The following is a 46,130-nucleotide window of genomic DNA, read 5'->3' on the forward strand; positions in this document are numbered from 1 at the left end:
CAAGCTCGTGATCGCGGCGGGGATGCCGGTGGAGGATATCGGGAAGACGCCGAGCAACAAGCTGGCGGATTATTACGGCGTCGAGCACCCTCCCCTGCAGGGCCACGACGCCCTCGACGATGCCCTCTCCGTGGCATATGCGCTGCAGCATCTGCTGAAGACGGGCAAGCTGCAGCCGGAGGTGTTCGACCGCATCTAGCCCAAACCCGGCCTGGTGTGGGAAAGATAAGGCGCCTCCTTCTTCGGATGATTCATGTCCCACACCGTCACCACCCTCGCCGATCTCGAAGCCCTTTACGGCGAGCCGCCGGAGGCGTCCCTCGTCAAGGAGGCCGACCGGGTGGTTCCGGTCTACCGGGCCCTGATCGAGGCCGCGCCCTTCGCGGCGCTGGCGACCCGGGGTCCGGAAGGGCTCGACTGCTCGCCCCGCGGCGACGGGCCGGGCTTCGTGCGGGTGCAGGACGAGAAGACGCTTCTCCTGCCCGACCGGCGCGGCAACAACCGGCTCGATTCCCTGCGCAACATCGTGCGCGACCCGCAGGTGGCCCTGCTCTTCCTCATCCCGGGCATCGGCGAGACCCTTCGCGTCAACGGCCGCGCCGTGGTCTCCACCGACCCTGCCCTGCTGGAGAGCTTCGCCGTCGACGGCAAGGCGCCGCGCACGGTGCTGATGATCACCGTCGAGGCGGTCTACTTCCAGTGCTCCCGGGCGGTCGTGCGCTCGGATTTGTGGAACCCCGACAAGCACGTGGCGCGCAATTCACTCCCGAGCGCCGGCCAGATCCTGGCCGCCATGAGCGAGAACCGGGTCGGCGGCGAGACCTACGACAAGGGCTTGGCCGAGCGGGTGCGCGAGACGCTTTACTGACGGGGCCGGGACCCGCCCCTCACCCGAGCCGCGCCCCGAAGGTTCTCAGGTATTTCATCCCCGTGTCGCACATGATCGTGACGACCGTGGCATCCGGCCCCAGCGTCTCGGCGAGCCGCAGGGCCGCGATGACGTTGGCGCCCGTGGAGGTGCCGGCGAAGAGGCCCTCCTCCCGGGCGAGCCGGAAGGCCATGGCCATGGCCTCCTCCGTCGAGATCCGCTCGATCCCGTCGGCGATGCCGTCCTCCCAGAGCGGGACCACGTAGCCCGCGCCGATTCCGTCGATCCTGTGGGCGCCCGAGGCGCCGCCCGACAGGACCGGGGATTCGGCGGGCTCCACGGCGACGATCCTGATCCTGCCGTGGCGGCGGCGCAGGCCCTCGGCATTGCCCCGCAGCGACGCCGCCGTGCCGACGCTCTGCACGAAGCCGTCGATGCGCCCGCCGGTCTGAACCCAGATCTCCTCGGCCATGGCGTGGTAGGCGGCAAGCTGGTCCCGGTTCTTCATCTGGTCGGTCCAGAAGGCCCCGGTCTCCCTCGCGATCACGCCCGCGGCCGCGATCATGTCCTTGGTGAGCTTCTCGGTCATGCGCCCGCCGTCGCTCTCCAGGACCTGGAGCCTGGCCCCCAGGATCGCCATGTGGTCGAGCTTCTCCCGGGCGAAGGCGTCCGAGGTCACGACGTGCAGGGGATAGCCCTTCACGGCGCAGACCAGGGACAGGGAGACGCCGGTGCTGCCGCCGGTATGTTCGACCACCGATCCGCCCGGCGCGAGACGGCCGTCCGCCTCGGCGGCCTCGACCATGGCGAGCGCCATCCGGTCCTTCATGCTGCCGGTCGGATTCTGGTTCTCCAGCTTCAGCAGGACCCGCGCGCCGTTGCCGGGCACGATCCTGCGCAGGGCCAGAAGAGGCGTGTTGCCGATGGATTGCAGAATGTTGCCCGCCATGTCGTTCATGATGCCCGTCCTCTTTCCGGCAAGACCGATGTCGGGGATCTATGGTGCCGGGAGACGGGCCTGTCAGGTCCGGAATCCGGACTTCCCCGCCGGACGGGGTCGTGTTAGCCCTCGGCCATGGCGGGTTACGGTCAGTTCTGTTCGGTGGCGCGCGCCCACGAGGTCCTGGGCGGCCGCTGGACCCTTCTCGTCGTGCGGGAGCTCCTGTGCGGGAGCCGGCGCTTCAACGACATCCGGCGGGGCATTCCGCGCATTTCGCGCACCATGCTGTCCGAGCGGCTGCAGGCGCTGGTGTCCATCGGGGCCGTAACGCGCCGCGACGGCAGGACCGGCCCCGAATACGACCTCACCGAATCCGGCCGGGAGCTGGCGTCCCTGGTGGGCGCCATGGGCGCCTGGGGCCAGAGATGGCTGCCGCGGCGCCCGGCGGAGGAGGATCTCGATGCCGAGCCCCTGCTCGTCGACATGCACAGGCGGGTCCGCGCCGAGGCGATCCCGAAGGATCCCATCGTCATCCGCTTCGAGATCGACGGGCAGCGGCAGCCGCGCTTCCTGCTGCTGAAGGTGTCGGAGATCTCGCTGTGCACGCAGAATCCGGGCTTTCCCGAGCCGGTCCGCGTCCGCTCCCCCCTCCCCGCCCTAGTGGCCTGGTGGCGGGGCGACACGGATTTCAGGGAAGCGCAGCGGATGGGCCTGGCGGTCGAAGGGCCGAAGGCGCTCGTGCGCGATTTCCCGAACTGGTTCGAGCGCTACCTGTTCGCCCCCATAGGCCCTGCCGCCGGAGAAGGCGGGGCCGTCCCGCCCCCTTGACCGCGGGGGCTCCCGCATCCCAAAAGCGGGGGTGCACTTTCTTTCTCTCACAAAGGCAGATCATGACGATTCAACGCATCAAGCCCGGTCCCCGCATGAGCGGCGCCGTCGTTCACGGCAACACGGTCTATCTGGCGGGTCAGGTCGCGAATCAGTCGGCGGGGCAGAGCGTCACCGAGCAGACGAAGGAAATCCTCTCCATCATCGACGGGCTGCTGGCCGAGGCCGGCACGGACAAGTCGAAGGTCCTGATGGCGAATATCTGGCTCACCGACATGGGCACGTTCCAGGAGATGAACGCCGTGTGGGACGCGTGGGTGTCGCCGGGCAACACCCCGGCCCGCGCCACGGTCGAGGCCAAGCTCGCGGCGCCGGCCTTCAAGGTCGAGATCGCCGTCATCGCGGCGAAGTAAGCGCCACCAAAAGCAAACGGGCCCCGAAGGGCCCGTTTTTCTTTCGCGTACCGCTTTGCTTACGGGCAGGCGTGACGGCGGCCGTCATAGCCGAGATAGGTGCCCGAGGCCGGATCGTAGGATTTGAAGCGCTGCGAGCAATAGGCGACCGCGCTCCGGTTCGGAGCGGCATAGACCGGAGCCTGCTGCTGCTGCTGGGCCAGCGCGCCGCCGATGATCGCGCCGGTGGCGAGACCGATGGCACCCGCCGCAGCGGCGGAACCGCGGTCGCGGCGATAGTAGCGGCGGTCATTGGCGTAGGGGCGGCCGTAATAGCGCGGGCCCGGACGATAGTAGCGGCGCTCCACGACGCGGGGGCCCGAACGGTAGTAGCGAGTGCCAGGGCGGTAGTAGCGGCGCTCAACGTACTGGGAATAATCCGTCTGCAATTCGCCCTTCTTGAGGGCGGCGACCAGCTCGCTCACCGGGGCGGTCTGCGTCTGGGCGGAAGCGGGGGCGGCCATCAGGCCGGCCGTGCCGAAAGCGGCGGAGGCAATGACTGCCATCAACATTTTACGCATGGAAAGCTCCTTTGACGTTGCCTAGCGAACGCATCTCATCCGAGGTCGTTCCCACGGGCGGATTATTCGCCGCGCCGCACTCACGGAAACGTGAGCCGGCTCACCGGGAGGTTCCGGCGCCCTCCCGCCCCTGCGGCCGGACATCGTTCGGGAGCCTTTCGACAAGGCCCTGGCCTGTCGGGCAGAGGTCGAGAACGGCGCAGCGCCGGCAGGCCGGATTTCTGAAGAAGCAGCACCGCTGCCCGTGCAGCATCATGACTTCGTGGTTGTCGTAGACCTGCTGCGCGCTCCAATCCGGCGGCAGCAGGGCGGCCAGCGCCGCATGGGACGGACCGACGCTCAAGGAGCGCGGAATGAGGCCGGTGCGCTGCGCCACCCGGTGATGGTGGCTGTCCACGGGCAGGGCGGGCTTGCGCAGGTTCGAGAAGGCCAGCACCGCCGCGCTCGTCTTCGGCCCGATGCCGGGGATGCTCTCCAGCCAGGCCCGCGCCTCCACGGCCGGCATGTCGGCGAGGAAATCGAGGGAGAGGCGGCCGTGGCGCTCCGTCACCGCGCGCAGCACCGCCTGGAGGCGCGGCGCCTTCTGCTCCGGCCATGTGACCCCCTGAATCGTCTCCTCCACCTCGGAGACCGGCGCATCCCTCAGGCAAGCCCAGTCGGCGTAGCGTGCCCGCAGGGCCTTGAAGGCGCGGCCCGAATCCGCGTTGCGGGTGCGGTGGGACAGGAGCGAGGAGATCAGCTCGCTCAAGGGGTCGAAATCGTGGAAATAGGGGATGGGGCAGCCGTAGACGGCGCAGAGCCGCTCGTGGATCGCGAGGGCCTTCCGGCTGAGTTCGTCATGGGCCGTGGTCATGAGCCGGGAATCCCCAGAGCGTGCTGGAGGTTCCCGGCCTCGGGCGTCCTACAGGATGAACCGGCTGAGATCCGTGTTCTTGGCGAGCGATTCCACCTCGCCGCGCACATAGGACGCGTCGATGGTCACCGCCTCGCCGGAACGGTCGGGAGCCGTGAAGGAGATGTCGTCGAGCACCCGCTCCAGCACGGTCTGCAGGCGGCGCGCGCCGATGTTCTCGACCGAGTTGTTCACGTCGACCGCCACCTGCGCCAGGGCGTCGATGGCGTCGTCCGTGAAGACGAGCTCCACGCCCTCGGTCCGCATCAGGGCCACGGATTGCTTGATCAGGCTCGCTTCCGTCTCGGTGAGGATGCGCTTGAAATCCTCCACCGTCAGCGGCGAAAGCTCGACGCGGATCGGCAGGCGGCCCTGCAGCTCCGGCAGCAGGTCTGACGGCTTCGACACGTGGAAGGCGCCCGACGCGATGAAGAGGATGTGGTCGGTCTTCACCGCGCCGTGCTTGGTGGCGACGGTGGTGCCCTCGATCAGCGGCAGCAGGTCGCGCTGCACGCCCTCGCGGGAGACGTCGCCGCCGCCGGTGCGGCCCTCGCGGACGCAGATCTTGTCGATCTCGTCGAGGAACACGATGCCGTTGTTCTCCACCTGCTGGATCGCCTCCTGCACGATGGCGTCCTGGTCGATGAGCTTGTCGGCCTCCTCGGCGACGAGGGGCTCGTAGGCCTCGCGCACGGTGGTGCGCCGGGCCTTGGGCCGTCCGCCGAAGGCCTTGCCGAACATGTCGGAGAGGTTGATCGCCCCCACGGAGGCGCCCGGCATGCCGGGGATCTCGAACATGGGCATCCCGGACGAGCCGGAGGATTGCAGCTCGATCTCGATTTCCTTGTCATCGAGTTCGTTGGCGCGCAGCTTGCGACGGAAGGAATCGCGGGTGGCGGCGCTGGAGGTCGCGCCCACGAGGGCGTCGAGCACGCGCTCCTCGGCGGCCACATGGGCCTTGGCCTGGACCTGCTTGCGCCGCTCCTCCTTCACGAGGCCGATGCCGACCTCGACGAGGTCGCGCACGATCTGCTCCACGTCGCGGCCCACATAGCCCACCTCCGTGAACTTGGTGGCCTCGACCTTCAGGAAGGGCGCATTGGCGAGCCGCGCCAGGCGGCGGGAGATCTCGGTCTTGCCGCAGCCGGTGGGACCGATCATCAGGATGTTCTTGGGCGCGACCTCCTCACGGAGATGCCCTTCGAGCTGCTGACGGCGCCAGCGGTTGCGCAAGGCGATGGCCACGGCGCGCTTCGCGTCGTTCTGGCCAACGATGTAACGATCGAGTTCGGAAACGATTTCACGGGGGGAGAACGTGGTCATGATGATGAAAGAATGGGGTGTGGCAGCCTGTGCGCAAGGTGGGTGGGAAGAAGTCGCAGCAGCGCCGCGCGCACCGGCCCCCAGCCTGCGCTGAGCAGGAGAACGAAGGCGCCGAGCACGAGCAGGGTTGCGGGGGCGGTCTGGTCGTCGAGGCCGATCTCCCGGATGAGAGACGCGAAGGCGTATCCCGCATAGACGAGACCGGAGACGAGCATGGCGCGCCGGTCGATCACCACCGCGATGGCGCCGAGCAGCACGAAGATGGCGAGCACCGCGACGGCGGTCCCGATCCCGGGCATCAGGCCATTGCCCGCGAATTGCGAGATCACCGGATGGACGATCAGGGGCGCCGCGAGCAGGTGCAGCCAGAAGGCGATGTCGTTGCGGCGCGTCACGCGCTCCGGATCGGAGAGATCGAAGCGCATCGCCAGGGCGAAGACGGCGCAGCCACAGAGGAACAGGGCGCCGATAACCATGTCTTGGGGAGGCTCGGGGACCAGGGCGGAGATCAGGCCGAGAAGCGCCAGGACCAGAGCGGTGGCACCGGCCGCGACCGTGATCGGCACCCGGAAGCGGAGATAGTGCAGGCCGGTCATGACCACGGTCACGAGGGCGCTGAACACGACGAGCCATGGACGCTCCTGGTCGTAGCCCCAGGCGCCGAACGCTCCGGTCTGCTCCGGCGCTCCCGAGAGGAGCCACTTGAGGAAGAAGCCCGTCGCGCCGAACACCGAAACCGCGAAGAGGGCGAGCAGGGCGATGCTCGGAAGCGCCATCCGCCTGCGGCGCGTGAAGAACTCGGCCAGCAGCCACGCGGAGACGGCCAGCACGGACCACCTGGCGAGATCGCCCGAGAGGGACGCGAAATAGCCGAGCGCGCCGGTAAAGAGCCCGATCCCCAAAGTGACGAAAATATCGCTGAAGCCGGTGACGGAGCGCAGCTTCTCCTCGTCCTCCGGCTCAGGCGCGGCGGCAGCCGCCATGTCGCGGGCAAGGGTCCGCAGGCCGATCGCCTGCTCGTTCGTCACAATGCCCCGAACAACTCCCTGTTCGAGGACGGCATCGGTGATCATAGGTCGAGGCTTTCTATAACAATATTGCTATTGGTATAGACGCATATCTCGGCCGCGATGGAAAGCGAGCGGCGCACGATGGTCTCGGCGTCGGTCTCGTACTCCGCCAGGGCCCGCGCGGCGGCGAGCGCGAAGTTTCCGCCCGAGCCGATGGCCATGATGCCGCCTTCCGGCTCCAGCACGTCGCCGCTGCCGGAGAGGAGCAGGCCCACCTCCTTGTCGGCCACGAGCATCATCGCCTCCAGGCGGCGGAGATACCGGTCGGTGCGCCAGTCCTTGGTCAGCTCCACGCAGGCGCGGGTGAGCTGGCCCGGATACTGCTCCAGCTTGGCCTCGAGCCGCTCGAACAGGGTGAAGGCGTCGGCCGTCGATCCGGCGAAGCCGCCGATCACGCCTCCCTTGGAGAGGCGGCGGACCTTCTTGGCATTGCCCTTGACGACGGTCTGTCCGAGGCTGACCTGACCGTCGCCGCCGATGACCACCCGGCCGCCCTTGCGGACCATGAGGATCGTCGTGGCATGCATGCGGGGGGAGGCGTCTTCTGACACGGGGAGCAATCTCCGGCGGGTGGGGTGATGTCACGCAGATGCAGGCGCCGGCCGCCCGTGGAAGGGCAGGGCGGGCCGGTTCTGCCCTGACTTAAGCATTGATCGGGCAAAAGCAACGCGGGTGGCGTTTCTTGCCGCGTCTTGATAGAAGGCGCGGTCTCTCATTCCTCAAAGGATCCTTGATGATGCGCTCCGCGAGCGTCAGCCGTCGCACCGCCGAGACCGATATCGTCCTGTCGATCGCCCTCGACGGCACCGGCAAGGCCGAGATCTCCACCGGAGTCGGCTTCCTCGACCACATGCTCGAACTGTTCGCCCGCCACGGTCTCTTCGACCTGACCGTGACGGTGAAGGGCGACCTGCATGTGGACCAGCATCATACGACCGAGGATACGGGCATCGCTCTCGGGCAGGCGCTTCTGCAGGCACTTGGCGACAAGAAGGGCATCACCCGCTATGCGGATATCCATCTGCCGATGGACGAGACCTTGACCCGCATCGCCGTGGACATTTCCGGCCGCCCGTTCCTGGTCTTCCGCACCGCCTTCCCGACCGAGAAGATCGGCGCCTTCGACACCGAGCTGGTGCGCGAGTTCTTCCAGGCGTTTGCCGTCAATGCGGGCCTGACGCTGCACGTGGAGACGCTCTACGGGGCCAACAGCCACCACATCGCCGAGAGCTGCTTCAAGGGTTTGGCACGGGCCTTGCGTCAGGCGGTTGCTGTGGACCTAAGGGAGGAGGGGCGCGTTCCCTCCACCAAGGGCACTTTATAAGAACGGAAACGCCATGACGACCTTTACCCTGCACCTCCCGCGCGATGCGCGGCCGGGTGATCCGGCGGCATTGGAGAAGGCCGACCTCGTGAAGGACGCCTTTTCCTGGGGCGCCTTCTTCTTCACCTTCCTGTGGTTCTTCGTGCACCGCCTCTGGCTCGCCGGGCTCTGCGTCCTGTTCGCGCTCGTCGCCTTCAACATGATGCTGAACCTGCTGAACGTGCATCCGACCGCGAGTCTCGTGGCACATGTGCTGTTCTCGGCGCTGATCGGCCTCGAGGCGAACAGCCTCAGGCGCTGGACGCTCGCGCGCCACGGCCGCCCCACCGCCGACGTGGTGTCGGCGGCCGACCGGGACGAGGCGGAAACCAAGATCGCCGCCCGCTGGCTCGAACGGAGCGCCGCCCCGGCCCCGGCTCCCGCCCGCGACGCCGCTCCCTCGCCGGCGCCCCGCGTCTATCCCTCTCCCAGGACGGAGCCGGTCATCGGCCTCTTTCCCGATGCGGAGCGTCCCCGGTGAGCGTCGCCATCATCGATTACGGTTCGGGCAACCTGCACTCCGCCGCCAAGTCCTTCGAGCGGGCCGCGCGGGAGGCGGGGCTCGACGATGTCGTCACGGTCACGTCCGATCCGGACGCGGTCCGCGCCGCCGACCGCATCGTGCTGCCGGGCGTCGGCGCCTTCGCCGATTGCCGGCGCGGCCTCGATTCCGTGCCCGGCATGGTCGAGGCCCTGGAGGAGAGCGTGCACCGGCACGGCAAGCCCTTCTTCGGCATCTGCGTCGGTATGCAGCTCATGGCGACCCGCGGCCTGGAGCACACCACGAGCCCCGGCCTCGACTGGATCCACGGCGACGTGAAGGCCATCGCGCCGCAGGACCCGGCCCTGAAGATCCCCCATATGGGCTGGAACACCCTGGACAAGCGCAGGGACCATCCCCTGCTCGACGGAATTCCGACCGGACCGGACGGCCTGCACGCCTATTTCGTGCATTCCTATGCGCTGCAGCCGCAGGACCCGGACGACCTGGTGGCCGTCTCCGATTACGGCGGGCCCGTCACCGCCATCGTCGGGCGCGACAATATCGTCGGCACCCAGTTTCACCCCGAGAAAAGCCAGACTCTCGGCCTCAAGCTCATCGCCAACTTCCTGAGGTGGCGCCCGTGATCCTTTTTCCCGCCATCGATCTCAAAGAAGGCCGCTGCGTCCGCCTCGTCCAGGGCGACATGGACCAGGCGACCGTGTTCAACGACGACCCGGCCGCGCAAGGCGCCGCCTTCGAGGCCCAGGGCTTCGAATGGCTGCACGTGGTCGATCTCGACGGAGCCTTCGCCGGCAAGCCCATGAACGCCGCCGCCGTCGAGAGCATCCTCGGGCGCGTCGCGATTCCGGTGCAGCTCGGCGGCGGCATCCGCGACATGAAGACCGTGGAGGGCTGGCTCGCCAAGGGCGTCGCCCGGGTCATCATCGGCACCGCCGCCGTGCGCGATCCCGAATTCGTGCGCGAGGCGGCCCGCCTCCATCCGGGCAGGATCGCCGTCGGCATCGACGCCAAGGACGGGCTCGTGGCCGTGGAGGGCTGGGCCCAGACCTCGACCCTCACGGCCGAGGAGCTCGGACGCCGCTTCGAGGATGCGGGCGTCGCCGCCATCATCTACACGGACATCGCCCGCGACGGCATCCTCAAGGGTCTCAACATCCCCATGACCCTGGCCCTGGCGCGGGCCGTGTCGATCCCGGTCATCGCCTCGGGCGGACTCGCCTCCATGGCCGATATCGAGCGCCTGACCCATCCCGACTGCGCCGTCCTCGGCGGCGCGATTTCGGGCCGCGCACTCTATGACGGGCGCATCGACCCGGACCAGGCGCTGGCGCTGCTCCGCTCCGTGCGCAAGGAGCCCGTCTGATGCTGAAAGTGCGTCTCATTCCCTGCCTCGACGTGAAGGACGGCCGCGTCGTCAAAGGCGTGCAGTTCGTCGACCTCGTCGATGCGGGCGATCCGGTGGAGGCCGCCAAGGCCTATGACGCCGCCGGCGCCGACGAGTTGTGCTTCCTCGACATCACCGCGAGCCATGAGGCGAGAGGCATCCTCCTCGACGTGGTGAGCCGCACGGCGGAGGCTTGCTTCATGCCGCTCACCGTCGGCGGCGGCGTGCGCACCGTGGAGGACATCCGCAAGCTGCTGCTCGCGGGGGCCGACAAGGTCTCGATCAACACCGCCGCCGTGAAGAACCCGGACTTCGTGCGCGAGGCGGCGGAGAAGTTCGGCGCGCAATGCATCGTAGTCGCCATCGACGCCAAGAAGGTGTCGGGAACAAGCGAGGCACCGCGCTGGGAGATTTTTACTCACGGCGGCCGTAACCCGACCGGTATCGATGCCATCGCCTTCGCCCGCCAGGTCGCGGAGCTCGGGGCAGGGGAGCTCCTCGTCACCTCCATGGACCGGGACGGCACCAAGGGCGGCTACGACCTCGCGCTCGTGCGGGCGATTTCGGATGCGGTCTCCGTGCCGGTGATCGCGTCGGGCGGCGTCGGCAATCTCGACCACCTGGTCGACGGCGTTCGCGAAGGCCATGCCAGCGCCGTGCTCGCCGCCTCGATCTTCCATTTCGGCACGCACAGCATCGGCGAGGCCAAGGAATACATGGCGGGAGCCGGGCTCAAGATGCGCCTCGACAAGCCGGCCCTGGACAAGGCGGCCTGAGGCGGGAGAATCTCTCCTGTCATCCCCGGTGGCTCGAAGAGCCGGGAAGGGGATCCACTCCACCGTTCGGGGATCCATGGATCCCCTTCCCCTCCGCTTCGCTCCGGTCGGGGACGACATCGGGATAGACCATGACCACCTTCACCCTCGACGACCTCGCCCGCATCGTGGCGGAGCGCGCCACAGCGCCCGCAACCGAGTCCTATACGGCGAAGCTCCTCGCCGACGGACCCGCCAAGGCTGCCAAGAAGCTCGGCGAGGAGGCGGTGGAGGCGGCCATCGCGGCCGTGCAGGGCGACCGGAAGAACCTGACGGCGGAAGCCGCCGACGTGCTCTATCATCTTTTGGTCGTGTTGCAGGGCGCCGACATTTCCTTAAATGAGGTAATGGCCGAATTGGAGCGCCGCACCGCGCAATCGGGGCTCGCCGAGAAGGCCGCGCGCAAGCCATAAAGGATGGTCTCATGGACCAACGCAACGCGGTGCCGCCTCTCGAAGCCGATGACGGTCTCTCGCCCTACCGGATCTTTCCGCGGGACGAGTGGGCGAGGCTGCGCGCCGATGCGCCGATGACGCTCACCGCCGAGGAGGTGGTGCAGTTGCAATCCCTCAACGATCCGATCTCCCTCGACGAGGTGGCGGCGATCTACCTGCCGCTGTCGCGCCTGCTCTCCCTCTACGTCGCGGCGACCCAGGGGCTGTTCAAGGCAACGCAGCGCTTCCTCCTGGCCGAGAAGGAGGAAAAGGTCCCCTACATCATCGGGGTCGCGGGCTCCGTGGCGGTCGGCAAATCCACCACCGCCCGCGTCCTGAAGGCGCTGCTCGCCCGCTGGCCCAACACGCCCAAGGTCGATCTCGTGACCACGGACGGATTCCTCCTGCCCAACGCGGAGCTGACGCGGCTGGGCCTGATGGAGCGCAAGGGCTTTCCCGAGAGCTACGACACCGGAGCGCTCCTGCACTTCCTCGCCGACATCAAGGCCGGAAAGCGCAACGTGCACGCCCCGCTCTATTCGCACCTGGTCTACGACGTGGTGCCCGGCGAGGAGACGGTGATCGACCGGCCGGACATCCTCATCGTCGAGGGCCTCAACGTGCTCCAGCCGGCGCGGATGCCCAAGGACGGCACGGCGATCCCCTTCGTGTCCGACTTCTTCGATTTCTCGGTCTATATCGATGCCGACGAGGCGGACCTGCACCGCTGGTACGTGAACCGGTTCCTCCGCCTGCGCCACACGGCCTTCCGCGATCCGCTCTCCTATTTCCGCCGCTATGCGGAACTGCCCGAGGACGAGGCCATGACCATCGCCGACGGCCTGTGGAACCGGATCAACCTGCTGAACCTGCGCGAAAACATCGTGCCGACCCGGCAGCGGGCGAGCCTGATCCTGAAGAAAGGCGCCAGCCACCGGATCGAGACGGTGGCGCTGAGAAGGCTCTGACGCCGCCGCTTCCTCGAACTCAACCTTCGCCGGTCTGGTGCGTTGTTCCCATCGGGACGGAGCACGCATGACCACGCAACCGATCGAGAAAGAGATCCGGCGCAGCGCCGACCAGGCGCAGGAGGCGGCCGAGAACACGCAGGTCGCAGCCCAGCACACCGCCGTCGCGGCCAAGGTCACCAAGGACAGCGCCGACCGGCGCACGGAGCTTGCGGCGGACCGCACGGTCTTCGCCGCCGAGCGGACCTATGCCGCCTGGGTCCGCACCGGCCTAGCGGCGCTTGCCTCCGGCATCGGAGCCAAGAAGCTGCTCGCGGGCGTGGTGCCCGAATGGATGATCATCGGCACCGGATCGGTCCTGGTGCTGTTCAGCGCGTTCTGCTTCGCGGCCGCGGTCTGGCGCCAGGTCTTCGTCGGCACGCCGCCGCCCAACCCGGACGTGCAGCGCCTGCCGCCCTATCTGCTGGTCGCCATGAACGGCTTTCTGGTGCTGGTGGCCCTCAGCGCCCTCGCCAGCATCTGGTTCGGGCCGACCGGCGGCGAGCCATGATCGCTCATGCCCCGCCGCTCGGGCCGAAGATCCTGTTTCAGGCCAGCAGCCCCTGCTGACGGGCGAGGTCGCGCAGGTCGGATTGCGGACGGGCGCCGAGGTGGCTGATGATCTCGGCCGCCGCGAGGCCGCCGAGGCGGGCGCAGTCGACGAGGTCGAGGTCCTGGGTCAGGCCGGCCATGAAGCCCGCCGCGAACAGATCGCCCGCGCCGGTGGTGTCCACCACGCGCTCCACCGGGAAGGCGGGGACCGCCTTGGTCTCGCCGCGGCTGACCACGAGCGCGCCGTCCGCCGAGCGGGTGATGGCGCCGAGCACGTTCTCCTCCCGCAGGGCCGCGAGCGCCGTATCGGCGTCCGACGTGCCGTAGAGGCTCTGCAGCTCGTGGATGTTGGCGAAGAGGATGTCGAGGCTGCCGTCGCGCATGAGGCCGAGGAACTCGTCGCGGTAGCGGTCGACGCAGAAGGCGTCTGAGAGGGTGAGCGCCACCTTGTTGCCGGCCTCGTGGGCGATCTTCACGGCCTTGCGGAAGGCCTCCTTGGCGGCCGGCGGATCCCAGAGATAGCCTTCGAGATAGACGATGCCCGAAGCGCGCACCGTCTCCGGGTTCACGTCGTCGGGGGTAAGGTTCTGGCAGGCGCCGAGATAGGTGTTCATGGTGCGCTCGCCGTCGGGCGTCACCAGGATGAAGCTGCGGGCCGTGGCCGGGCCGTCCTGGGCCGGGATCACGTCGTAATGGACGTCGATGGCGTTCAGGTCGTGGGCGAAGAGGCGGCCGGTCTCGTCGTCCTTGACCTTGCCGATGAAGCCGGCCTTGACGCCGAACGAGGCGACGCCCGCCGCCGTGTTGGCGGCCGACCCGCCCGACACGATGATGGCCGGCCCCATGTCCCCGTAGAGCTCCTCGGCCCGCGCCTCGTCGATGAGCTGCATGGCGCCCTTGTGGACGTTCTTCTTGAGGAGGAAGGCCTCGTCCGTATGGGCGAGCACGTCAACGATGGCGTTGCCGAGCGTGAGCACGTCGATGCGATTCTGGGACATGAGCAACCGAAAGTTTCAGGGAAAGGGGCGCTTTCGCATCCAAAGCCGCGGCGGTCAAGGTCGGGCGCCGCGTCCCCGGCGGTCCGCAGGGCCGGGTCGGGATCCTAGCCGGGGGAGGAGGACGACTGGATCGAATCCTGCGCCTTGTCGAGGAGGGACGCCACCCGCCGGCTCCGTTCCTGCGCCTTGTCGAGGATCGTCAGGATGGCTTCGAGCTCGCTTTCGGACAGGCCGCGGATCTCGCGGGCGAGGCGGTTGGCCAGAAGGGTGGCGCGCGGGTCGCAGCTCGCGGTGTCGATCTTCACCCGCGGATCCGAGACGTCGGCCAGCCGGGCCAGCTCGTCGGCCTCGTCCCAGATGATGTTGAAATATTGCAGGACCCCCTGGATCAGGGTCCAGGTCGGCTTGCCGCGTTCGCCCCGCTCCAGGGCCGACAGATAGGCGCTCGACACGCCCAGATGCGCGGCCATGTCCTTCAGGAGGAGCCCGCGTTCGCGGCGCAGCTGCCGCACCCGTTCGCCGAAAGGAGTCATCCGTTCATCCCGCGCCCCGCCTGCGGCGAAGCCTGACATAGAGTGCACCGGATCCGCCATGCTGGGGAGAGGCTTCTTCGAAGCCAACCACAAGAGATCTGAGATCGGGCAGGCGCAGCCAGTGCGGCACCATGCGGCGCAGGACCCCGCGCTCCTCGAAAAGGCCCGGCCCCGCCGCGCCGCCCTTGCCGGTGATGACGAGGACGATGCCGTAGCCCGAGCCCTGCGCCCGATGAAGGAAGTTGATCAGCGCGTAATGGGCCTCTTCCTGGCGCATCCCGTGCAGGTCGATGACGCTGTCCACCTGCCGGGTTCCGCGCCGAAGGGCCTTCACGGTCTTGCGCTCGAGGGGTGCGAGCGGCGTCACGGGCGGCTTCCGGGGCAGGGACGGCGAGGGGGAAGGCGCGAGCACCACCTCCCGCACCGGCGCGGTGGCGGTCGCCGGCTGTTCCTCCGGCTCCGGCTCGGGCGGCGGCAGCTTGCCCTTGAGGGGTTTGACGCTCCGGACCACCTGGCCCCAGAGCCGTCGCTCCTCGGGGCTGAGCGGACGGGACCGGCGCTTGGTCATGGATCGAGGCGAGGCTTGAGGACGACGAAGCGCGTCCGGTGGCGCAGGAGCCCGGCCCGGGTCCCGGCGTCGGGGCCGCTGCCGAAGAAGAAATCGCCCCGGGCCGGCCCGACGATGGCGGAGCCCGTATCCTGCGCGATCATGAGCCGCCGCAGGGGCTCGGCCCGGTCCAGGGTCACGGGCAGTTCGCCCTCCAGCCAGAAGGGCAGGCCGTAGGGCCACAGGGAGCGGTCGACCGCGAGGCTGCGGCCGGGAACGAGCGGAATGCCGGCGCCGCCGATGGGCCCGTCCTCGGGGGCGAGCTCGGCCGCTTCGCGGAAGAAGATGTAGGACCGGTTCTGCCGCATGAGATCGCGGGCGGGACCCGGATGATCCTTGAGCCAGCCCATGAGCTTTTCCAGGGTCATGGTCTCCAGGTCCATCTCACCCCGCTGCACCAGCAGGCGGCCGATGGAAGTGTAGGGACGGCCGTTGCGGCCCGCATAGGCCACACGCATGACCGAGCCGTCGTCGAGACGAATCCGGGCCGAGCCCTGCACGTGGATGATGAAGGCCTCGCCGGGCTCGCGCAGGTAGACCACCGGCTTGGCCTTGTCGCCGAGGGCGCCGTCCTCGATGGCGGCCCGGTCGGGATAGGGCTCATGGCCGTCGGAGGTGCGCCGGGCGGCCTGGAGAGCCGGGTCGATTCCCGGCAGGGTTTCGCCCTGGGGGATGGTGACGAGATCGTCGGGCCGGTCGAGCAGGGGCACCTTGTAGGTGGAATCCGGCCGGCGGCTGCCCCGGAACTCGGGTTCGTAGTAGCCGGTCAGGAAGCCGTCGCCCGATTCGGGGCGGATCAGGAAGGGCTGGAAATGCCGCTCGAAGAAGGCGCGGGCCTCGGCGCCGTCGAGGGCAGGGGTCTCGAGGGCCTCGCGGCACACGGCGAGCACGCCCGCATCCGGCTTCTGCGCCGGCCGCAATTCGGCCGCCTGAGCGTCGAGGGCCCGGCACGACCGGAGAAAGGCCCGGAAGGCTTCGCCGTGGTCGTCCCCGTCCCATCCGGACAGATCGGAAAAGGACAGGGCTTCGAGCTGCGCCTTGCCCTCGAGCGGCGATACGGCATCTGCGGGCATGGTCACGATCCAGGCGAGAAGACAGGCGAGCCCCCCGAGAGCGGCCCGGGCCCCATGCCTCATTGTCCCGCTTCGGTGGCGACGAGCAACCAGTTGGGGTCGCGGTTCCCGAGGGTGCGGGCGAAGGTCCATACGTCGGTGACGTCGACGACCGCGTCCGGGCTGCCGTCCACCACGGCGCCGGAGGCGTCCCGGGTCGCGGTGATGAGCTTGGACAGGAAGCGGACCACGATCTGGGCCTGCTTGCCCTGGACCTCAGCCCCGACCATCTCGGCCCTGTCGATGGACACGAAGGTGGTTTCCACCTTCTCGCCCCGCTGCTCGCGCTCGGTGATCGCGCGCTCGAAGCCTTCATAGACCTCCTTCGACAGGAGATCCTTGAGGGTGCGGCGGTCTCCCTGCGCGAAAGCCGTGACGATCATTTCGTAGGCCGACTTGGCGCCCTCCAGGAAGCCTGCCGGCTCGAAGGCGGGTTCCGCCCGGGTGATCTCGGTCAGGGCCTGGGCCATCGGGGTGCCGGGCTCGGCGATGCCCTTCCAGCGTTCGGCCAGGTTCTCGGGAGCGGGGCGGGACCCGTTGGCGCCGGGGAGACGGACCACGTTGTCCTGCTCGGCGGCCGGATTGCCGGGCCTGAGGCCGGCATCGCGGCGCGAGAGCGGATCCATCGGCGGCTGCTCGTTCCCGGTCTTCTGCCCCAGCACGGAGCGAAGACGCCAGATCACGAAGACGGCGAGTACGATAAAGATAAGGGTCGTGATGTCGAAGGAATCCTGCATCGTCGATCCGTTGTCGGCTTGCCCGATCCTGACGCGTGATGCGCCAAGGTTGCCCCGGCCAAAGCGAAGGGTGATCTTTCGCATATGGGGTCCATGGGTCGTAACATCCACCTCTCCCTTGGACAAGCGAGGGAGAAAGCTGAATCTTGTTCATGGGATGGAAGCATGGTAGCGCGGGAGCGATAGCCCGTTACCTCGCCGGCGCTTTCCCGAAGCGCTCCGTCCGGGCCCCCACCACCGATCCATCTGGGAGCAAGAATCATGGCCGACAACCCGGCAAACAACGGAGCGCAGGAAGGCGGCATGCCCTCGCTCAACGCCCTCGCCCAGTACTGCAAGGATTTCTCGTTCGAGAACCCCAACGCGCCCCGTTCGCTGCAGCAGCAGTCGGAAGGCCCGCAGATCAGCCTGCAGGTGAACGTGAACGCCAAGCAGCTCGACGCGGCCGATTTCGAGGTCGACCTGACCCTCGAAGGCAATGCCAAGATCGGCGACAAGGACGTGCTGTTCGCGTTCGAGCTGACCTATTCGGGCGTGTTCCGGGTCCAGAACATCCCGCAGGACCAGCTGCACCCGGTCATCATGATCGAGTGCCCGCGCCTGCTCTTCCCCTTCGCCCGCCAGATGGTGGCCGACGCGGTCCGCAACGGCGGCTTTCCGCCCCTCTACATCGACCCGATCGATTTCGTGGCCCTCTACCGCCAGCGCGCCGCCGAAATGCAGGGGCAGCAGGGCAACCAGACGGCCCTGTCGTAAGCGCGACGCCCGGCCCGGCCGGGACAACACGTTTTCGTGACGACATCCCGGCGCGGCAGCCAGCTTCGCCGGGATTTGTTTTTTCCGGCCCTCCTCACCGCCTCGCAAGAAGCGCTGCCGGGCTCTCCTTCCCCACGGACCTCGGGCCTGCCGGAGTTCGCCGGAAACTCAGTCCTGCTCTCCTCCCCCTTGTGGGGAGGAGGTGGAGGTGGGGGTGTGGGCGATAGCCTATGAAGGTGTGGCGCCGGCACCCCCACCCTGGCCCTCCCCACAAGGGGGAGGGAAGGAGGTCGCGCCAGACAGCGCCAGATCCACGAAGGCCGCAACCGCTCCCACCCTCATCCTGAGGAGCCGCGCAGCGGCGTCCCGAAGGAGGGTCCAGGGCACTCCGGAGACGCCCTCTCCCTCGAGGCGGTTCTGGATGACGGCTGCGGGTGGGGCCGATGAACAGCGACGACCGGAGCGCAAGCGAATCCCTCATTCGAACCTGACGGCCCGATCTCTCGCAGGAAGAGGCGACGGGGCATCACAGCCCTCGCTCCCGAGGCGGATGCCTCAGGCCTGGCCTTCGGCCGGAGGCTCGCCGAGATAATCGCGCCAGAGGGCGCTGGAGCCGAGGGACTGGATGAAGGCCTCGTGGGCCTGCCGCTCGGCATCGGTCAGCCGCGAGATGACCTGACGCGGGCGGGTTTCCCGCGAGGAGGCCGCCCCCATTCGGGCAAGGCCGGCCTTCGCGGACGGCTGCAGGGTCAGGTCGAAGCCCACCTGCTTGCCGCCGATGAGCTCGATATAGACCTCGGCCAGGATTTCGGCGTCGAGGAGCGCGCCGTGCTTGGTGCGCTTGGAATTGTCGATGCCGTAGCGGGAGCAGAGGGCGTCGAGGTTGTTGGCCGCGCCCGGATGCTTGCGCCGGGCCATGGACAGGGTGTCGACCACGTCGGAAAGGGCGATCTGCGGGTGCCCGGTGCGGGCGAATTCCGCGTTGAGGAAGCCCACGTCGAAGGCCGCGTTGTGGATGACGAGCCGGGCATCGCCGACGAATTCCACGAACTCGTCGACGACGTCCTTGAACACCGGCTTGTCGGCCAGGAACGCGTCCGAGAGCCCGTGGACCGCGAGCGCCCCGGCGGAGACCGGGCGCTGCGGATTGATGTAGACGTGGTAGCTCCGCCCGGTCGGGATGTGGTTCAGGAGTTCGACGCAGCCGATTTCGATCACCCGGTCGCCGTTGGCGTGATCGGTGCCGGTGGTTTCCGTATCCAGAACGATTTCGCGCATCATCACCCGTGTCCCTGTCGCCCGACGCGGCCCGGCCGGCCGGCCAGGCAGGCGAGAATGGACCGGGCCTGGGCTTCCGCCGAGGCGAAGCCGCGGCTCGTGTCCAGAACGAAATGGGCCCGCGCCCGCTTGTCCGCGTCCGGCATCTGTTTGAGCAGAATCGCCTTAAATTTCTCCTCCGTCATCCCCGGACGAGCCATCACCCGCTCCCTTTGCACAGAAGCCGGGGCCGTGACCACGAGAACGGCGTCGCACCGGACCTCGCCGCCGGTCTCCAGCAGGAGGGGAATGTCGAGCACCGCCACCGAGGCCAGCGCCGACACCCGGCGCAGAAAGGCCTCCTCCTCCTCCCGCACCAGCGGATGGACGATGGCCTCCAGCGCCTTCATGCGCTGCGGATCGCCCAGAACCGCCGCGCCGAGCTTCGGCCGGTCGACGATGCCGTCCGCGACCGTGCCCGGGAAGGCCTTTTCGATCAGCGGCGCGGCCCGGCCCCGGTAGAGATCGTGGACCGCCGCATCCGCATCGTGGACGGGAACGCCGAGCCGCCGGAAGATGGCGGCCGTGGCCGACTTGCCCATGCCGATGGAGCCCGTCAGTCCCAGCACGAAGGTCATGAGCGCCCCTCGAGATCGGCCACGATCAGCGCCCGCAGTTCCGGCGTCACCTCCGGCGTCACGCCGAACCAGCGGGCGAAGCCCGGCACCGCCTGGTGCAGCAGCATCCCGAGCCCGTCGACGGTCCGCAGGCCACGCGCCTCGGCCGCGGCGAGCAGCGGGGTCCTGAGCGGCACATAGACGATGTCGGCCACCACGGCTCCATCGGGACTTATCCCCAGATCGAGGTCGAGCGGCGGCTGTCCGGCCATGCCCAGGGAGGTGGTGTTGACGACGAGCCCCGCCGTGGCCAGCGCCGCGTCGATGTCGCCCCAGGGGAGAGCCTGGAGGGAGGACGGCCCGTCATCCCTCAGGTCTCGGACCAGTTCCTCGGCCTTCGGCAGGGTCCGGTTGATCACGAGAAGGCGCGGGATGCCCCGGTCCTGCAGCCCGGCCACGATGGCCCGCGCCGCCCCGCCGGCCCCGACGATCAACGCCGTGTCCACAGCTTCTTCCCAGCCTTGTCCCAGGCTCCGGTCGAGATGGGCCGTGAAGCCCAGCACATCCGTGTTGTCGCCCCAGATCAGGCCGTCTTCGCGCCAGAGGGTGTTGACCGCCCCGAGCCTCTCGGCCCGCTTCGTCCGCCGATCCACCCCCAGGCAGGCGGCTTCCTTATGGGGAATGGTGACATTGCCGCCGACGAAGCCCCGCTCCGGAAAAGTCTTCAGGAATTCGCCGAAATCGGCCGGCGCCACGTCGATGCGCTCGTAGGAGCCCTCGATTCCGTACTGCTTCAGCCAATGGCCATGGATCAGCGGCGACCGGGAATGCTTGATCGGGTGCCCGACGACGAAAGCCTTCTTCATGAACGACGATCCCTAGAAAGCCAGATGGCCGAGCCGACGCAGGGCGGCGAGGAGCGGGAGGAGGGGAAGCCCGAGAATGGTCGAGTGGTCCCCCTCGATCCGGTCGAAGAGGTGAATGCCGACGCCCTCGACCTGATAGACGCCCGCGCTCTTCAGGACCTCCGGCCCGGCCGCATCGAGATAGGCCTCGATCGCCGCGTCGCTCAGGGGACGCATGGAGAGAAGGGCCGTCTCCACGAAGCTGTCGACGAGTTCCCCGTTCCTGGCGAGCGCCACGGCGGAATGCAGGGCATGGCTGCGGCCGGACAGGCTTTGCAGCTGCGCCCGCGCCGTCTCCCGGCCGTCGGGCTTGTGCAGGGCGATGCCGTCGCGGTCGAGAACCTGATCGGCCCCCAGGACGATCCGCTCCGGCGCCGCGCGGCTGACCGCCAGGGCTTTCTCGGCGGCGAGGTGAAGGGCGAGGTTCTGCGGACCGAGAGCCCTTTCCTCCACGGCCGCCTCGACGGCGCGCTCATCGACGCCCGAGGCCCTGGTCTCGACGGGAAGGCCCGCGCTTTCGAGCAGGGTGCGGCGGGTCGCGCTGGTGGAGGCCAGGAGAAGCGGGGCGGATCCGGTCCAGAGGGCGGTCATGGTCACTCCGCGATGAAGCGCAGGCGGTGGTCGCGGTAGAAATCGAGGATCGCGGCCGCGGTCTCCTCGATGGACCGGCGCGTCACGTCGATCACCGGCCAGTTGTGGCGCGCGAACAGCCGGCGCGAGGCCGCGATCTCCTCCGCCACCGCGTCCCGGTCCACATAGGAGGTGTCGTCGTCGGCCTTCAGGCTCAGGAGCCGGTTCTGGCGGATCTGCACGATGCGCTCCGGGGTGGCGACGAGGCCGACGATCAGCGCCTTCCTGGCCGTCTCCAGGATGCTCGGCGGCGGCACCCCCGGCACCAGGGGAATATTGGCGGTCTTCATGCCGCGATTGGCGAGGTAGATCGCCGTCGGAGTCTTCGAGGTCCGGCTGACGCCCACGAGAATCACGTCCGCATCGTCCAGGTCCTGGGGCAGGTGCCCGTCGTCGTGGAGGAGGGTGAAGTTCATGGCGTCGATGCGCTTGAAATATTCCGCGTTCAGCATGTGCTGGGCGCCGGGCCGCGCCGTCGAATGCGCCCCGAGATAGGACGAGAGCAGCGAGTGCACCGGCGCGAGCACGGAGAGATGCGGCGAGCCGGTGGCGCGGCAGACCTCCTCCAGGCGGGAGGCCAGGTCCTGCTCGACCAGGGTGTAGAGCACGATGCCGGGCGCGGTCTCGATCTCGGACAGCACCCGCTGGAGCTGGGTCTGCGACCGGACCAGGGGATAGACGTGCTCGATCGCCGCGATTCCCTCGTATTGCGCCACTGCGGCGCGGGCCACGGTGATCAGGGTCTCGCCCGTGGAATCGGACACGAGATGGAGATGGAAGTAGCTGCGCCCCACGAAAGTCCTCCCGGACAAGGAGTCGATGAGTGTGGATAGTTCGCTTGTCGAGCCAGGTCCAGGGCAGGGGCCTGTGGGAAGTCCCCTTCCGTCATCAACAATGGTTTCTCATGTGTGAACGCGGAATCGGGACCTTGGGAGAATCCGGCACGAATCGGTCGCGGAATGTCGACTCGGATCTCGCCGGCCGCCGTTAGGGATCTGTTAAGGTTTAAGAATTCGGTAATGATTGTGGCGGCCCGGCCCCATCCGTAAACGAAGCGTTAACGGAACGGGCCGTGTGGACCGGCTGTGGACGGACTTGCGGCTTTACGATTCACGGCCCAAGAGAAAAAACAGAGTCTAAGATTCAAGAATTATTCTTTTAAGAGAGGGCCTGTGAGCGAGCGTCCCACCAAAGCGATCCTGCGTGTCCTGAACGGCGAACCGGTCTGGCCCTTGCCGATCTGGATCATGCGCCAGGCAGGCCGTTATCTGCCGGAATACCGGGAGACCCGGAAACAGGCCGGATCCTTCCTGGATCTGTGCTACAACCCGAGACTGGCCGAGGAAGTAACGCTACAGCCTATCAGAAGGTTCCAGTTCGACGCGTCGATCCTGTTCTCGGACATCCTGGTCATTCCCCATGCCCTCGGCCAGGACGTGCGCTTCGCGGAAGGCGAGGGTCCGAAGCTCGACCCGGTCACCTCTCAGGCCGATTTCAGCCGCCTCAAGGACGAGCTGCCGCTGGAGCGCCTCGACCCCGTCTTCGAAACCCTCGACCGCCTGAGCAAGTCGCTGCCGAAGGAAACCACCCTTCTGGGCTTCTGCGGCGCGCCCTGGACGGTGGCGAGCTACATGATCGCCGGCAAGGGCACGCCCGACCAGGCGCCGGCCCGCCTCACCGCCTACCGCGACCCGGCCTTCATGGCCGCCCTGATCGACCGGCTGGTGCGCGCCTCCACCGCCTATCTCATCCGCCAGATCGATGCGGGCGCCGAGGCCGTGCAGATCTTCGAGAGCTTCGGCTCGGCCCTGCCGCCGGCGCTCTTCGACGATCTGTCCCTCAACCCGATCCGCCGCATCGTGGAGGGCCTGAAGAGCGCCCGGCCGCAGGCCAAGGCGATCGTGTTCGTGCGCGGCGGCGGCGCCCATCTTCTCCGCTTCGCCGAAGCCGGGATCGGCGATGCGCTCGCCCTCGACTGGACCCTCGACCCGGCGAAGGTTCTGCCGACCTTGCCGGGGCACGTGGCCACGCAGGGCAATCTCGACCCGCTGGCCCTCATCGCCGGCGGACCGGCCCTGGAGAAGGGGGTCGACCACATCCTCTCCACGGCGAAGGGCCGTCCGCACATCTTCAACCTGGGGCACGGCATCCTGCCGGAGACGCCGGTCGAGCACGTGGCGCAGATGATCGCGCGCGTCCGGGGGGCCTGACATGCTGTATCTCTGGATCAAGGCGTTCCACGTCATCGCTGTGATCGCCTGGATGGCCGGGATGCTCTACCTGCCCCGGCTCTTCGTCTATCACTGCGACGCGCCGAAGGGCTCGATCCAGTCCGAGACCTTCAAGATCATGGAACGGCGCCTGCTCAAGGCGATCATCAACCCGGCCATGATCGTCACCTGGGTGCTCGGGCTAATCCTGGTCTGGCAGGGCGGCTGGTATCTTTCCGGCTGGCTGCACGCGAAGGTGCTCCTCGTGCTGATCCTTTCCGGCGTGCACGGATCGCTCTCGCGCATGGTCAAGGATTTCGCCGCCGACCGGAACAAGCGGCCGCAGAAATTCTACCGCATGATCAACGAGGTCCCGACGGTGCTGATGATCGGCATCGTCATTCTCGTGATCGTGAAGCCGTTCTGACGACGCAGGGCGGCCGCACCCGCTTCTCCCCAGGGGAGGGGCGGCAGGCCGTTCATGGTGCGGTTGCGAACCGTTTTTGCTCCTCGATGAGCGGAGTTTCGCTCAAGGGGCTTGAGGCCAAGCCCGAAAAAGGGTAAAGAAGAATTCTCTTCCCTAAAGACAGGTTGCGCTGCGCGGGGCCGTTGAGGCCCTTCACGTCATGTTTCGTGAACTGGGTGGCCCTGTCGACGTTCCCCTTAATCTCCCCACGCGTTCAGTCTTTTCGTTTCTGCCCGCGAACCCTACCCGAGAGTGTTCCCCGATGAGGGAAATCAAGCTTCAAGACCTGAAATCAAAGTCGCCGACCGAACTCATCGCCTTCGCCGAAGAGCTCGAGGTCGAGAATGCGAGCACGATGCGCAAGCAGGAGCTCATGTTCGCGATCCTCAAGCAGCTTGCGGCGCGCGAGGTGGAGATCATCGGCGCGGGCGTCGTGGAGGTCCTGCAGGACGGCTTCGGCTTCCTGCGCTCCGCCGATTCCAACTACCTGCCCGGCCCGGACGACATCTATGTCAGCCCGAGCCAGATCCGCCGCTTCGGCCTGCGCACCGGCGACACGGTGGACGGCCCGATCCGCGGTCCCAAGGAGGGCGAGCGCTACTTCGCCCTGCTGAAAGTCAACACCATCAATTTCGAGGATCCGGAGAAGATCCGGCACAAGGTTCACTTCGACAACCTGACGCCGCTCTTCCCGCACGAGCGCTTCAAGCTCGAGATCGACGACCCGACCCGCAAGGACTTCTCACCGCGCATCATCGACATCGTGTCGCCCATCGGCAAGGGCCAGCGCGCCCTGATCGTGGCGCCGCCGCGCACGGGTAAGACCGTGCTGATGCAGAACGTGGCGCAGTCGATCACCACCAACCATCCGGAATGCTACCTCATCGTGCTGCTCATCGACGAGCGTCCCGAAGAGGTGACCGACATGCAGCGCTCCGTGAAGGGCGAGGTCGTGGCCTCCACCTTCGACGAGCCGGCCTCGCGCCACGTGCAGGTCGCCGAGATGGTGATCGAGAAGGCCAAGCGCCTGGTGGAGCACGGCCGCGACGTGGTGATCCTGCTCGACTCGATCACCCGCCTGGGCCGCGCCTACAACACGGTGGTTCCGTCGTCCGGCAAGGTGCTCACCGGCGGTGTCGACGCCAACGCCCTGCAGCGGCCGAAGCGCTTCTTCGGCGCGGCGCGCAACATCGAGGAAGGCGGTTCGCTCACCATCATCGCCACCGCGCTCATCGATACCGGCTCGCGCATGGACGAGGTGATCTTCGAAGAGTTCAAGGGCACCGGCAACTCGGAAATCATCCTCGACCGCAAGGTGGCCGACAAGCGCACCTTCCCGGCCATCGACATCACCCGCTCCGGCACCCGCAAGGAGGAGCTGCTGGTTCCGGCCGACACGCTCAAGAAGATGTACGTGCTGCGCCGCATCCTCAACCCGATGGGAACGGTGGATGCCATCGAGTTCCTGCTCGACAAGCTGCGCCAGACCAAGTCGAACCAGGATTTCTTCGATTCGATGAACACCTGACGAAACGTCGGTTGAACCACGACACCGCCCCATCCTCGTCCGCGAGGGTGGGGTTTTTTGTTGCCCGACATTCGCGAGAAGACGGGGAACGCCAGCCTCTCTCCTCCCTACAAGGGGGAGGAAAGACCGTTGCGCTGAACACCGGCACATCCACGCCGACCTTCTGCCGAACGTCCCGCCCTCATCCTCGCTCGTCCTCCTCGCGCAAGGGAAGAGCGTGCCCGGAATCGCCCGTGAAATCAGGCCCGGGGAACAAGCGGGACCGTCGCGAACTTAAGGGGTGATGTCGAACTGGTTTCTCACCCTCTGGGACAATGCCAGGACAGGTCTCTGGCTGGTTCCGTCCGTTCTGATCGTCATCGGAACCGGCCTCGCGATCGCCATGCTTCAGGTGGATGCGGGCTACGGCTCCGAGGACCAGGTTCGGGCGTGGTGGATCAACAGCGGCAGCGGGGAGGATGCGCGCAACCTTCTCTCCACCCTCCTGTCCTCGATCATCACCATGGCCAGCATGGCCTTTTCCGTGACGGTGGTCGCCCTCACCCTGGCGGCCAATTCCTACGGCTCGCGTCTCATCCGGATCTTCCGGGCCGATCTGCGCACCCAGGTCGTGCTGGGCACCTTCGCGATGACGATCGTCTACTGCCTGATCGTCCTGCGTTCGGTCCACGGCGACGCGCCGATGGCGGAGGTCCCGCACGTCTCCGTGACGGTCGGCACGGTACTGGCCCTGATCTGCGTCCTGGCGCTTCTGGTCTTCATCCAGGGCGTGGCCCGGTTGATCGTCGCCGACGAGGTCGTGCGGCGCGTCCGCAGGGAGCTCGACGACACGGTGACGAATCTGGCCCCGCGGTGCGAGGCGACACCGGAGCACTCTCCGTCCGATCTCCCCGAGGATTTCGACGAGAAGGCGGAGCGGATCGTCCTGCCCTATGAGGGCTATGTGCAGGCCGTCGATTACGACGAAATGGTCGCCTGGGCCGAGCGGCACGACGCGATCCTGCGCCTCGACTTCCGGGCCGGCGACTTCATCGTCAACGGCGACCGGCGCGTCCTGGTCTATCCCCCCACGGGCCGGCCCCAGAGGACGCGGGAGGAAATCGGCGAGTTCATCGTGAGCGGGGACGAGCGCACGCCGACCCAGGATCTGGAATTCGCCATCCGCCATCTGGTGGAGATCGCGGTGCGTGCCCTCTCGCCCGGGATCAACGATCCCTTCACGGCGACGGTCGTGATCGACCGGCTGCGGGGCGCCCTGTCGCGGGCGATGGGCCGGAGCCTTCCGCCCGAGACCCTGCGTGACGGCTCGGGACGGGTGCGGGTCTATCGGCAGGTCTCCACCTACGAGGGGCTGCTCGATGCCGCCTTCCATCAGATCCGGCAATCCGGATCGACCCATCCGGCGGTCCTGATCCATCTCCTGGAGGCGATCGCGCGGATCGCCGAGCACACCCATCTGGACGAGCAGCGCCGCGCGCTCATGCGCCATGCGCGTCTGGCCCGGGCGGCCGCCGAACGCGACGTCGGCGAGCCCGAGGACAGGCATGACGTGGAGCTGAGCTACCGGCGGGCGATCCGCGCCTGCGAGAGCGCCGCGAGAACCGCGAGCGAGCACCCATCCCCCGGCTCCTCGGCGTCGCATCCGAGCGGGACAAGCCTCTCCCAGTCGCCCGAGCCGATTTCGAATCCTTGATCCGCAGGCGTCAGGAGCGCGCCGCAAGCCTTTTGGTGAAGCGCAGCTGCCCGTCCGGCTCGCGCCCTTCGACCAGCCATCCCCGCGCCGCATAGAAACGGGCGGCCTTGAGCCCCGGCTCGCCACCCGTCAGCAGCCAGGCGGACTCGGCGCCGCGGGAGGCGAGCCAGGATTCGGCCAGGGCGAGAAGCCTGCCGCCGAACCCGCGTCCCTCCATCTCGGGCCGCACGAAAAGCGCGAACACGTCACCCTGGTCGAAACGGGCCATGGCGAAGGCCGCGGGTTCGCCGTCCCACAGGCCGATCCAGGTGGCGGCATCCTCGCTGCGCAGGAGCTCGGCCACGCTGTCCGGGGTCACGCCCGCGGCCGCCAGTGCGGCAAGGGTCATGTGGTTTTCGCGCACCGCCGTGCGGATGGCGAAAAGGGCAGGGATATCGCCAAGGGTGGCGGGGCGGATGGACAGGCTCATGCGTCGTCCATGAGGCAGGTCGGGACGCAAGGTCAAGACGGGTGCAGCACGATGGGCAGGCGGTGAGCCCGAGCGCGACGCGGATCGTCGCGCCTGGATCAGAACACTCCCAAGAAGGCCAGCACGATCACGGTCAGTACGGCGGAGATCATGAGCGATCCCATGCAGCCGAGGCGATTAGAGAAGAAAAAGAACATCGGTGCTCCCGTTGGCGGAGGGTTGTCGGGCCTGGATGCGGCGCCGCGGATGGACAGGTGAAAGCCTCCGGAGCGTGCCCGGTTCCGCTCACGGGGCCAGCATCTCCTGCACCCGCGCCCGAAGGGCATCCGCGTCGGTGACCGGCAGGGAGCAGCGCATCCCGGCACAGACCAGGGCCCGGGGCCCTTCGCCCGTCGCGGCGAGGGCCCGTGCCGGGTGATGGGCATCGAGGACATCGCCCTCGCGCAGCCGGCGGACGCTGCGGTCGAGATAGGGCAGGCGCAGCGCCGTCTCGTGCAGTGCCTCCGCATCGTTTCCCGTGACGAGGATGCCGAGGCCCCGCAGGTGGAGGTCGAGGGCGTTCAGGATGGAGGTGTGGCCCAGGGGCGCCGAGCGGGCGATGCCGACGAGACGGGCGAGCACCTCCTCGGCCCTCTCATGATCGGCCTGCGAGCCGGTGATCTGCGCCAGGCGGACGAGCGCTTCCGCGAAGACTCCGTTGGCGTTGGGCACCGCATCGTCGTGGGTCGGCTGCGGCCGCACCACGAGGGGATCGGCCTCGCGCGCGGTCATGGCGAGCACCCCGCTTTCCGGCACCCTGTACTCCTGAAGGAGGATGTCGCGCCAGGTTTCGGCATCCCGGAGATAGGCGTTCTCTCCCGTCGCTTCGTGGAGGGCGAGGGCGGCCCGCATCATGGCGGCATGGTCGAGGGCGAAGCCGGGAAAGATCAGGCCGCCAGCGCGCCGGGAATGTCCGAGCCGTCCGTCGCGGCTCATCGATTCGGAGATGAAACGGTAAGCCTTCCGGGCCAGGTCTACCCATTCCGGGTGATGGAGCAGGGGGGCCGAGCGGACGAGGGCCGCGATCGTCAGCCCGTTCCAGTCGGCCAGGATCTTGTCGTCGAGACCGGGCTTTTCGCGTCCGGCCCGCCGCTCCAGAAGCTTTTGCCGCATCGCCTCCAACCGCTCCTCCACCGGCTCCGGCGCCTCGCCGGAGATCAGCCGGTTGGGGATGTTGGTCCCTTCCCAGTTCCCGCCGGACGTGATGTCGTAGACCTTGCAGAAGAACGCCCCGTCCTCCTCTCCCAGGACCTCGCGCACCTCCGCGTCCGACCAGACATAGAAGCGGCCTTCCTCACCTTCCGAATCCGCATCGAGGCTCGACGCGAAGGCACCTTCGGCGGTCGTCATCTCCCGTTCGAGCCAAGCCACGATGTCCTCGGCGGCATCGCTGAAGAGCCGCCGCCCGGTCCCGGCGAAGGCCAGGGCATAGAGCTCGAGGAGCTGGGCGTTGTCGTAGAGCATCTTCTCGAAATGCGGCACGAGCCATTGCTCGTCGACGGAGTAGCGGGCGAAGCCGCCGCCGAGATGATCGCGAATGCCGCCGAGGGCCATCCGCTCCAGGGTGAGGAGGAAGCGGCCGCGGGCGGTCCCGTCCCCGGTCCGGCGGGCATGGCGCAGCAGATATTCGAGGATCGGCGGGTTGGGGAATTTGGGTGCGCCCGTGAGGCCGCCGTGCTCCGCATCCATCACCTCGGTCAGACGAGCCCCGAGCCGGTCGAGGTCCTCGCGCCCGAGAGCGCCCCCGTCAGCCTCGGCCGTCCTGGCGAGGTGCTGCCTGAGAGCCTCGCTGTTGTGCCGGATCCGCTCCGGCTCGTCCCGGTAGAGGCGGGCGATCTCCCGGAGCACCTGGACGAAGCCGGCCTTCCGAATTTCGGCTCCTTGGGGAAATAGGTGCCGCCCCAGAAGGGTTCTCCCTCGGCGGTCAGGAACATGGTGAGCGGCCAGCCGCCGTGTTCGCCCAGAGCCTGGAGGGCGCTCATATAGACGTGGTCCACGTCCGGCCGCTCCTCCCGGTCGACCTTGATATTGACGAAGAGGTCGTTCATCACCGCCGCCACGGTCTCGTCCTCGAAGCTCTCATGGGCCATCACATGGCACCAGTGACAGGCGGCATAGCCGATGGAGATCAGGACGGGCTTGTTCCGGCGGCGCGCCTCGCCGAAAGCTTCCGGTCCCCATTCCCACCAATGGACAGGATTGTCCCGGTGCTGCAGGAGATAGGGAGAGGAGGCATCCTTCAGGCGATTCATCGAAGCCGTCTCCACGAGGTGGCGGGTTTCACGTGAACGGACCGATTCGGATCCGGGCCGATCCTGCCGCCGCCTCCTTTTCAAGCGTTTCAAGCCCCTAAGGTTCATCCCATGCGCTCGGACGACACCATCTTCGCCACCGCCTCGGGCCATGGCCGCTCGGCGGTCAGCCTCATCCGGATCAGCGGGGACCGGAGTCGATTCATCCTCGAAACGATGGCCGGCGGCGTGCCCGTCCCGCGCCGGGCGGTGCTGCGGATCCTGTGCGATCCCGCCTCCGGCGAGCCGCTGGACCAGGCCCTGGTTCTGTGGATGCCGGGACCCGGGAGCTTTACCGGGGAGGATCAGGCGGAGCTGCACATCCATGGCGGCCTCGCCACCCGCGCGGCCGTTCTGCGCGCCCTGAACGCCCTGGAGGGGTGCCGGGCCGCGGAGGCGGGGGAGTTCACCCGGCGGGCCTTCCTGAACGGGCGCATGGACCTGAGCCGGGTCGAGGGCCTGGCGGACCTCATCGATGCGGAGACGGAGGCGCAGCGTCGGCAGGCCCTGTTCCAGCTGGAAGGACGCCTCGGCCATGCAGCGGAGCGCTGGCGCGAGGAGATCCTGCAGGTTCTCGCCCTGCTCGAAGCCTGCCTCGACTTCTCCGACGAGGGCGACGTGCCGGAGGATCTGGAGACGGAGATCACCGGCCGGCTCGCCCGGATGCGGGACGATTTCCACCGGGTGCTGGAGAACCGCAGCGGCGAGCGGTTGCGCGAGGGCCTGACCGTGGTCCTCGCCGGTCCGCCCAATGCGGGCAAGTCGACCCTCCTGAATGCCCTCGCGCAACGCGATGTCGCCATCGTCTCGCCCATCGCCGGCACCACGCGCGACGTCATCGAGGTCCATTGCGACCTCGGCGGTCTGCCGGTGGTGATCGTGGACACGGCGGGGCTTCGCGACTCCACGGATCCCATCGAGCAGGAGGGCGTGTCCCGCGCCCGCGCTCGGGCGCAGGATGCGGATCTGGTTCTCTGGCTGATGCCGCCCGAGGGAGGGGAGGGGGAGCCGCCGGAAGCCCGCCGTCTTCTCAAGGTCGCCACCAAGGTCGATGTGAATCGGAACCGGGACGACGCCGATCTCGCGATCTCCGCCGCCACGGGGGCGGGACTGCCGGACCTGATGCGGATGCTGGAGGCCGAGGCCCAGGCGGTCCTGGGGCAGGGGGATGCGGTTCTCACCCGGGAGCGGCACCGCCGCGCGCTCGAACGCGCCCGCGATTCGGTGGCGCGGGCTCTCGCCATGATGAGTTCGGCCGGTCCGCTCGAGCTGATCGCCGAGGAGGTGCGGCTCGCAGCACGCGCCGTGGGGGAGATTACCGGACGTGTGGATGTGGAACACGTCCTCGACCGTCTGTTCTCCAGCTTCTGCATCGGAAAATAGGCCATCATACGGTCGCGTTCCTGTGAGCATCTCTGTTGAAAGGCTCGGGAGAGCGACCCCATTTCGGCGGGACAGGCCGTGGACAGGATGTGGAGATCGGGCGTCTGAGGGCGATGTTTCACGTGAAACATTTTGCCCTTTGACCTCGGTCCCGTCAGGTCCTACAGCCCTGTCCTGGAGAGACTCATGAATCAAGTTTTCGACGTGATCATTGTCGGCGGCGGACATGCCGGGGCCGAGGCCGCGGCGGCTTCCGCACGCATAGGCGCCCGCACGGCGCTCGTCACCCACAAGGCCTCGACCATCGGCGTCATGTCCTGCAACCCTGCCATCGGCGGCCTCGGCAAGGGACATCTGGTCCGCGAGATCGACGCGCTCGACGGGGTCATGGGCCGGGTCGCCGACCGGGCCGGCATCCAGTTCCGGCTGCTCAACCGGCGCAAGGGACCGGCGGTGCGCGGACCGCGCACCCAGGCCGACCGGAAGCTCTATGCCCGCGCCATGCAGGCCGAGCTGTCCCGGACGCCGAACCTCACCATCGTCGAAGGCGAGGCCGATGACATCCTGGTGGAGGGCAGCCGGGTCACGGGCCTGAAGCTCGCCGACGGACGCGAGCTCCCCACCGGCGCCGTGGTCCTGACCACAGGCACATTCCTCTCCGGACTGATCCATATCGGCGAGCGGAAGATCCCCGCCGGCCGCATGGGCGAGCGCCCTTCCCTGGGTCTGCCGAAGACGTTCCAGCGCCTGGGCTTCTCCCTCGGCCGGCTCAAGACCGGGACGCCGCCGCGCCTGGACGGCCGGACCATCGACTGGGCCGGCATCGACAAGCAGGCCGCCGACAACGAGCCGGTGCCATTCTCCCTCCTGACGACGCGGATCACGACGCCCCAGATCGAGTGCGGCATCACCCGCACCACGGCCGCGGTCCATGCGCTGATCCGCGACAACCTCCACCGGGCGCCCATGTATTCCGGTGACATTCAGGGGAGGGGGCCGCGCTATTGCCCATCCATCGAGGACAAGGTGGTGCGCTTCGCCGACCGGGAAGGCCACCAGATCTTCCTCGAGCCGGAAGGCCTCGACGACATCACCGTCTATCCGAACGGGATCTCGACCTCCCTGCCCGAGGATGTGCAGCTCGCGCTGCTGCCGCAGATCCCGGGCTTGGAGAAAGTGCGGATGCTCCAGCCGGGCTATGCCATCGAATACGACTATATCGACCCGCGCAACCTGACGCCGAGCCTCGAAACCAAGATGGTGCGCGGCCTCTTCCTCGCCGGCCAGATCAACGGCACGACCGGCTACGAGGAGGCGGCGGCTCAGGGGCTCGTGGCGGGACTGAACGCCGCCCGCCGGGCCGCCGGCCAGGACGGCGCCGTGTTCGACCGGGCCGAATCCTATATCGGCGTGCTGATCGACGACCTGATTACGCGGGGGGTGAGCGAGCCCTACCGCATGTTCACCTCCCGCTCCGAGTACCGGCTGAGCCTGCGGATCGACAACGCGGACGAGCGGCTGACGGGCAAGGGCCTCGATCTCGGCTGCGTCGGTCCGGAACGGGCGGCGCATTTCGCACGCTCTCGGGAGGAGATCCAGGCCGTGTCGGAGCGGCTCCAGACCCTGACGGTGACGCCGAAGGAAGCGGCAAGGCACGGGCTGGAGCTGAACCAGGACGGCATTCGCCGATCCGCCTATCAGCTTCTCTCCTACCCGACCATCGGCTGGGCCGATCTGGTCCGGGTGTGGCCTGAGCTCGGCCGGGTGTCGCCGCCGGTGCAGGAGCGGCTGGAAACCGACGCCACCTACGCGGTCTATATGGACCGGCAGCAGGCGGATATCGCCGCCTATCGCCGGGACGAGAGCATCGTGCTGGAAGAAAGTCTGGACTTCCGGTCCCTGCCGGGCCTGTCGAACGAGATCAAGGCCAAGCTCGATCTAGTCCGTCCCGCCACTCTGGGACAGGCGGCGCGTATCGAGGGGATCACGCCCGCGGCCCTGACCCTGCTAGCCGCCCATGCGAAGAAGCTCTCCGGCACCAAGGCCGGTCTGGACCCGGTGGCATGACGACATCCGCATCCTCCCCCCGCTCCGGACTTCTCGACGCCTTCGATGTTTCACGTGAAACATCCGAGAAGCTCGCCCTGCTTGAGCGGGAGCTTCGCCGCTGGCAGGCGATCAAGAATCTCGTCGGCCCGGCGACCCTGGACCAGATCTGGGATCGTCATATCGTCGATTCGCTGCAGCTCCTCGCGCTTGCTCCCCAGGCGCGGACCTGGCTCGACCTCGGCTCCGGCGCCGGCTTTCCCGGACTGGTGCTCGCCGTCGCCGGGCAGGAGCGGGGCCTGAAGGTGGACCTGGTCGAGAGCAATTCCCGCAAATGCGCCTTCCTGCGCCACATTGCGCGCCTGACCGGTGCGAACGCCACCGTGCATGAAGCCCGCTTGGAAACGGTCGTTCCCCGGTTCGTGGGCCAGGCCGACGTGGTCTCGGCCCGGGCTCTTGCGTCCCTCGCCAACCTGCTGGACTGGACCGCGCCGCTGTTGAAAGCGGGGACAATGGGCCTGTTCCCCAAGGGCCGGGATGCCGAGATTGAATTGACCGAGGCCCGGAAATCGTGGACATTCGATGTCGAGATCCTGCCAAGCCGGACCGATTCCGAAGCCAGGATTCTTCGCATCACCTCCATTGAGAGCCTATCATCATGACCGACCGCAGCGGATCCGCCCCAGGAGCGCCGGCTAAGCCTCGCATTCTGGTGCTTGCCAATCAGAAGGGCGGCGTCGGCAAGACCACCACCGCCATCAATCTCGGCACCGCGCTGGCGGCGATCGGCGAGAAGGTTCTGATCGTCGACCTCGACCCGCAGGGCAACGCTTCGACCGGTCTCGGCATCGACCGCAAGAGTCGGCGCGTCTCGACCTATCACGTGCTGAGCGGCGAGGCCTCTCTCGACAGCGCCATCACCGAGACCGTGGTGCCCGGCCTGTTCGTCGCCCCGTCCACTCTCGACCTGCTCGGCGTCGAGTTGGAGATCGCGAGCGAGAAGGACCGGGCTCACCGGCTCAAGAACGCGATTGCCGCTCTGAAGGGCCCGGACGTAACCAAACCTTTTACCTATATTTTGATCGATTGCCCGCCTTCGCTGAATCTTTTGACCATCAATGCCTTGACCGCTGCTGACGCGGTTCTGGTGCCCCTCCAATGCGAATTCTTCGCTCTGGAAGGTCTCAGTCAGCTGCTGAAGACAGTCGAACAGGTCCGTTCGGCGCTCAATCCGAAGCTGACCATCCACGGCGTCGTGCTGACCATGTTCGACCCGCGCAACAACCTGTCCGGGCAGGTGGTGGCCGACGTACGCCAGTTCATGGGCAGCAAGGTCTACGAGACCATGATCCCGCGCAACGTGCGCGTCTCCGAGGCGCCGTCCCACGGCAAGCCGGTTCTGCTCTACGACCTGAAATGCGCCGGCTCGCAGGCCTACCTGCGCCTCGCCTCCGAAATCATCCAACGGGAGCGCGCCCTGCGCGCCGCCTGATTCCTGAACACATCCGAGAGACAACATGGCAGACGAAGGCAAGTCGCGCTTGGGACGAGGATTGGCGGCTCTCATCGGAGAGGTCGGCGACGAGATGACGGTGGTGGAGCGCGGCCGGGGGCAGCGCAAGGTCCCGGTCGAGTTCCTGCGTCCGAACCCGCGCAACCCGCGAAAGGTTTTCGAGGACAGCGAGCTCAAGGAGCTGTCGCAGTCGATCAAGGACCGCGGCATCATCCAGCCCATCGTGGTCCGGCCCCTGGCGAACACGCCGGACGCCTACGAGATCGTCGCCGGTGAGCGCCGCTGGCGCGCGGCCCAGGTGGCGGGCCTGCACGAGGTGCCGGTGGTGATCGTCGAGATCGACGACAAGACCTCGCTCGAATACGCGATCCTGGAAAACGTCCAGCGCGCCGACCTCAATCCCATCGAGGAGGCGGAGGGCTATTCCCGGCTCATGGCCGAGTTCTCCTACACCCAGGAAAACCTCTCCAAGATCATCGGCAAGAGCCGCAGCCACATCGCCAACATGATGCGCCTCAGCGATCTGCCGCCGCCGGTGAAGAAGCTGCTGGTCGACCGGCAGATCACGGCAGGCCACGGCCGCGCGCTTCTGGCGGTGAGCGATCCGCAGCGGGTCGCCAAGCAGATCCTCGAACAGGGCCTCAGTGTGCGCCAGGTCGAGGAGATCGCCCAGGGCGACCAGGGCAAGCCGCCGAAGCTGGAGACCAAGTCGGCCGCCAAGCCCGTGAAGGACCCGGACACCCGCGCCCTCGAAAAGGCGCTCCAGGACGTGCTCGGCCTCTCGGTCGCCATCGATCACAAGGGGCAGGGCGGCGAGCTGCGCATCCGCTACAAGACCCTGGAGCAGCTCGACGGGCTGTGCCGGCGGTTGAACCCGTAAGGTTGGAGGTTTCCTGGCGCCTTCGGTTTTCGCGGGCGCCGCTCGTTCCTGATGACGGTGCCGCCTTTGAGGAGAGGGCGTCTCCCGTGCTCTATGAAATCATCCTGAGACGCCGCTTCGTGGCTCCTCAGGATGAGGGTGGGAGCGGTTGCGGCCGTCGCTAATGTGGCAGTGTTCAGCGCGACCTTTTTCCCTCCCCCTTATGGGGAGGGCCAGGGCGGGGGTGTGGGCGCCGGACCCTCATAGGCTATCGCTCACACCCCCACCTCCACCTCCTCCCCACAAGGGGGAGGAGAGCAGGGCGCGCTTCCGGCGAGGCCCGAAGTCCGTGGGGAGGAGAGCAACGGTGGCGTGTGATGTGCCAAACCAAAGAAAAGGGCCGTCGCAGATCTTGGGTCTGATCCAAACGATCCGAAGATCGGCTTTCCCTCAGGCCTACCGCCGCGCGGCCCGCGCCAGGTCGAGCAGGGTCTTGGCCGCGATGGTGTCGTCGAGATGGGACAGGCGCCGCGTGTCGAGAAGGCTCTGCTGCAGCTGAGCGATGGCCTGCTTGAGGCTGTCGGAGGTCCAGCGCTGGAGATGGCGCTCGATCAGGGGCTTGCGCCGGAAATGCAGGGCGCGCATGCCCTCGACGACCGCCCCGACGGGGCGGCCTTCCTCGATGGAAAGCCGGGCCGGCAGCAGCATCAGGGCATGGCGCAGGGCCGCCCCGAGCACCGTGGAGGCGTTCACGCCCTCGGCAGCAAGGCGGCGGGAGCCGATCTCGATGCCCGCCCCGTCGCCCGCGAAGGCGGCGTCGACCACCGAATCCATGGCGAGGCTCGACACATCGCTCATGATCGCGTCCACGTCCGCCAGGGTGATCTCACTCTGGCCGCGGGCGTAGAGCATCAGCTTCGCCAGCTCGCCCCGGGTGGCGAGACGGTCGCCGCCGAGGCTCGCCAGGAGGGCGGTCCTGGCCTCGCGGCCGATGGAGAACCCGTTGCTCTTGAGGGTTTCGTCCACCACCGCGCCGAGGTCGCGGCCCGTATCGGCATAGCAGGGCAGGGCGAGCGCTTTCGGAGAGCGTTCGCACAGGGTGCGCAGCGGCGAGGATTTCTGCAGGTCGCCGCCCTCGATGACGATGACGGTGTCCTGCAGCTCGCCCTTGAGCACCACGTCCACGGCGGGCGCGATGTTGCGCGAGGTGCTCTTGATCCACAGCGCGCGCTTGCCGCCGAACAGGCCCATGGTGCCGGCCTCGTCCGCAAGGCGGCCGGGATCGGCCGCGATGTCGTCGCCGTCGATGCGGATCAGCTGAAACGGATCGGTCGGATCCGGCACGGAGCGTTCGGCGAGCGCCCGCGCCCGCTCGTTGATGAGCCCTACATCCGGTCCGTAGAACAGGAAGACGCCGATGCGCGGATCCGGGCGCCGCAGCGCCCCTTCCACGTCACCGGCTTTGACCGCCACCATCGGGCGTCAGGTGCGGGTGAGGGCCGCCGACAGCCGGGTCCTGACCTGCTCCGCCAGGGTCTTGGCCAGCCTGATCTCCGCATCGCGGGCGGCGCGGACGGTGGCGAAGCGCTGCTGGAAGCGGTCATAGGAGGCATAGGCCGTGGCCACGCCCGTGGCCACGACCTGCGAGCCGTCCTTCGCCTTCAGGGTATAGGTGAGGTTGCCGGTGATCGTCGCCGAGAGGGCGCGGCCCGATTCCGTGTCGACGATGGGCGTCGTCAGGCCCTGATTGTAGGACAGGGTCAGGACATAACGCTTCGGAGCCTCCGCACCGGAACCGTTCAGCGCAAAGATCAGCTCGCTGCGCAGGTAATGCGCGAAGCGGGCCCGCGGCTCCGGCCAGGTGATCTCGGGGATCTCGATCGCCGCGAGAGCATCCTGAAGCTGCTGGCCGGACGCGGTCGGACCGTAGAGGGGACGGAAGCAGGCGGACAGGCCGAGAGAGAGGCCCGCGACGAGAGCGACGCGGGCAAAGCCTTTGAAATTAAGCGACGACATTCACGATCCTCTGCGGAACGACGATGATCTTGCGGGCAGGCTTTCCTTCCATAGCCTTTTGCACCGCTTCAAGCGAGAGCACGGCGGCCTCGATGGCGGCCTGATCCGCATCGCGTGCCACGGTGACGTCGGCCCGCTTCTTGCCGTTGACCTGGACGGGCAGGGTGATGGTGTCCTCGACCAGGAGCGCGCGCTCGACCTGTGGCCATGCGGTGTCGGCCGCGAGGCCCTGTTCGCCCAGGGCCTCCCAGCATTCCTCCGCCAGATGCGGCATCATCGGAGCGAGCAGCTGCACGAAGATGCGGCCGGCCTCGCCGAAGGCCGCCGAGAGGCCCGGCTCGTCGGCGCCCTTCGCCTGGTTGGCCAGGTCCTGCAGGCTGTTGGCGAGTTCGTAGAGATGGGCGACGCAGCGGTTGAAGCGCAGGCGCTCCACATCCTCCTCGACCGCCGCCAGCGCCTTGTGCGCGGCCTTGCGCACGGCGATGCCGATGGGTCCTTCCGCAGCGGCATTGTTGCCGCCCGTCTTCCGGTCCGCGATTTCGCCCACCAGACGCCACACGCGCTGGACGAAGCGGCCCGCGCCCTGCACGCCCTCCTCGGTCCAGATCACGTCGCGCTCAGGGGGAGAGTCGGACAGCATGAACCAGCGGGCCGTGTCCGCGCCGTAGGAGGCGATGATCTCGTCCGGGTCCACGGTGTTCTTCTTCGACTTCGACATCTTCTCGATCGAGCCGATCTCGATCGGGGCGCCGGTCGTCACGTGGAAAGCCCGGCGAGCCGCGCCGTCGGATTCGATGCGCACGTCGCCCGGAAGCACCCAGGCGCCGCTTTCATCCTTGTAGGTCTCGTGCACCACCATGCCCTGCGTGAACAGCCCGGCGAAGGGCTCGTCGAGTCCGGCATGGCCGGTCTTCTTCATCGCGCGGGTGAAGAAGCGCGAATAGAGCAGGTGCAGGATCGCGTGCTCGATGCCGCCGATATACTGGTCCACCGGCAGCCAGGAATCGACCGTGGCGCGGTCCGTCGGCTCGGTCTCCAGGGTCGGGTCGGTGAAGCGGGCGAAATACCAGGACGAATCCACAAAGGTGTCCATGGTGTCCGTCTCGCGCCGGGCCTTACCGCCGCATTGCGGGCAGTCCACGTGCTTCCAGGTCGGGTGCCGGTCGAGCGGGTTGCCCGGCACGTCGAAGGACACGTCCTCGGGCAGCACCACCGGGAGCTGGTCCTTCGGGACCGGCACCACGCCGCAGGCTTCGCAATGGATGATCGGGATCGGGCAGCCCCAGTAGCGCTGGCGCGAGATGCCCCAGTCGCGCAGGCGGAAATTCACCTTGCGCTCGGCCACCGGCCGGTTGTCGCGGGTTTCGCTCTCCAGACGGCGGGCGACCTCCTCCTTCGCTTCCGCGATGGTGAGCCCATCGAGGAAGCGGGAATTGATCATCCGGCCCTCGCCGTCATAGGCGGTGTCGGTGATCACGAAGGAAGCCGGATCCGTGTCCGGAGGGCACACGACGGGCGTGTTGCCCAGGCCGTACTTGTTGACGAAATCGAGGTCGCGCTGGTCGTGCGCCGGGCAGCCGAAGATCGCGCCCGTGCCGTATTCCATCAGGATGAAGTTCGCCACGTAGACCGGCAGCGTCCAGTTCGGATCGAACGGGTGTTGCGCGCGCACGCCCGTGTCGAAGCCGAGTTTCTCGGCCTTCTCGATGGCTTCCTGCGCGGTGCCGATGCGCTTGCACTCCTCGATGAAGGCGGCAAGCTCCGGGTTCTTCTCGGCGGCGGCGCGGGCGAGGGGATGATCGGGCGCGACCGCCATGAACCTGGCGCCGAAGAGGGTGTCGGGCCGCGTGGTGTAGATCTCGAGTTCGGTCTCGCCGTTGGGCACCGTGCCGGGCTGCAGGGCGAAGCGCACCAGCAGGCCCTCGGAGCGGCCGATCCAGTTGCGCTGCATCAGGCGCACCTTCTCGGGCCAGCGGTCCAGGGTGTCGAGCCTGTCGTCCAGGTCCTGCGCGTAGTCGGTGATCTTCAGGAACCACTGGGTCAGCTCGCGCTGCTCCACCAGGGCGCCCGAGCGCCAGCCGCGCCCGTCGATCACCTGCTCGTTGGCGAGCACGGTCTGGTCCACAGGGTCCCAGTTCACCTTGGCGGTCTTGCGGTCCACGAGCCCGGCCTCGAGGAAGTCCAGGAACATGCGCTGCTGGTGCTTGTAGTAGGCCGGATCGCAGGTGGCGATCTCGCGGCTCCAGTCGATGGCTAGGCCCATGGATTGCAGCTGGGCGCGCATGGTGGCGATGTTGGCGTAGGTCCATTCCTTGGGGTGGACCTTGTTCTGCATGGCCGCGTTCTCGGCCGGCATGCCGAAGGCGTCCCAGCCCATGGGATGGAGCACGTTGAAGCCCTTGGCCCGCTTGTAGCGCGCCACCACGTCGCCCATGGTGTAGTTGCGCACGTGGCCCATGTGGATGCGCCCCGACGGATAGGGAAACATCTCGAGCACGTAGTATTTCGGGCGCGGGTCGTCGTTCGGGGTCTTGAACAGGTCCTGGTCGTTCCAGACCTTCCGCCATTTCGGCTCGGCTTCCTTGGCGTTGTAGCGCTCAGGCCTCATTTTTCGTCACTATCCGTCATCGCAAAAGTCGAAGCGGCTTGCGCCGCCGGGTTGCGCCGGACTAGGACACAGCTCTCCCGCGCGGTCAACGGTTTCGCGCGCGCGAGAGCCCTGCAAGAGGAAGAGTATGAGCGACCACAATCCCGTCGAAGGCTTGCATCAGGTTCGCGCCGCCATCGGGCGCGCCGCAACCGACTACGACCGCGATCCGGCCGGGATCACTCTGGTGGCGGTCTCCAAGACCTTTCCGGCCGAGGATATTGAGCCCGTCCTGGCGGCGGGCCAGCGGGTTTTCGGCGAGAACTACGTGCAGGAGGCCAAGGCGAAATGGCCCGCCTTGCGGGAGCGCTATCCGGACGTGGAGCTTCACCTGATCGGCCCGCTCCAGTCCAACAAGGCGAAGGAGGCGGTCCAGCTCTTCGACGCCATTCACACCCTCGACCGCCCGTCTCTCGCGGAAGCCCTGGCGAAGGAGATCGCGAAAGCCGGCAGGGCGCCGCGCCTCCTGGTCCAGGTCAACACGGGGGAGGAGCCGCAGAAGGGCGGCGTCATGCCGGCCGAGGCGGATGCCTTCATCGAGGAATGCCGCACCCGGCACGGCCTCGCCATCGAGGGCCTGATGTGCATCCCGCCGGCGGAGGACCCGCCCTCGCCGCATTTCGCCCTGCTCGGCAAGATCGCGAAGCGGCACGGGCTGAAAACCCTCTCCATGGGCATGAGCGCCGATTTCGACGAGGCGATCCAGCTCGGCGCCACCCATGTGCGGGTCGGCAGCGCGATCTTCGGGACGCGGCCGAAGGCGTGAACGTCCGCGAGGCTAGTTCCTCAGCCCAACCGCATCGAAGGTCTTCTTCTTCCGGTTCCAGAAGTAGAGCATCGCCTCTCCCGGGCTGATGTGAAGAAGGCCCGGATGCTTCAGGGTCACGGCCTCGGGATACTGCTCCGACTCGCACAGGCCTCCCTGCAGGTCCCGAAAGGCGTTGCCGCAGATCGTCTCCCACCGCCCCGGCTCCGCGAGCCCGAGACCGTCCTCGGCCCCGACGGAGGCTCCGCCTTCCTCGGACCGGACCAGGACGTGGATCCGGTCGCCCATCCGGACGATCAGGTCGCGGATCCCGTCGGCCCTGCGGGCGGCGATCAGGGCCTTGTCCTTCCGGCCGTCGCCGTCGAAATCGGCCTCCACCGACAGGGGATCGGCGGAATCCGCCGGCACGTCTCCCTTATGGGACTTTTCCTCCTCCGCCGTCAGCGCCCGCCACTCGCCCAGCTCCTGCGACAGGGCGGGAGTGCAGGCGGCCAGAAGACCGATGCCACAGAGGGCATGAAGGATCGTGCTGCGGCGGGACACGGCTGAGGTCATCCTGAAATCAGGAAATCATGGAGCTGCGAGAATGTCACGCCGGCGGCCCGGGTTGCGGTCGAGCCGCGGCGCGGTTAAGCTCTGGCCGTCGATTGAGGTTCGAACCAGGGAGGGTTGCATGTGTGAACAATACCAGCATCGCATGTTCGGCCCCTGGAATGCCCTGCAGCAGCTCGTTGCAGGGCCGGCCATCGAACGGATCTGACGACCCTCTCGTCTCCATCTCATTCTGGTCAGCTCTGAACGGCTTGTCCGCTGCGTCCATCGAGGACCCGCGGACCGACGGACGTTCCCAGTTTCGCGCGCCTTCGGGACCGCGCAGCACCAATGAGATGACCCATGGGCTCGATCAGCCTTCGCAATGTTTCCGCTATCGCGCAGACCACACTCTTCCAGAACCTGACCCTCACCATCGGCGAGCGGGACCGTCTCGGTCTCGTGGCCGGGAACGGGGCGGGAAAATCGACGCTGCTCAGATGTCTCGCCGGCCTCTCCGAACCGACCGGGGGCGAGATCGTCCGCTCCCGCGGCCTGAAGGCGGCGCTGGTCGAGCAGGACATGCCGGACGACCTGCTGGATCTGTCCCTGCACGAAGCCATCTGCCGCGCCCTGCCTCCGGCGGAGCGCGACCTCCAGGAATGGCGGGTCGACGTCGTTCTCGACGAGTTCGGGGCGCCCGCCGACCTGCGTGAGCGGCATGTGCGGGCGCTCAGCGGCGGCTGGCAGCGGCTGGCCCTGATCGCCCGCGCCTGGGTCACGGAGCCGGACCTCCTGCTGCTCGACGAGCCCACGAACCACCTCGACCTCGAAAAGCTCCTGCTCCTGGAGCGCTGGCTGGGGGACGTGGCGGACCGGGTTCCCGTGGTGGTCGCGAGCCACGACAGGGATTTCCTCGATGCCTGCACCAACCGCACCCTGTTTCTGCGGCCGGAGGAATCCGTCGCGTTCGCCCATCCCTACCGGCGCGCCCGCGACCTTCTCGATGCGCACGACGAGGCCGCCCAGGGGCAGCGGGAGAAGACCCTGCGCGAGGTGAAGCGCCTGCGCGAGAGCGCGGCCGAGCTGCGTAATGTGGGCATCAACCGCGGCAGCGATGCGGCCCAGGTGAAGTCGGCGCAGATCAGGCGCCGCGCCGAGCAGCTGGAGCAGAGCGTCCGCGCCGTGCACAAGGAGAGGCCGGGCGAGATCCGGCTCGCCAATCGCGGCACCCACGCGAAGGTGCTTCTCTCGGTGGAGAACGTCGCCGTGCAGGCGCCCGACGGGCGAAAGCTGTTCCCGATCCCGAAGCTGGAGGTGGCGCAAGGGGACCGGATCGTGGTGCTCGGACGCAACGGAACGGGCAAATCCCAACTCGTCCGCCTGCTGCACCGGGCCATGCTTCAGCCGGACGACCTGCCCGGCATCCGGGTGAGCCCGAGTCTCGCTCCGGGCTATGTGGATCAGGACATGCGGCAATTGCCGGAAAGGGCGACGGCGCACGATTTCGTCCTGTCGCAGTTCCGCCTGGGCGACCAGCGCAGCCGGGCGGTGCTGGCGGAGGCGGGCTTCTCCATCGAAAGGCAGAATCTCCCCATCGGCCGCCTGTCGCCGGGCCAGAAGGCGCGGCTCGGCCTGCTGGCGCTGCGCCTCGCCAACCCGAACTTCTACCTCATGGACGAGCCCACCAACCACGTGGACATCCCTGGGCGGGAGCAGCTGGAATCGGAAATCCTCGATGCCGAAGCCACCTGCGTCGTGGTCTCCCACGACAGGAGCTTCGTGAAGACCGTCGGCACCCGGTTTCTACTGATCGACAGGGGAAGGCTTCGGGAGGTCGACGGGCCGGAGGATTTCTACGAGAGCATCGGCGGCTGAGCGCTCCGCGGCCTATCCCACGATCTCGATCCTCGTGCGCGGTCCGATCCGCTCCATGAGGTGGCGGACCTTGCTCCGGTCCACGGCCACGCAGCCCTCGGTCGGGGTGAAGCCGGGGCGGGCGAGATGGAGGAAGATGGCGCTGCCGCGGCCCTTCACGATGGGGCCGCGGTTCCAGGCGATGTCGATCACCACGTCGTAGAGGTGGTCGTCGCGCCACATCGTCTCGTGGCTCGTCGGGCAGGGCAGGGGCACGAGGCGGTTGTAGCGCCGGTCCCGCACATCGTCCGACCAGCCGTCGTTGGGCCCGATCCGGCGCAGGGGCAGGCCGGTGCGCGGCCGCGGGCCGTGATCGGCGCGGTAGAAGGCCTGGATCAGGCGGAAGCGGCCCACGGGCGAGGCGCCGTCGCCCTCGCGCTTGTCCGCGCGGGTGCCGGAGCGGCCGAGCGCGCAGGGCAGCACCAGATTTCCCGCCTGCAGCCGGCCGCGCCGGTGGTCGAGGGGCGAGCGGTGGACGCGGATGAGGTCGACGTAATTGCGCTTCATGGGCAGTGGAAGGGTTGGCCCAACCCCTTGTTGTCAAGCTGGGAATGACTACTCTAGTACATGATCCGGAACCGGAAGTCCGCGCCCCCGTCGAGGCAGGCTTCGATTTTCCGGCACGGTCGTGCGGCGATTGAAGGACGGAGCGGTCCCGCCGGCATCAATCGTCCCCGAGACCGCTCCAGCGCCTGCTCGTTCCATCGTGTTGAAGGGTTTGAGATGTCGAATGCCAGCCGCCTCCTTGTCGTCGACGACGATCAGGACCTGCGCGACACCCTTGCCGAACAGCTCGGACTCTACGAGGAGTTTCGGATCACCACCGCCGAGACCGCGTCGGGAGCCATCGAGGCGGTCAAGGGCGACCGGATCGATCTCGCCATCATGGATGTGGGCCTGCCCGACATGGACGGGCGCGAGGCCGTCAAGATCATGCGCCAGGACGGCTTCCGCAGCCCGATCATCATGCTCACGGCCCAGGGCTCCGAGAACGACACGGTGATGGGGCTCGAAGCCGGCGCCAACGACTACGTCACCAAGCCGTTCAAGTTCGCCGTGCTGCTCGCCCGCATTCGGGCGCAGCTGCGCCAGTACGAGGCGAGCGAGGACGCGGTGTTCCAGATCGGGCCCTATACCTTCCGGCCCGGCTCCAAGCTCCTCACCACCGACAAGGGCTCCAAGCTCAAGCTGACCGAGAAGGAAACGGCGATCCTGCGCTACCTCTACCGGGCGGGCCAGTCCGTGGTCGGGCGCGAGACCCTGCTCACGGAGGTCTGGGGCTACAATTCCAACGTCACCACCCACACCCTGGAAACGCATATCTACCGGTTGCGGCAGAAGATCGAGGCCGATCCGTCCAATGCGCGCATCCTGGTCACCGAGCCCGGCGGCTACAAGCTGATTCCCTAGGGTTCGACATGGCGCTCGAAGACGATATCGCGATCCTGTCGAGGGCGCCTCTGTTCAACCTCCTGGACCGGGACGCCCTGCGGCTGGTCGCCTTCGCGTCCGAGAACCGGATCCTGCGGGCGGGGGACATGCTGTTCCGCAAGGGCGACCGCTCCGACGGCGGCTACGTGGTGAGCCAGGGCGCCATCGCGCTCGATGCGAAGGACGACGGCTCTCCCGCCGCCTTCGTCGCCGGCCCCGGCTCCCTCATCGGCCAGGCCGCGCTCTTCACCCGGGTCGAGCGCCCCGCCACCGCCATGGCGCGCGAGCCGTCCACGGTGATCCGCGTCACCCCCAGTCTCATGCGCCGCGTGCTGGAGGAGTTCCCCGCCGCCGCCTCCGCCATGCACCAGGCCATGACGGAGGAGCTGACGCGGCTGAGCGACGGCCTGGAGCGGGTCCGCCGGCACCTCATCGCCATCGACGGCGGGGAGATCCCGGCCAGGAAACCGGGGCAGGACGAGGAGTAGGGCCGGCCCTGAGACCGTCCTCCGGAAACCGACGAACCTTCCTGAGCGGAATTTGAGGGTTCAAGAACGGCGCAAATCAGGTAACTTGGCCGCAGCTGCAACGAATCGGGGAAAGGCGATGCTCAAGATCCATCCCGGCATCAAGGCCATCGCGATTCTGGCAGGACCGGCCGCCTTGATCGTCGGCTATCATTCCGTGTCCCAGCATTTCGAACGGCCCCGGCCCTACGATCCCAGGACCGCCCAGATCATGTGGCGGATCTACGAAAAGTGCACGGAGCTGCCGAAGCTGCAGAGGACCGTCCGCTGCGACGAATACGTGACCTATTTCGAAGGCTGCGCCAAGGGACGGCACGGATGCAGCCTCGCCTCGTCCCACGCGCTCCTGGCGCGGCTGGATTTCGATCTGCCGCCGCTGCGGCTGCTGGTCGAAGAGGTCACGGTCACCCACGCATCGAGCCCGTGATCGGGACCGCCGTGTCATAGGCGGCTCCCGGGAGCCTCTAAAGCATCGGACAGGAAAAGTGGACTTGCACCTTTGGGGCTGATCCGATGCTTTCCCTATGGATGAGAGCATCGTTTCGGCGGAAAACCGGACCCACTATTCGCTGGCGCGGACCTTCGGTTCCGCACGATGCTTGTCTTATGATTTTCCCGTCCTGATCGAGCAAGATGAGGATACCGCCAGCGAGTCGCGAGCTCGCTGGCGGTGGGAGGGGACGGGTCGTTCC

The 46,130-nt window shown here is 67.6% G+C and carries 50 protein-coding genes (1 of these 50 cut by a window edge); 27 read left to right on the top strand and 23 right to left on the bottom strand.

Annotated elements, in window-relative coordinates; all coding sequences use genetic code 11:
- Both ACFOYU_RS24930 and ACFOYU_RS24935 read left to right on the top strand, forming a co-directional pair.
- Nucleotides 1-199, top strand: partial view of a 3'-5' exonuclease gene (locus ACFOYU_RS24930; RefSeq protein ID WP_377035623.1) — the 3' portion only. Its footprint begins 416 nt before the window's first position; the window shows 199 of its 615 coding nt (coding positions 417-615); its start codon lies beyond the left edge, outside the window; its stop codon occupies nucleotides 197-199.
- A gap of 54 nt (nucleotides 200-253) precedes the next feature.
- Nucleotides 254-868: a pyridoxamine 5'-phosphate oxidase family protein gene (locus ACFOYU_RS24935; protein WP_377035624.1), complete on the top strand. Its 615-nt coding sequence runs from the start codon at nucleotides 254-256 to the stop codon at nucleotides 866-868.
- 19 nt (nucleotides 869-887) lie between these two features.
- Here the strand turns inward: ACFOYU_RS24935 and ACFOYU_RS24940 are convergent, their stop codons facing one another.
- A complete protein-coding gene (locus tag ACFOYU_RS24940) occupies nucleotides 888-1,826 on the bottom strand; it encodes a PLP-dependent cysteine synthase family protein (protein ID WP_377035625.1) in 939 nt (312 codons plus the stop codon).
- Nucleotides 1,827-1,943: 117 nt separating this feature from the next.
- Here ACFOYU_RS24940 and ACFOYU_RS24945 point away from each other — a divergent pair, with 117 nt between their 5' ends.
- Both ACFOYU_RS24945 and ACFOYU_RS24950 read left to right on the top strand, forming a co-directional pair.
- The gene (locus tag ACFOYU_RS24945; RefSeq protein WP_377035626.1) at nucleotides 1,944-2,636 is read left to right on the top strand and encodes a winged helix-turn-helix transcriptional regulator; all 693 of its coding nucleotides are present in this window, start codon (nucleotides 1,944-1,946) and stop codon (nucleotides 2,634-2,636) included.
- A gap of 62 nt (nucleotides 2,637-2,698) precedes the next feature.
- The gene (locus ACFOYU_RS24950; RefSeq protein ID WP_226738407.1) at nucleotides 2,699-3,049 is read left to right on the top strand and encodes a RidA family protein; all 351 of its coding nucleotides are present in this window, start codon (nucleotides 2,699-2,701) and stop codon (nucleotides 3,047-3,049) included.
- 59 nt (nucleotides 3,050-3,108) lie between these two features.
- Here the strand turns inward: ACFOYU_RS24950 and ACFOYU_RS24955 are convergent, their stop codons facing one another.
- The 5 genes from ACFOYU_RS24955 to hslV form a co-directional block, all read right to left on the bottom strand.
- Complete coding sequence (locus ACFOYU_RS24955; RefSeq protein ID WP_377035627.1) at nucleotides 3,109-3,609, bottom strand: BA14K family protein; 501 nt, start codon at nucleotides 3,607-3,609, stop codon at nucleotides 3,109-3,111.
- A 100-nt stretch (nucleotides 3,610-3,709) separates the two neighbouring features.
- Nucleotides 3,710-4,462: an endonuclease III domain-containing protein gene (gene nth / locus ACFOYU_RS24960; protein WP_377035628.1), complete on the bottom strand. Its 753-nt coding sequence runs from the start codon at nucleotides 4,460-4,462 to the stop codon at nucleotides 3,710-3,712.
- A 48-nt stretch (nucleotides 4,463-4,510) separates the two neighbouring features.
- Nucleotides 4,511-5,824 carry an ATP-dependent protease ATPase subunit HslU gene (hslU, locus tag ACFOYU_RS24965; RefSeq protein WP_226738401.1) on the bottom strand — a complete coding sequence of 438 codons (1,314 nt, stop codon included), beginning with the start codon at nucleotides 5,822-5,824 and terminating at the stop codon, nucleotides 4,511-4,513.
- Entirely contained in the window at nucleotides 5,821-6,897 is a 1,077-nt protein-coding gene (locus ACFOYU_RS24970) for a hypothetical protein (protein WP_377035629.1), read from the bottom strand. The genes hslU and ACFOYU_RS24970 overlap by 4 nt, the downstream gene beginning before the upstream one ends.
- A complete protein-coding gene (hslV, locus tag ACFOYU_RS24975) occupies nucleotides 6,894-7,421 on the bottom strand; it encodes an ATP-dependent protease subunit HslV (RefSeq protein WP_226739230.1) in 528 nt (175 codons plus the stop codon). Before hslV ends, ACFOYU_RS24970 begins: the two co-directional genes overlap by 4 nt.
- 209 nt (nucleotides 7,422-7,630) lie before the next feature.
- On the opposite strand from hslV, the gene hisB reads away from it, so the two are divergent.
- From hisB to ACFOYU_RS25015, 8 genes are all read left to right on the top strand, one after another.
- The gene (hisB, locus tag ACFOYU_RS24980; protein ID WP_377035656.1) at nucleotides 7,631-8,218 is read left to right on the top strand and encodes an imidazoleglycerol-phosphate dehydratase HisB; all 588 of its coding nucleotides are present in this window, start codon (nucleotides 7,631-7,633) and stop codon (nucleotides 8,216-8,218) included.
- 13 nt (nucleotides 8,219-8,231) lie between these two features.
- Nucleotides 8,232-8,738, top strand: coding sequence for a DUF2628 domain-containing protein (locus ACFOYU_RS24985; protein ID WP_377035630.1), 507 nt, complete (start codon nucleotides 8,232-8,234; stop codon nucleotides 8,736-8,738).
- Complete coding sequence (gene hisH / locus ACFOYU_RS24990) at nucleotides 8,735-9,385, top strand: imidazole glycerol phosphate synthase subunit HisH (protein WP_377035631.1); 651 nt, start codon at nucleotides 8,735-8,737, stop codon at nucleotides 9,383-9,385. The genes ACFOYU_RS24985 and hisH overlap by 4 nt, the downstream gene beginning before the upstream one ends.
- Nucleotides 9,373-10,125: a 1-(5-phosphoribosyl)-5-[(5-phosphoribosylamino)methylideneamino]imidazole-4-carboxamide isomerase gene (gene hisA / locus ACFOYU_RS24995; RefSeq protein ID WP_377035632.1), complete on the top strand. Its 753-nt coding sequence runs from the start codon at nucleotides 9,373-9,375 to the stop codon at nucleotides 10,123-10,125. The genes hisH and hisA overlap by 13 nt, the downstream gene beginning before the upstream one ends.
- Nucleotides 10,125-10,922 carry an imidazole glycerol phosphate synthase subunit HisF gene (gene hisF, locus ACFOYU_RS25000; protein ID WP_226738391.1) on the top strand — a complete coding sequence of 266 codons (798 nt, stop codon included), beginning with the start codon at nucleotides 10,125-10,127 and terminating at the stop codon, nucleotides 10,920-10,922. Before hisA ends, hisF begins: the two co-directional genes overlap by 1 nt.
- A gap of 131 nt (nucleotides 10,923-11,053) precedes the next feature.
- A complete protein-coding gene (locus ACFOYU_RS25005) occupies nucleotides 11,054-11,374 on the top strand; it encodes a phosphoribosyl-ATP diphosphatase (RefSeq protein ID WP_377035633.1) in 321 nt (106 codons plus the stop codon).
- An 11-nt stretch (nucleotides 11,375-11,385) separates the two neighbouring features.
- Nucleotides 11,386-12,363 carry a type I pantothenate kinase gene (gene coaA / locus ACFOYU_RS25010; RefSeq protein WP_377035634.1) on the top strand — a complete coding sequence of 326 codons (978 nt, stop codon included), beginning with the start codon at nucleotides 11,386-11,388 and terminating at the stop codon, nucleotides 12,361-12,363.
- Nucleotides 12,364-12,430: 67 nt separating this feature from the next.
- Nucleotides 12,431-12,913, top strand: coding sequence for a YidH family protein (locus ACFOYU_RS25015; RefSeq protein WP_226738385.1), 483 nt, complete (start codon nucleotides 12,431-12,433; stop codon nucleotides 12,911-12,913).
- 37 nt (nucleotides 12,914-12,950) lie between these two features.
- Here ACFOYU_RS25015 and ACFOYU_RS25020 read toward each other — a convergent pair whose 3' ends face one another.
- The 5 genes from ACFOYU_RS25020 to ACFOYU_RS25040 all read right to left on the bottom strand — a co-directional run bounded on the left by ACFOYU_RS25020 (nucleotide 12,951) and on the right by ACFOYU_RS25040 (nucleotide 16,941).
- Complete coding sequence (locus tag ACFOYU_RS25020; RefSeq protein WP_377035635.1) at nucleotides 12,951-13,952, bottom strand: adenosine kinase; 1,002 nt, start codon at nucleotides 13,950-13,952, stop codon at nucleotides 12,951-12,953.
- A 104-nt stretch (nucleotides 13,953-14,056) separates the two neighbouring features.
- Nucleotides 14,057-14,485 carry a helix-turn-helix domain-containing protein gene (locus ACFOYU_RS25025; protein WP_226738380.1) on the bottom strand — a complete coding sequence of 143 codons (429 nt, stop codon included), beginning with the start codon at nucleotides 14,483-14,485 and terminating at the stop codon, nucleotides 14,057-14,059.
- A 4-nt stretch (nucleotides 14,486-14,489) separates the two neighbouring features.
- Nucleotides 14,490-15,053: a Smr/MutS family protein gene (locus tag ACFOYU_RS25030; protein ID WP_377035636.1), complete on the bottom strand. Its 564-nt coding sequence runs from the start codon at nucleotides 15,051-15,053 to the stop codon at nucleotides 14,490-14,492.
- Nucleotides 15,050-16,228, bottom strand: coding sequence for a murein transglycosylase A (locus ACFOYU_RS25035; protein ID WP_377035637.1), 1,179 nt, complete (start codon nucleotides 16,226-16,228; stop codon nucleotides 15,050-15,052). Before ACFOYU_RS25035 ends, ACFOYU_RS25030 begins: the two co-directional genes overlap by 4 nt.
- Nucleotides 16,225-16,941 carry a Tim44/TimA family putative adaptor protein gene (locus ACFOYU_RS25040; protein WP_226738374.1) on the bottom strand — a complete coding sequence of 239 codons (717 nt, stop codon included), beginning with the start codon at nucleotides 16,939-16,941 and terminating at the stop codon, nucleotides 16,225-16,227. The genes ACFOYU_RS25035 and ACFOYU_RS25040 overlap by 4 nt, the downstream gene beginning before the upstream one ends.
- Nucleotides 16,942-17,202: 261 nt before the next feature.
- On the opposite strand from ACFOYU_RS25040, the gene secB reads away from it, so the two are divergent.
- Nucleotides 17,203-17,697 carry a protein-export chaperone SecB gene (secB, locus tag ACFOYU_RS25045; RefSeq protein WP_226738372.1) on the top strand — a complete coding sequence of 165 codons (495 nt, stop codon included), beginning with the start codon at nucleotides 17,203-17,205 and terminating at the stop codon, nucleotides 17,695-17,697.
- Nucleotides 17,698-18,252: 555 nt separating this feature from the next.
- Here the strand turns inward: secB and dnaQ are convergent.
- Genes dnaQ through ACFOYU_RS25070 form a run of 5 tightly spaced genes read right to left on the bottom strand, consistent with a single transcriptional unit; the run spans nucleotide 18,253 to nucleotide 21,900 of the window.
- Complete coding sequence (gene dnaQ / locus ACFOYU_RS25050) at nucleotides 18,253-18,978, bottom strand: DNA polymerase III subunit epsilon (protein WP_226738370.1); 726 nt, start codon at nucleotides 18,976-18,978, stop codon at nucleotides 18,253-18,255.
- Nucleotides 18,978-19,592, bottom strand: a complete 615-nt coding sequence (gene coaE / locus ACFOYU_RS25055; protein WP_377035638.1) for a dephospho-CoA kinase — start codon at nucleotides 19,590-19,592, stop codon at nucleotides 18,978-18,980. The genes dnaQ and coaE overlap by 1 nt, the downstream gene beginning before the upstream one ends.
- Nucleotides 19,589-20,437 carry a shikimate dehydrogenase gene (locus ACFOYU_RS25060; RefSeq protein WP_377035639.1) on the bottom strand — a complete coding sequence of 283 codons (849 nt, stop codon included), beginning with the start codon at nucleotides 20,435-20,437 and terminating at the stop codon, nucleotides 19,589-19,591. The genes coaE and ACFOYU_RS25060 overlap by 4 nt, the downstream gene beginning before the upstream one ends.
- A 12-nt stretch (nucleotides 20,438-20,449) precedes the next feature.
- Nucleotides 20,450-21,067, bottom strand: a complete 618-nt coding sequence (locus ACFOYU_RS25065) for a Maf family protein (protein WP_377035640.1) — start codon at nucleotides 21,065-21,067, stop codon at nucleotides 20,450-20,452.
- A gap of 2 nt (nucleotides 21,068-21,069) precedes the next feature.
- A complete protein-coding gene (locus ACFOYU_RS25070; RefSeq protein ID WP_226738362.1) occupies nucleotides 21,070-21,900 on the bottom strand; it encodes a pyruvate, water dikinase regulatory protein in 831 nt (276 codons plus the stop codon).
- A gap of 378 nt (nucleotides 21,901-22,278) precedes the next feature.
- Between ACFOYU_RS25070 and hemE the strand changes: the two genes are divergently transcribed.
- From hemE to ACFOYU_RS25090, 4 genes are all read left to right on the top strand, one after another.
- Nucleotides 22,279-23,316 (top strand): uroporphyrinogen decarboxylase, encoded by a 1,038-nt coding sequence (hemE, locus tag ACFOYU_RS25075; protein WP_377035641.1) that lies wholly within the window; start codon nucleotides 22,279-22,281, stop codon nucleotides 23,314-23,316.
- A 1-nt stretch (nucleotide 23,317) separates the two neighbouring features.
- Nucleotides 23,318-23,743 carry a protoporphyrinogen oxidase HemJ gene (hemJ, locus tag ACFOYU_RS25080; RefSeq protein WP_226738358.1) on the top strand — a complete coding sequence of 142 codons (426 nt, stop codon included), beginning with the start codon at nucleotides 23,318-23,320 and terminating at the stop codon, nucleotides 23,741-23,743.
- 301 nt (nucleotides 23,744-24,044) lie between these two features.
- Nucleotides 24,045-25,310, top strand: coding sequence for a transcription termination factor Rho (rho, locus tag ACFOYU_RS25085; protein ID WP_226738356.1), 1,266 nt, complete (start codon nucleotides 24,045-24,047; stop codon nucleotides 25,308-25,310).
- Between the two features lie 283 nt (nucleotides 25,311-25,593).
- A complete protein-coding gene (locus ACFOYU_RS25090; RefSeq protein WP_377035642.1) occupies nucleotides 25,594-27,003 on the top strand; it encodes a DUF2254 domain-containing protein in 1,410 nt (469 codons plus the stop codon).
- A gap of 10 nt (nucleotides 27,004-27,013) precedes the next feature.
- Here ACFOYU_RS25090 and ACFOYU_RS25095 read toward each other — a convergent pair whose 3' ends face one another.
- Nucleotides 27,014-27,472 (bottom strand): GNAT family N-acetyltransferase, encoded by a 459-nt coding sequence (locus ACFOYU_RS25095; RefSeq protein ID WP_377035643.1) that lies wholly within the window; start codon nucleotides 27,470-27,472, stop codon nucleotides 27,014-27,016.
- A gap of 1,736 nt (nucleotides 27,473-29,208) precedes the next feature.
- On the bottom strand, nucleotides 29,209-29,763 hold the full coding sequence (locus ACFOYU_RS25100) for a DUF255 domain-containing protein (protein WP_377035644.1): 555 nt from the start codon (nucleotides 29,761-29,763) through the stop codon (nucleotides 29,209-29,211).
- Between the two features lie 111 nt (nucleotides 29,764-29,874).
- Here ACFOYU_RS25100 and mnmE point away from each other — a divergent pair, with 111 nt between their 5' ends.
- From mnmE to ACFOYU_RS25125, 5 genes are all read left to right on the top strand, one after another.
- Nucleotides 29,875-31,185: a tRNA uridine-5-carboxymethylaminomethyl(34) synthesis GTPase MnmE gene (gene mnmE / locus ACFOYU_RS25105; RefSeq protein WP_377035645.1), complete on the top strand. Its 1,311-nt coding sequence runs from the start codon at nucleotides 29,875-29,877 to the stop codon at nucleotides 31,183-31,185.
- A 186-nt stretch (nucleotides 31,186-31,371) separates the two neighbouring features.
- Nucleotides 31,372-33,252 carry a tRNA uridine-5-carboxymethylaminomethyl(34) synthesis enzyme MnmG gene (gene mnmG / locus ACFOYU_RS25110; protein ID WP_377035646.1) on the top strand — a complete coding sequence of 627 codons (1,881 nt, stop codon included), beginning with the start codon at nucleotides 31,372-31,374 and terminating at the stop codon, nucleotides 33,250-33,252.
- On the top strand, nucleotides 33,249-33,893 hold the full coding sequence (gene rsmG, locus ACFOYU_RS25115) for a 16S rRNA (guanine(527)-N(7))-methyltransferase RsmG (protein ID WP_226738343.1): 645 nt from the start codon (nucleotides 33,249-33,251) through the stop codon (nucleotides 33,891-33,893). The genes mnmG and rsmG overlap by 4 nt, the downstream gene beginning before the upstream one ends.
- Nucleotides 33,890-34,723 carry a ParA family protein gene (locus tag ACFOYU_RS25120; protein ID WP_226738341.1) on the top strand — a complete coding sequence of 278 codons (834 nt, stop codon included), beginning with the start codon at nucleotides 33,890-33,892 and terminating at the stop codon, nucleotides 34,721-34,723. Before rsmG ends, ACFOYU_RS25120 begins: the two co-directional genes overlap by 4 nt.
- 25 nt (nucleotides 34,724-34,748) lie before the next feature.
- Nucleotides 34,749-35,624, top strand: coding sequence for a ParB/RepB/Spo0J family partition protein (locus tag ACFOYU_RS25125; protein ID WP_226738339.1), 876 nt, complete (start codon nucleotides 34,749-34,751; stop codon nucleotides 35,622-35,624).
- Nucleotides 35,625-36,059: 435 nt separating this feature from the next.
- Here the strand turns inward: ACFOYU_RS25125 and holA are convergent, their stop codons facing one another.
- The 3 genes from holA to leuS are packed head-to-tail and all read right to left on the bottom strand — an operon-like array spanning nucleotide 36,060 to nucleotide 40,227.
- Nucleotides 36,060-37,079 (bottom strand): DNA polymerase III subunit delta, encoded by a 1,020-nt coding sequence (gene holA / locus ACFOYU_RS25130; protein ID WP_377035647.1) that lies wholly within the window; start codon nucleotides 37,077-37,079, stop codon nucleotides 36,060-36,062.
- 6 nt (nucleotides 37,080-37,085) lie between these two features.
- Nucleotides 37,086-37,619, bottom strand: a complete 534-nt coding sequence (gene lptE, locus ACFOYU_RS25135) for an LPS assembly lipoprotein LptE (RefSeq protein ID WP_377035648.1) — start codon at nucleotides 37,617-37,619, stop codon at nucleotides 37,086-37,088.
- A complete protein-coding gene (gene leuS, locus ACFOYU_RS25140) occupies nucleotides 37,606-40,227 on the bottom strand; it encodes a leucine--tRNA ligase (RefSeq protein ID WP_377035649.1) in 2,622 nt (873 codons plus the stop codon). The genes lptE and leuS overlap by 14 nt, the downstream gene beginning before the upstream one ends.
- Before the next feature lie 127 nt (nucleotides 40,228-40,354).
- On the opposite strand from leuS, the gene ACFOYU_RS25145 reads away from it, so the two are divergent.
- Nucleotides 40,355-41,032 carry a YggS family pyridoxal phosphate-dependent enzyme gene (locus ACFOYU_RS25145; RefSeq protein ID WP_377035650.1) on the top strand — a complete coding sequence of 226 codons (678 nt, stop codon included), beginning with the start codon at nucleotides 40,355-40,357 and terminating at the stop codon, nucleotides 41,030-41,032.
- A 12-nt stretch (nucleotides 41,033-41,044) separates the two neighbouring features.
- Here ACFOYU_RS25145 and ACFOYU_RS25150 read toward each other — a convergent pair whose 3' ends face one another.
- Nucleotides 41,045-41,575, bottom strand: a complete 531-nt coding sequence (locus tag ACFOYU_RS25150) for a hypothetical protein (RefSeq protein WP_377035651.1) — start codon at nucleotides 41,573-41,575, stop codon at nucleotides 41,045-41,047.
- 351 nt (nucleotides 41,576-41,926) lie between these two features.
- On the opposite strand from ACFOYU_RS25150, the gene ACFOYU_RS25155 reads away from it, so the two are divergent.
- Nucleotides 41,927-43,441 carry an ATP-binding cassette domain-containing protein gene (locus ACFOYU_RS25155; RefSeq protein ID WP_377035652.1) on the top strand — a complete coding sequence of 505 codons (1,515 nt, stop codon included), beginning with the start codon at nucleotides 41,927-41,929 and terminating at the stop codon, nucleotides 43,439-43,441.
- Between the two features lie 12 nt (nucleotides 43,442-43,453).
- On the opposite strand, the gene ACFOYU_RS25160 is transcribed toward ACFOYU_RS25155, so the two are convergent.
- Nucleotides 43,454-43,987, bottom strand: coding sequence for a L,D-transpeptidase (locus ACFOYU_RS25160; protein WP_377035653.1), 534 nt, complete (start codon nucleotides 43,985-43,987; stop codon nucleotides 43,454-43,456).
- A 216-nt stretch (nucleotides 43,988-44,203) separates the two neighbouring features.
- On the opposite strand from ACFOYU_RS25160, the gene ACFOYU_RS25165 reads away from it, so the two are divergent.
- The 3 genes from ACFOYU_RS25165 (at nucleotide 44,204) to ACFOYU_RS25175 (ending at nucleotide 45,865) form a co-directional block, all read left to right on the top strand.
- Entirely contained in the window at nucleotides 44,204-44,890 is a 687-nt protein-coding gene (locus ACFOYU_RS25165; RefSeq protein WP_226738322.1) for a response regulator transcription factor, read from the top strand.
- Between the two features lie 8 nt (nucleotides 44,891-44,898).
- Nucleotides 44,899-45,399, top strand: a complete 501-nt coding sequence (locus ACFOYU_RS25170) for a cyclic nucleotide-binding domain-containing protein (RefSeq protein WP_377035654.1) — start codon at nucleotides 44,899-44,901, stop codon at nucleotides 45,397-45,399.
- A gap of 118 nt (nucleotides 45,400-45,517) precedes the next feature.
- Nucleotides 45,518-45,865, top strand: coding sequence for a hypothetical protein (locus tag ACFOYU_RS25175; RefSeq protein ID WP_226738317.1), 348 nt, complete (start codon nucleotides 45,518-45,520; stop codon nucleotides 45,863-45,865).
- Nucleotides 45,866-46,130 lie beyond the last annotated feature (265 nt).

This window comes from Microvirga sp. GCM10011540 (assembly GCF_042650665.1).
Taxonomy (GTDB): domain Bacteria; phylum Pseudomonadota; class Alphaproteobacteria; order Rhizobiales; family Beijerinckiaceae; genus Microvirga; species Microvirga lenta.

What these genes read in the sequence shown, in the direction of transcription:
- ACFOYU_RS25175 (WP_226738317.1), top strand. Translation starts at nt 45,518, where the DNA reads ATGCTCAAGATCCATCCCGGCATCAAGGCCATCGCGATTCTGGCAGGA.
- ACFOYU_RS25005 (WP_377035633.1), top strand. Translation starts at nt 11,054, where the DNA reads ATGACCACCTTCACCCTCGACGACCTCGCCCGCATCGTGGCGGAGCGC.
- hemJ (WP_226738358.1), top strand. Translation starts at nt 23,318, where the DNA reads ATGCTGTATCTCTGGATCAAGGCGTTCCACGTCATCGCTGTGATCGCC.
- ACFOYU_RS25125 (WP_226738339.1), top strand. Translation starts at nt 34,749, where the DNA reads ATGGCAGACGAAGGCAAGTCGCGCTTGGGACGAGGATTGGCGGCTCTC.
- coaE (WP_377035638.1), bottom strand. Translation starts at nt 19,592, where the DNA reads ATGACCTTCGTGCTGGGACTGACGGGCTCCATCGGCATGGGCAAGTCG.
- ACFOYU_RS25035 (WP_377035637.1), bottom strand. Translation starts at nt 16,228, where the DNA reads ATGAGGCATGGGGCCCGGGCCGCTCTCGGGGGGCTCGCCTGTCTTCTC.
- ACFOYU_RS25095 (WP_377035643.1), bottom strand. Translation starts at nt 27,472, where the DNA reads ATGAGCCTGTCCATCCGCCCCGCCACCCTTGGCGATATCCCTGCCCTT.
- coaA (WP_377035634.1), top strand. Translation starts at nt 11,386, where the DNA reads ATGGACCAACGCAACGCGGTGCCGCCTCTCGAAGCCGATGACGGTCTC.
- hisF (WP_226738391.1), top strand. Translation starts at nt 10,125, where the DNA reads ATGCTGAAAGTGCGTCTCATTCCCTGCCTCGACGTGAAGGACGGCCGC.
- ACFOYU_RS24955 (WP_377035627.1), bottom strand. Translation starts at nt 3,609, where the DNA reads ATGCGTAAAATGTTGATGGCAGTCATTGCCTCCGCCGCTTTCGGCACG.
- ACFOYU_RS25100 (WP_377035644.1), bottom strand. Translation starts at nt 29,763, where the DNA reads ATGAATCGCCTGAAGGATGCCTCCTCTCCCTATCTCCTGCAGCACCGG.
- ACFOYU_RS25155 (WP_377035652.1), top strand. Translation starts at nt 41,927, where the DNA reads ATGGGCTCGATCAGCCTTCGCAATGTTTCCGCTATCGCGCAGACCACA.
- ACFOYU_RS25060 (WP_377035639.1), bottom strand. Translation starts at nt 20,437, where the DNA reads ATGAAGAAGGCTTTCGTCGTCGGGCACCCGATCAAGCATTCCCGGTCG.
- ACFOYU_RS24945 (WP_377035626.1), top strand. Translation starts at nt 1,944, where the DNA reads ATGGCGGGTTACGGTCAGTTCTGTTCGGTGGCGCGCGCCCACGAGGTC.
- ACFOYU_RS25165 (WP_226738322.1), top strand. Translation starts at nt 44,204, where the DNA reads ATGTCGAATGCCAGCCGCCTCCTTGTCGTCGACGACGATCAGGACCTG.
- ACFOYU_RS25090 (WP_377035642.1), top strand. Translation starts at nt 25,594, where the DNA reads ATGTCGAACTGGTTTCTCACCCTCTGGGACAATGCCAGGACAGGTCTC.
- ACFOYU_RS25015 (WP_226738385.1), top strand. Translation starts at nt 12,431, where the DNA reads ATGACCACGCAACCGATCGAGAAAGAGATCCGGCGCAGCGCCGACCAG.
- ACFOYU_RS25145 (WP_377035650.1), top strand. Translation starts at nt 40,355, where the DNA reads ATGAGCGACCACAATCCCGTCGAAGGCTTGCATCAGGTTCGCGCCGCC.
- hslV (WP_226739230.1), bottom strand. Translation starts at nt 7,421, where the DNA reads ATGCATGCCACGACGATCCTCATGGTCCGCAAGGGCGGCCGGGTGGTC.
- ACFOYU_RS24985 (WP_377035630.1), top strand. Translation starts at nt 8,232, where the DNA reads ATGACGACCTTTACCCTGCACCTCCCGCGCGATGCGCGGCCGGGTGAT.
- ACFOYU_RS25170 (WP_377035654.1), top strand. Translation starts at nt 44,899, where the DNA reads ATGGCGCTCGAAGACGATATCGCGATCCTGTCGAGGGCGCCTCTGTTC.
- ACFOYU_RS25040 (WP_226738374.1), bottom strand. Translation starts at nt 16,941, where the DNA reads ATGCAGGATTCCTTCGACATCACGACCCTTATCTTTATCGTACTCGCC.
- ACFOYU_RS24940 (WP_377035625.1), bottom strand. Translation starts at nt 1,826, where the DNA reads ATGAACGACATGGCGGGCAACATTCTGCAATCCATCGGCAACACGCCT.
- ACFOYU_RS25025 (WP_226738380.1), bottom strand. Translation starts at nt 14,485, where the DNA reads ATGACTCCTTTCGGCGAACGGGTGCGGCAGCTGCGCCGCGAACGCGGG.
- ACFOYU_RS25120 (WP_226738341.1), top strand. Translation starts at nt 33,890, where the DNA reads ATGACCGACCGCAGCGGATCCGCCCCAGGAGCGCCGGCTAAGCCTCGC.
- mnmG (WP_377035646.1), top strand. Translation starts at nt 31,372, where the DNA reads ATGAATCAAGTTTTCGACGTGATCATTGTCGGCGGCGGACATGCCGGG.
- dnaQ (WP_226738370.1), bottom strand. Translation starts at nt 18,978, where the DNA reads ATGATGCGCGAAATCGTTCTGGATACGGAAACCACCGGCACCGATCAC.
- hslU (WP_226738401.1), bottom strand. Translation starts at nt 5,824, where the DNA reads ATGACCACGTTCTCCCCCCGTGAAATCGTTTCCGAACTCGATCGTTAC.
- ACFOYU_RS24935 (WP_377035624.1), top strand. Translation starts at nt 254, where the DNA reads ATGTCCCACACCGTCACCACCCTCGCCGATCTCGAAGCCCTTTACGGC.
- ACFOYU_RS24970 (WP_377035629.1), bottom strand. Translation starts at nt 6,897, where the DNA reads ATGATCACCGATGCCGTCCTCGAACAGGGAGTTGTTCGGGGCATTGTG.
- ACFOYU_RS25160 (WP_377035653.1), bottom strand. Translation starts at nt 43,987, where the DNA reads ATGAAGCGCAATTACGTCGACCTCATCCGCGTCCACCGCTCGCCCCTC.
- rho (WP_226738356.1), top strand. Translation starts at nt 24,045, where the DNA reads ATGAGGGAAATCAAGCTTCAAGACCTGAAATCAAAGTCGCCGACCGAA.
- hisB (WP_377035656.1), top strand. Translation starts at nt 7,631, where the DNA reads ATGCGCTCCGCGAGCGTCAGCCGTCGCACCGCCGAGACCGATATCGTC.
- holA (WP_377035647.1), bottom strand. Translation starts at nt 37,079, where the DNA reads ATGGTGGCGGTCAAAGCCGGTGACGTGGAAGGGGCGCTGCGGCGCCCG.
- nth (WP_377035628.1), bottom strand. Translation starts at nt 4,462, where the DNA reads ATGACCACGGCCCATGACGAACTCAGCCGGAAGGCCCTCGCGATCCAC.
- ACFOYU_RS25065 (WP_377035640.1), bottom strand. Translation starts at nt 21,067, where the DNA reads ATGACCGCCCTCTGGACCGGATCCGCCCCGCTTCTCCTGGCCTCCACC.
- rsmG (WP_226738343.1), top strand. Translation starts at nt 33,249, where the DNA reads ATGACGACATCCGCATCCTCCCCCCGCTCCGGACTTCTCGACGCCTTC.
- ACFOYU_RS25020 (WP_377035635.1), bottom strand. Translation starts at nt 13,952, where the DNA reads ATGTCCCAGAATCGCATCGACGTGCTCACGCTCGGCAACGCCATCGTT.
- ACFOYU_RS25030 (WP_377035636.1), bottom strand. Translation starts at nt 15,053, where the DNA reads ATGACCAAGCGCCGGTCCCGTCCGCTCAGCCCCGAGGAGCGACGGCTC.
- lptE (WP_377035648.1), bottom strand. Translation starts at nt 37,619, where the DNA reads ATGTCGTCGCTTAATTTCAAAGGCTTTGCCCGCGTCGCTCTCGTCGCG.
- mnmE (WP_377035645.1), top strand. Translation starts at nt 29,875, where the DNA reads ATGCGCTCGGACGACACCATCTTCGCCACCGCCTCGGGCCATGGCCGC.
- leuS (WP_377035649.1), bottom strand. Translation starts at nt 40,227, where the DNA reads ATGAGGCCTGAGCGCTACAACGCCAAGGAAGCCGAGCCGAAATGGCGG.
- secB (WP_226738372.1), top strand. Translation starts at nt 17,203, where the DNA reads ATGGCCGACAACCCGGCAAACAACGGAGCGCAGGAAGGCGGCATGCCC.
- ACFOYU_RS24950 (WP_226738407.1), top strand. Translation starts at nt 2,699, where the DNA reads ATGACGATTCAACGCATCAAGCCCGGTCCCCGCATGAGCGGCGCCGTC.